The organism is Cryobacterium sp. Hz9 (assembly GCF_004402825.1).
In the GTDB taxonomy this organism is placed as follows: domain Bacteria; phylum Actinomycetota; class Actinomycetes; order Actinomycetales; family Microbacteriaceae; genus Cryobacterium; species Cryobacterium gelidum.
The window spans coordinates 345045-399480 of the sequence record NZ_SOFC01000014.1; the positions used below are offsets into that span (position 1 = coordinate 345045).

Annotated in this window: 58 protein-coding genes, 4 tRNA genes, 1 pseudogene and 1 riboswitch (1 of these 64 running past the window's edge); of the genes and pseudogenes, 24 read left to right on the forward strand and 39 right to left on the reverse strand. The window is 65.0% G+C overall.

Annotated features, from left to right (window positions below):
• A protein-coding gene (locus E3N85_RS08380) for a PspC domain-containing protein (RefSeq protein ID WP_166783901.1) crosses the window boundary here: on the forward strand, nucleotides 1–656 show its final stretch. Its footprint begins 904 nt before the window's first position; the window shows 656 of its 1560 coding nt (coding positions 905–1560); its start codon lies beyond the left edge, outside the window; the stop codon is at nucleotides 654–656.
• A 9-nt stretch (nucleotides 657–665) separates the two neighbouring features.
• Nucleotides 666–1100, forward strand: a complete 435-nt coding sequence (locus E3N85_RS08385; RefSeq protein WP_134461973.1) for a hypothetical protein — start codon at nucleotides 666–668, stop codon at nucleotides 1098–1100.
• 90 nt (nucleotides 1101–1190) lie between these two features.
• On the opposite strand, the gene E3N85_RS08390 is transcribed toward E3N85_RS08385, so the two are convergent.
• Genes E3N85_RS08390 through E3N85_RS08400 form a run of 3 tightly spaced genes read right to left on the reverse strand, consistent with a single transcriptional unit; the run spans nucleotide 1191 to nucleotide 3249 of the window.
• Complete coding sequence (locus E3N85_RS08390; RefSeq protein ID WP_134461976.1) at nucleotides 1191–2378, reverse strand: UDP-N-acetylmuramate dehydrogenase; 1188 nt, start codon at nucleotides 2376–2378, stop codon at nucleotides 1191–1193.
• A 5-nt stretch (nucleotides 2379–2383) separates the two neighbouring features.
• A complete protein-coding gene (locus E3N85_RS08395; protein WP_134461979.1) occupies nucleotides 2384–2806 on the reverse strand; it encodes a MaoC family dehydratase in 423 nt (140 codons plus the stop codon).
• Nucleotides 2803–3249 (reverse strand): MaoC family dehydratase N-terminal domain-containing protein, encoded by a 447-nt coding sequence (locus E3N85_RS08400; protein WP_134461982.1) that lies wholly within the window; start codon nucleotides 3247–3249, stop codon nucleotides 2803–2805. The genes E3N85_RS08395 and E3N85_RS08400 overlap by 4 nt, the downstream gene beginning before the upstream one ends.
• Before the next feature lie 72 nt (nucleotides 3250–3321).
• Here E3N85_RS08400 and E3N85_RS08405 point away from each other — a divergent pair, with 72 nt between their 5' ends.
• Complete coding sequence (locus E3N85_RS08405; RefSeq protein WP_134461985.1) at nucleotides 3322–3768, forward strand: GNAT family N-acetyltransferase; 447 nt, start codon at nucleotides 3322–3324, stop codon at nucleotides 3766–3768.
• 127 nt (nucleotides 3769–3895) lie between these two features.
• Entirely contained in the window at nucleotides 3896–4477 is a 582-nt protein-coding gene (locus tag E3N85_RS08410; RefSeq protein WP_134461988.1) for a HEAT repeat domain-containing protein, read from the forward strand.
• A gap of 32 nt (nucleotides 4478–4509) precedes the next feature.
• Here the strand turns inward: E3N85_RS08410 and E3N85_RS08415 are convergent, their stop codons facing one another.
• From E3N85_RS08415 to thiO, 6 genes are all read right to left on the reverse strand, one after another.
• On the reverse strand, nucleotides 4510–5406 hold the full coding sequence (locus E3N85_RS08415; protein WP_134461991.1) for a PfkB family carbohydrate kinase: 897 nt from the start codon (nucleotides 5404–5406) through the stop codon (nucleotides 4510–4512).
• A 205-nt stretch (nucleotides 5407–5611) separates the two neighbouring features.
• On the reverse strand, nucleotides 5612–5776 hold the full coding sequence (locus E3N85_RS16300) for a DUF2207 domain-containing protein (RefSeq protein ID WP_166783902.1): 165 nt from the start codon (nucleotides 5774–5776) through the stop codon (nucleotides 5612–5614).
• A 148-nt stretch (nucleotides 5777–5924) separates the two neighbouring features.
• Nucleotides 5925–7088, reverse strand: a complete 1164-nt coding sequence (gene moeB / locus E3N85_RS08420; protein ID WP_134462250.1) for a molybdopterin-synthase adenylyltransferase MoeB — start codon at nucleotides 7086–7088, stop codon at nucleotides 5925–5927.
• Complete coding sequence (locus tag E3N85_RS08425; RefSeq protein WP_255453871.1) at nucleotides 7088–7879, reverse strand: thiazole synthase; 792 nt, start codon at nucleotides 7877–7879, stop codon at nucleotides 7088–7090. The genes moeB and E3N85_RS08425 overlap by 1 nt, the downstream gene beginning before the upstream one ends.
• Nucleotides 7880–7881: 2 nt before the next feature.
• Nucleotides 7882–8118, reverse strand: coding sequence for a sulfur carrier protein ThiS (thiS, locus tag E3N85_RS08430; protein ID WP_134462256.1), 237 nt, complete (start codon nucleotides 8116–8118; stop codon nucleotides 7882–7884).
• A 14-nt stretch (nucleotides 8119–8132) separates the two neighbouring features.
• Nucleotides 8133–9377 carry a glycine oxidase ThiO gene (gene thiO, locus E3N85_RS08435; protein WP_134461994.1) on the reverse strand — a complete coding sequence of 415 codons (1245 nt, stop codon included), beginning with the start codon at nucleotides 9375–9377 and terminating at the stop codon, nucleotides 8133–8135.
• A 70-nt stretch (nucleotides 9378–9447) separates the two neighbouring features.
• Between thiO and thiE the strand changes: the two genes are divergently transcribed.
• Nucleotides 9448–10092, forward strand: a complete 645-nt coding sequence (gene thiE / locus E3N85_RS08440; protein ID WP_134461997.1) for a thiamine phosphate synthase — start codon at nucleotides 9448–9450, stop codon at nucleotides 10090–10092.
• 34 nt (nucleotides 10093–10126) lie between these two features.
• Here the strand turns inward: thiE and E3N85_RS08445 are convergent, their stop codons facing one another.
• Nucleotides 10127–11668: a bifunctional hydroxymethylpyrimidine kinase/phosphomethylpyrimidine kinase gene (locus E3N85_RS08445; protein WP_166783903.1), complete on the reverse strand. Its 1542-nt coding sequence runs from the start codon at nucleotides 11666–11668 to the stop codon at nucleotides 10127–10129.
• Nucleotides 11651–11750: riboswitch (TPP riboswitch) on the reverse strand. (Overlaps the previous gene by 18 nt.)
• A gap of 176 nt (nucleotides 11751–11926) precedes the next feature.
• Here E3N85_RS08445 and E3N85_RS08450 point away from each other — a divergent pair.
• Both E3N85_RS08450 and E3N85_RS08455 read left to right on the forward strand, forming a co-directional pair.
• A complete protein-coding gene (locus E3N85_RS08450; RefSeq protein ID WP_134462003.1) occupies nucleotides 11927–12280 on the forward strand; it encodes a helix-turn-helix transcriptional regulator in 354 nt (117 codons plus the stop codon).
• Nucleotides 12277–12963, forward strand: coding sequence for a cation transporter (locus E3N85_RS08455; protein WP_241978380.1), 687 nt, complete (start codon nucleotides 12277–12279; stop codon nucleotides 12961–12963). Before E3N85_RS08450 ends, E3N85_RS08455 begins: the two co-directional genes overlap by 4 nt.
• Nucleotides 12964–13096: 133 nt before the next feature.
• Here the strand turns inward: E3N85_RS08455 and E3N85_RS08460 are convergent.
• Nucleotides 13097–13170: transfer RNA gene (locus E3N85_RS08460), tRNA-Met, on the reverse strand.
• 31 nt (nucleotides 13171–13201) lie between these two features.
• A tRNA-Thr gene (locus E3N85_RS08465) sits at nucleotides 13202–13273 on the reverse strand.
• Nucleotides 13274–13397: 124 nt separating this feature from the next.
• Here E3N85_RS08465 and E3N85_RS08470 point away from each other — a divergent pair.
• Together E3N85_RS08470 and E3N85_RS08475 are read left to right on the forward strand one after the other, a co-directional pair.
• Nucleotides 13398–15098 (forward strand): glycoside hydrolase family 13 protein, encoded by a 1701-nt coding sequence (locus tag E3N85_RS08470; RefSeq protein ID WP_134462006.1) that lies wholly within the window; start codon nucleotides 13398–13400, stop codon nucleotides 15096–15098.
• A complete protein-coding gene (locus tag E3N85_RS08475) occupies nucleotides 15095–15898 on the forward strand; it encodes a GTP pyrophosphokinase family protein (RefSeq protein WP_174722470.1) in 804 nt (267 codons plus the stop codon). Before E3N85_RS08470 ends, E3N85_RS08475 begins: the two co-directional genes overlap by 4 nt.
• A gap of 9 nt (nucleotides 15899–15907) precedes the next feature.
• Here the strand turns inward: E3N85_RS08475 and E3N85_RS08480 are convergent, their stop codons facing one another.
• From E3N85_RS08480 to E3N85_RS08490, 3 genes are all read right to left on the reverse strand, one after another.
• Nucleotides 15908–17068, reverse strand: coding sequence for a M23 family metallopeptidase (locus tag E3N85_RS08480; protein WP_134462009.1), 1161 nt, complete (start codon nucleotides 17066–17068; stop codon nucleotides 15908–15910).
• Nucleotides 17069–17261: 193 nt separating this feature from the next.
• The gene (locus E3N85_RS08485; RefSeq protein WP_134462012.1) at nucleotides 17262–18098 is read right to left on the reverse strand and encodes an inositol monophosphatase family protein; all 837 of its coding nucleotides are present in this window, start codon (nucleotides 18096–18098) and stop codon (nucleotides 17262–17264) included.
• Nucleotides 18099–18165: 67 nt separating this feature from the next.
• A tRNA-Tyr gene (locus tag E3N85_RS08490) sits at nucleotides 18166–18250 on the reverse strand.
• Between the two features lie 199 nt (nucleotides 18251–18449).
• Here E3N85_RS08490 and E3N85_RS08495 point away from each other — a divergent pair.
• The gene (locus tag E3N85_RS08495; RefSeq protein WP_134462015.1) at nucleotides 18450–18938 is read left to right on the forward strand and encodes a YajQ family cyclic di-GMP-binding protein; all 489 of its coding nucleotides are present in this window, start codon (nucleotides 18450–18452) and stop codon (nucleotides 18936–18938) included.
• A 57-nt stretch (nucleotides 18939–18995) separates the two neighbouring features.
• Here E3N85_RS08495 and E3N85_RS08500 read toward each other — a convergent pair whose 3' ends face one another.
• From E3N85_RS08500 to ubiE, 3 genes are all read right to left on the reverse strand, one after another.
• Entirely contained in the window at nucleotides 18996–20378 is a 1383-nt protein-coding gene (locus E3N85_RS08500) for an FAD-dependent oxidoreductase (protein ID WP_134462018.1), read from the reverse strand.
• 67 nt (nucleotides 20379–20445) lie between these two features.
• A complete protein-coding gene (locus tag E3N85_RS08505) occupies nucleotides 20446–21516 on the reverse strand; it encodes a polyprenyl synthetase family protein (RefSeq protein ID WP_241978381.1) in 1071 nt (356 codons plus the stop codon).
• A gap of 22 nt (nucleotides 21517–21538) precedes the next feature.
• On the reverse strand, nucleotides 21539–22240 hold the full coding sequence (ubiE, locus tag E3N85_RS08510; RefSeq protein ID WP_134462022.1) for a bifunctional demethylmenaquinone methyltransferase/2-methoxy-6-polyprenyl-1,4-benzoquinol methylase UbiE: 702 nt from the start codon (nucleotides 22238–22240) through the stop codon (nucleotides 21539–21541).
• Between the two features lie 78 nt (nucleotides 22241–22318).
• On the opposite strand from ubiE, the gene E3N85_RS08515 reads away from it, so the two are divergent.
• Complete coding sequence (locus tag E3N85_RS08515) at nucleotides 22319–23551, forward strand: isochorismate synthase MenF (RefSeq protein WP_241978382.1); 1233 nt, start codon at nucleotides 22319–22321, stop codon at nucleotides 23549–23551.
• Between the two features lie 9 nt (nucleotides 23552–23560).
• On the opposite strand, the gene E3N85_RS08520 is transcribed toward E3N85_RS08515, so the two are convergent.
• Nucleotides 23561–24409 carry a hypothetical protein gene (locus E3N85_RS08520; protein WP_134462025.1) on the reverse strand — a complete coding sequence of 283 codons (849 nt, stop codon included), beginning with the start codon at nucleotides 24407–24409 and terminating at the stop codon, nucleotides 23561–23563.
• A gap of 239 nt (nucleotides 24410–24648) precedes the next feature.
• On the opposite strand from E3N85_RS08520, the gene E3N85_RS08525 reads away from it, so the two are divergent.
• Nucleotides 24649–26199 carry an HNH endonuclease signature motif containing protein gene (locus E3N85_RS08525; RefSeq protein WP_166783904.1) on the forward strand — a complete coding sequence of 517 codons (1551 nt, stop codon included), beginning with the start codon at nucleotides 24649–24651 and terminating at the stop codon, nucleotides 26197–26199.
• Between the two features lie 54 nt (nucleotides 26200–26253).
• Here E3N85_RS08525 and menD read toward each other — a convergent pair whose 3' ends face one another.
• Both menD and E3N85_RS08535 read right to left on the reverse strand, forming a co-directional pair.
• Nucleotides 26254–27984: a 2-succinyl-5-enolpyruvyl-6-hydroxy-3-cyclohexene-1-carboxylic-acid synthase gene (gene menD / locus E3N85_RS08530; RefSeq protein WP_134462031.1), complete on the reverse strand. Its 1731-nt coding sequence runs from the start codon at nucleotides 27982–27984 to the stop codon at nucleotides 26254–26256.
• Nucleotides 27977–28438, reverse strand: a complete 462-nt coding sequence (locus tag E3N85_RS08535; RefSeq protein WP_134462034.1) for a PLD nuclease N-terminal domain-containing protein — start codon at nucleotides 28436–28438, stop codon at nucleotides 27977–27979. The genes menD and E3N85_RS08535 overlap by 8 nt, the downstream gene beginning before the upstream one ends.
• A 72-nt stretch (nucleotides 28439–28510) precedes the next feature.
• On the opposite strand from E3N85_RS08535, the gene E3N85_RS08540 reads away from it, so the two are divergent.
• Nucleotides 28511–28900 carry a DUF4229 domain-containing protein gene (locus E3N85_RS08540; protein ID WP_134462037.1) on the forward strand — a complete coding sequence of 130 codons (390 nt, stop codon included), beginning with the start codon at nucleotides 28511–28513 and terminating at the stop codon, nucleotides 28898–28900.
• Here the strand turns inward: E3N85_RS08540 and E3N85_RS08545 are convergent.
• The 3 genes from E3N85_RS08545 to E3N85_RS08555 are packed head-to-tail and all read right to left on the reverse strand — an operon-like array spanning nucleotide 28874 to nucleotide 32002.
• The gene (locus E3N85_RS08545; RefSeq protein ID WP_370289165.1) at nucleotides 28874–29866 is read right to left on the reverse strand and encodes a 1,4-dihydroxy-2-naphthoate polyprenyltransferase; all 993 of its coding nucleotides are present in this window, start codon (nucleotides 29864–29866) and stop codon (nucleotides 28874–28876) included. The genes E3N85_RS08540 and E3N85_RS08545 overlap by 27 nt on opposite strands.
• 51 nt (nucleotides 29867–29917) lie before the next feature.
• Nucleotides 29918–31075 carry an AMP-binding protein gene (locus E3N85_RS08550; protein ID WP_241978383.1) on the reverse strand — a complete coding sequence of 386 codons (1158 nt, stop codon included), beginning with the start codon at nucleotides 31073–31075 and terminating at the stop codon, nucleotides 29918–29920.
• A 15-nt stretch (nucleotides 31076–31090) separates the two neighbouring features.
• Nucleotides 31091–32002, reverse strand: a complete 912-nt coding sequence (locus E3N85_RS08555) for a 1,4-dihydroxy-2-naphthoyl-CoA synthase (protein ID WP_134462040.1) — start codon at nucleotides 32000–32002, stop codon at nucleotides 31091–31093.
• Between the two features lie 225 nt (nucleotides 32003–32227).
• Here E3N85_RS08555 and E3N85_RS08560 point away from each other — a divergent pair, with 225 nt between their 5' ends.
• Together E3N85_RS08560 and E3N85_RS08565 are read left to right on the forward strand one after the other, a co-directional pair.
• Nucleotides 32228–33211, forward strand: coding sequence for an RNA polymerase sigma factor RpoD/SigA (locus E3N85_RS08560; RefSeq protein ID WP_134462043.1), 984 nt, complete (start codon nucleotides 32228–32230; stop codon nucleotides 33209–33211).
• A 169-nt stretch (nucleotides 33212–33380) separates the two neighbouring features.
• Nucleotides 33381–34364, forward strand: coding sequence for an o-succinylbenzoate synthase (locus E3N85_RS08565; protein ID WP_134462046.1), 984 nt, complete (start codon nucleotides 33381–33383; stop codon nucleotides 34362–34364).
• A gap of 14 nt (nucleotides 34365–34378) precedes the next feature.
• Here E3N85_RS08565 and ccsB read toward each other — a convergent pair whose 3' ends face one another.
• The 5 genes from ccsB to E3N85_RS08590 all read right to left on the reverse strand — a co-directional run bounded on the left by ccsB (nucleotide 34379) and on the right by E3N85_RS08590 (nucleotide 39129).
• Nucleotides 34379–35380 carry a c-type cytochrome biogenesis protein CcsB gene (ccsB, locus tag E3N85_RS08570; protein WP_134462277.1) on the reverse strand — a complete coding sequence of 334 codons (1002 nt, stop codon included), beginning with the start codon at nucleotides 35378–35380 and terminating at the stop codon, nucleotides 34379–34381.
• A gap of 69 nt (nucleotides 35381–35449) precedes the next feature.
• On the reverse strand, nucleotides 35450–37126 hold the full coding sequence (locus E3N85_RS08575) for a cytochrome c biogenesis protein ResB (RefSeq protein WP_134462049.1): 1677 nt from the start codon (nucleotides 37124–37126) through the stop codon (nucleotides 35450–35452).
• A complete protein-coding gene (locus E3N85_RS08580; protein WP_134462052.1) occupies nucleotides 37110–37871 on the reverse strand; it encodes a cytochrome c biogenesis CcdA family protein in 762 nt (253 codons plus the stop codon). Before E3N85_RS08580 ends, E3N85_RS08575 begins: the two co-directional genes overlap by 17 nt.
• Nucleotides 37868–38488, reverse strand: a complete 621-nt coding sequence (locus tag E3N85_RS08585) for a TlpA disulfide reductase family protein (RefSeq protein ID WP_134462055.1) — start codon at nucleotides 38486–38488, stop codon at nucleotides 37868–37870. Before E3N85_RS08585 ends, E3N85_RS08580 begins: the two co-directional genes overlap by 4 nt.
• The gene (locus E3N85_RS08590) at nucleotides 38485–39129 is read right to left on the reverse strand and encodes a histidine phosphatase family protein (RefSeq protein ID WP_134462058.1); all 645 of its coding nucleotides are present in this window, start codon (nucleotides 39127–39129) and stop codon (nucleotides 38485–38487) included. Before E3N85_RS08590 ends, E3N85_RS08585 begins: the two co-directional genes overlap by 4 nt.
• 92 nt (nucleotides 39130–39221) lie before the next feature.
• Here E3N85_RS08590 and aspS point away from each other — a divergent pair, with 92 nt between their 5' ends.
• Complete coding sequence (gene aspS, locus E3N85_RS08595) at nucleotides 39222–40535, forward strand: aspartate--tRNA(Asn) ligase (RefSeq protein ID WP_134462280.1); 1314 nt, start codon at nucleotides 39222–39224, stop codon at nucleotides 40533–40535.
• A gap of 109 nt (nucleotides 40536–40644) precedes the next feature.
• Here the strand turns inward: aspS and E3N85_RS08600 are convergent, their stop codons facing one another.
• The 4 genes from E3N85_RS08600 to E3N85_RS08615 form a co-directional block, all read right to left on the reverse strand.
• Nucleotides 40645–40944, reverse strand: coding sequence for a Dabb family protein (locus tag E3N85_RS08600; protein ID WP_134462061.1), 300 nt, complete (start codon nucleotides 40942–40944; stop codon nucleotides 40645–40647).
• Complete coding sequence (locus tag E3N85_RS08605) at nucleotides 40941–41210, reverse strand: glutaredoxin family protein (protein WP_134462064.1); 270 nt, start codon at nucleotides 41208–41210, stop codon at nucleotides 40941–40943. The genes E3N85_RS08600 and E3N85_RS08605 overlap by 4 nt, the downstream gene beginning before the upstream one ends.
• A gap of 115 nt (nucleotides 41211–41325) precedes the next feature.
• On the reverse strand, nucleotides 41326–41424 hold the full coding sequence (locus E3N85_RS08610) for a 30S ribosomal protein bS22 (protein WP_003792170.1): 99 nt from the start codon (nucleotides 41422–41424) through the stop codon (nucleotides 41326–41328).
• Between the two features lie 132 nt (nucleotides 41425–41556).
• Entirely contained in the window at nucleotides 41557–42024 is a 468-nt protein-coding gene (locus E3N85_RS08615) for a helix-turn-helix transcriptional regulator (RefSeq protein ID WP_134462066.1), read from the reverse strand.
• 178 nt (nucleotides 42025–42202) lie between these two features.
• Here E3N85_RS08615 and E3N85_RS16760 point away from each other — a divergent pair.
• Together E3N85_RS16760 and E3N85_RS08625 are read left to right on the forward strand one after the other, a co-directional pair.
• Nucleotides 42203–42310: pseudogene (locus E3N85_RS16760) on the forward strand (TrkA family potassium uptake protein); the annotation flags it as partial.
• A 123-nt stretch (nucleotides 42311–42433) separates the two neighbouring features.
• Entirely contained in the window at nucleotides 42434–43819 is a 1386-nt protein-coding gene (locus E3N85_RS08625; protein WP_134462069.1) for a cobalamin biosynthesis protein CobQ, read from the forward strand.
• Between the two features lie 40 nt (nucleotides 43820–43859).
• On the opposite strand, the gene proC is transcribed toward E3N85_RS08625, so the two are convergent.
• Complete coding sequence (gene proC, locus E3N85_RS08630) at nucleotides 43860–44708, reverse strand: pyrroline-5-carboxylate reductase (protein WP_134462072.1); 849 nt, start codon at nucleotides 44706–44708, stop codon at nucleotides 43860–43862.
• A gap of 95 nt (nucleotides 44709–44803) precedes the next feature.
• Between proC and E3N85_RS08635 the strand changes: the two genes are divergently transcribed.
• Nucleotides 44804–45766, forward strand: a complete 963-nt coding sequence (locus E3N85_RS08635) for a cation diffusion facilitator family transporter (RefSeq protein ID WP_134462075.1) — start codon at nucleotides 44804–44806, stop codon at nucleotides 45764–45766.
• 3 nt (nucleotides 45767–45769) lie between these two features.
• Here the strand turns inward: E3N85_RS08635 and tadA are convergent, their stop codons facing one another.
• Nucleotides 45770–46246, reverse strand: coding sequence for a tRNA adenosine(34) deaminase TadA (gene tadA / locus E3N85_RS08640; protein WP_206751240.1), 477 nt, complete (start codon nucleotides 46244–46246; stop codon nucleotides 45770–45772).
• A 46-nt stretch (nucleotides 46247–46292) separates the two neighbouring features.
• On the opposite strand from tadA, the gene upp reads away from it, so the two are divergent.
• From upp to E3N85_RS08660, 4 genes are all read left to right on the forward strand, one after another.
• Entirely contained in the window at nucleotides 46293–46925 is a 633-nt protein-coding gene (gene upp, locus E3N85_RS08645; protein ID WP_134462078.1) for a uracil phosphoribosyltransferase, read from the forward strand.
• 521 nt (nucleotides 46926–47446) lie between these two features.
• The gene (locus E3N85_RS08650; RefSeq protein WP_134462081.1) at nucleotides 47447–48151 is read left to right on the forward strand and encodes a winged helix-turn-helix domain-containing protein; all 705 of its coding nucleotides are present in this window, start codon (nucleotides 47447–47449) and stop codon (nucleotides 48149–48151) included.
• Between the two features lie 409 nt (nucleotides 48152–48560).
• Nucleotides 48561–48959 carry a MarR family winged helix-turn-helix transcriptional regulator gene (locus E3N85_RS08655; protein WP_134462286.1) on the forward strand — a complete coding sequence of 133 codons (399 nt, stop codon included), beginning with the start codon at nucleotides 48561–48563 and terminating at the stop codon, nucleotides 48957–48959.
• A gap of 98 nt (nucleotides 48960–49057) precedes the next feature.
• A complete protein-coding gene (locus tag E3N85_RS08660) occupies nucleotides 49058–49756 on the forward strand; it encodes an SDR family oxidoreductase (RefSeq protein ID WP_134462083.1) in 699 nt (232 codons plus the stop codon).
• 132 nt (nucleotides 49757–49888) lie between these two features.
• On the opposite strand, the gene E3N85_RS08665 is transcribed toward E3N85_RS08660, so the two are convergent.
• Nucleotides 49889–51352 (reverse strand): cryptochrome/photolyase family protein, encoded by a 1464-nt coding sequence (locus tag E3N85_RS08665; protein WP_134462086.1) that lies wholly within the window; start codon nucleotides 51350–51352, stop codon nucleotides 49889–49891.
• Nucleotides 51353–51475: 123 nt separating this feature from the next.
• Nucleotides 51476–51548, reverse strand: a tRNA-Arg gene (locus E3N85_RS08670).
• A 359-nt stretch (nucleotides 51549–51907) separates the two neighbouring features.
• On the opposite strand from E3N85_RS08670, the gene E3N85_RS08675 reads away from it, so the two are divergent.
• The gene (locus E3N85_RS08675) at nucleotides 51908–52657 is read left to right on the forward strand and encodes a flavodoxin family protein (protein WP_134462089.1); all 750 of its coding nucleotides are present in this window, start codon (nucleotides 51908–51910) and stop codon (nucleotides 52655–52657) included.
• 38 nt (nucleotides 52658–52695) lie between these two features.
• Here the strand turns inward: E3N85_RS08675 and E3N85_RS08680 are convergent, their stop codons facing one another.
• On the reverse strand, nucleotides 52696–52962 hold the full coding sequence (locus tag E3N85_RS08680; RefSeq protein ID WP_241978384.1) for a hypothetical protein: 267 nt from the start codon (nucleotides 52960–52962) through the stop codon (nucleotides 52696–52698).
• A complete protein-coding gene (locus E3N85_RS08685) occupies nucleotides 52959–54395 on the reverse strand; it encodes a glycosyltransferase family 2 protein (RefSeq protein WP_134462092.1) in 1437 nt (478 codons plus the stop codon). Before E3N85_RS08685 ends, E3N85_RS08680 begins: the two co-directional genes overlap by 4 nt.
• Nucleotides 54396–54436 lie beyond the last annotated feature (41 nt).

Sequence of the window (54436 nt, forward strand, 5' to 3'; positions counted from 1 at the left end):
CCCGCCGCCCCGGTGCCGGCTTCAGTGCCATCGTGCTCGGCCTGGCACTGGCCAGCGGCGCCGTAGCGGCGGGGGTCTTCTCAAACGGCGTTTGGTCGCAGGACGCGGTCATTCTCGGAGTTGCCTGCACGCTCGGCGTATTGGCGCTCGGCATTGTCATCGCCGGAATCCGCGGGCGCACCGATGGCTCCATGGGCGGGTTCGCGGTTCTGGCCGCGGCCACGCTTGTCGCGCTCGGAGTGTTCCCGCAGGGCACCCAGTTCTCGGCGGTCGGCGACAACATCTGGCACCTCACCGCGACTACTACCTCGGCGAACCCGACGTCGAGTTATGCCATGATTGCGGGCAAATCAACGCTCGACCTACGCGACTTCGACAATCCCGGACTCAACGAGAACAGCATTATCGATGTCTTTCTCGGTGCCGGGGTGACCACTATCCGGCTGCCAACGGATTCCCCGGTGCGCATCGAATCGCGCGCCCTGGTGGGCGGCGTCGACTATTACGGCCGGGAAGTCGACGCCGAAAACGGCGAGCGCACGGGAGTGTTTGCCTCCGACCAGCGCACCTTCAACGCAACAAGCCGCAGCGGCGGGCCGCTCCTGCGCATCTGGACCCTCGCCGGCGTCGTCACGCTCGATTCCTCCAACAACTAGGACCCCCCAATGACCACTCCGTTTTCCTCCACGAGCCCCGACGGCGACGCCCCCACCGAAGATTTCTCCGCGAACGTGAGCAATGGTGACGCGCCCCCCACCGAGACCGGGCCGAGAACCCCGACCGAACCGTACCCGGCTTCGGTTCTTCCTCCCCGAAAAAACGACTCGGAGCCGAACTTCTTCACACCGCCCACCGACGCACCGCCCACCGACGCACCGGCAGCGACCCCGGCAGCCGCGGCGCCCGCCGCCCGCCTGCGACCCCGCTTCGCCACCATCCTGTGGGGCGTCCTGCTGCTCGCCTTCGCCACCTACATGGCGGTCTTCACGCTGCTGCCGGTGCCGCCAGACCCCACGCTCTGGCTACTCGGCGGCGTGATCGCGGTCGGACTGGGCCTTGTCGTGGCCGGAATCGCTGCCGCCGCCCGCCACGCCGACTGACCGACGCCGCACGACCGTCCGACCGACCATCCGTCCGTCCGACCGACCATCCGATCGACCATCCGATCGACCATCCGATCGATCGATCGACTACAGTGTCAGGCCGACCAGCACCGGCTCCGGGTGCAGGTTCACGCCGAATTCCGCCTGCACCCGGCCGAGCACATAGCGGGCGAGTTCGGCCACCTCTGCCGCGGTCGCCCCACCCGTATTCGTCAACGCGAGGGTGTGTTTGCTCGACACGGCCGCCTTCGATCCCGACAGGCGAAAACCGCGGCTGACCCCGGCATGCTCAATCAGCCACGCGGCGCTGAGCTTGACGAGGCGCACCGCTTCTTCGCCGGGCATCGGCCCGACACCCAGATACTCGTCGAGGGGAATGACTCGATCGGCCGGTTCCGGCTGGAGCGGCCAGCGCGGCGCATCCGCCGGGAGCGAGCGCGCAAATGCCTCGGTCACGATCGGGTTGGTGAAGAACGATCCGGCGCTGAAGGTGTCGGGGTCGCTGGGGTCGAGCACCATGCCCTTACCCGCCCGCAGCCCAAGCACCGTCGCACGCACGATCTGCAGCGGCACCCGGTCGCCGAGCTGCACGCCGAGCGCCCCGGCGAGTTGGGCATACTTCAACGGCTGGCCGAGGGTGCTCCCCAAAACAGATGCCTCGGCCGCGGTATCGTGCAGCTCTAATTCGATCGCCAGCACGACACCGCGGAGGCCCTGCTTCAGCGCCGACGTACGGTAGCCCAGGTCGAGGTCGACCCGCTCGAGCCGTTCGACCTCGCCGGTTTCGTAGGAGAGAAAATCGATCGCCACGAGGCTGTCCGAGAGTTCCTGGCCGTAGGCACCGATATTTTGTACTGGAGCCGCGCCGCACGATCCGGGAATGCCCGACAGCGCCTCGATGCCGGCCCAGCCTCGCTGCACGGCGTAGGCGACGAGGTCATCCCAGGGTTCACCGGCCTGCACGCGCAGGCGTACATGGGTGCCGGCGCTGGCGGCATCCGCTTGGCTGCCGGTCTCGGCACTGGCCGCGCCACCGGTTTCGCCGCCGAGCACCTCGATGCCGCGGGTCACCACCTGGATCACGATGCCGTCGAAGCCCGCGTCGGCGACGAGGGTGTTCGAGCCGCCGCCCAGCAGCAGCCAGTTCTCGTCCATGCCCCAGACGACGAGGGTCTCATTGATGAGGTCCTGTTCGGTAGCCGGCGCCACCCGCGCGGCGGAGAGCCCACCGACGCGAAAGGTGGTGAGCGTGCTCAGTTCAACGGGTTCCATCATGGGTCTCAGGCCAGGTTGACGCGCGCCTGCGCCTTGCCGAGCACGGTCGCGTCGTTGAACGTGACGGTGAGATCGATGCGGGCCACATCAGCGTCGGGGTCGAGCGCACCCACCTTGGCGACCACGGTCACGATGGCGCCATCCGTTGCGTCGACGAAGATGGGGCGGGTGAACCGCACCTGATAGTCGACTACCCGGGCCGGGTCACCGGCCCAGTCGACGACGGGCTGCACGGCCAGGCCCATGGTGAGCATGCCATGGGCGAGTACGCCCGACAAACCCACGGCCTGCGCGATGTCATCGCGGTAGTGAATGGGGTTGAAATCACCGGATGCCCCGGCGTAACGCACGAGGGAATCGCGCGTCAATGAGAAAGTCGCCTCGGCGACGACGCTGCCGACCGTGAGGTCTGCCAGAACGGGGGTCATTCGTCTCCCCTGACGACGAGGGTGGAGATGGCGGTCACGACGTGGGCGCCCGCCGCGTCGACGATGGTGGACTCAGCGGTGACCATCGAGTGGCCACCGAGGGTCTTGATGCTCGTCACCGCGAGGGTGGCCGTGAGTTCGTCGCCGGCAACGATCGGGCGAGAATAGCTGAAGCGCTGGTCGCCATGCACGACGCGGGTGAAATCGATGCCACCATCCGGTTCGCCCAAGAGCTGGGCCAGGGTGGCCTCTTGCACGACCACGGCGAAGGTGGGCGGGGCGACGACGTCCGCGTGACCGGCCGCACGGGCCGCTTCGGGATCGAGGTTGATCGGGTTCGACGCGAACACGGCGCGGGAGAATTCGCGCACCTTTTCACGTCCGACAAGATACGGTGCGACCGGCGGAAAGACCCGCCCCTGCAACTCTGGGTTCACTGACACTCGTCGAGTCTACCCAGTGACCTCCCGCTCATCGGTCGGGAGCACGCCACGACAAGGCGCACACTGTAAAGCGTGAAATGTGTATCCGTGCGCCTCGGTGACCCCGAAGTAGCCCCCCTTCTGCTGGACCTGCACCGTGAATACGAAACCCGATACGGCGACGGCGATTCCGTACACGACGTCGACGGGGCCGAGTTCGACCCACCCGGCGGCGGCTTTCTCGTGCTCGTCGACGGCTCAACGACGGTCGCCGGCGGCGGCCTCCGCCAGTTCGACGCCACCACCGCCGAGGTCAAGCGCATGTGGACCAACCCCGACTACCGCCGCCAGGGCCACGCTCGCACGATTCTGCGCGAGCTGGAGGCCCTCGCCCGCAACCTGGGCTACGAGCGGATGCGCCTCGAAACCGGCTACGCCCAGCCCGAGGCCCTGGCCCTGTACCGCAGTCTCGGCTTCACCGACATCGGCAACTACGGCATCTACGAGCACGCCTCCGGTTTCGAGATCACCCTCACCTGACAACACCACCTGGCACAGTCGCGGCAGAACAGGGTTCGACGGCGTCGCTGGTCTAATCGAACGAGATCGCTGACAGGGAGCGGTTTCGATAGCTCAGGGAGCGGCGGGGAGGTAGCGTTAGAGGGCTATGCAAAACAAATTGATTCCGCACCCCGACCTTCCGATCGACCTGCCGACGGACGAGCGCATTCGCGCCGCTGTCGCGCACTACGGCGAGAACGTCGTCATCGACAATTCCGTGGCCCTGCTTCGTGCCAAGAACGCCGGCAAGGACTTTCTGATCTACGCCGGCGGCCGCCACGCGCTCGGCATTCTCGAGGGTGCCCCGGCGCTGTACTGGCCCGAGCTGTGGGGTGCCCGTGCGCTGCTGCACGTCTGGGGCGAATCAGCCGCGCCGTACATCGTCGTCGGGCTGAACAACCAATCGTGGCGCGTACGGGAGATGTGCGCCAAGGTCGTGCTGCTGCGCGGCCTGCAGGTGGTTCCCAAGCTCGTGCGCCTCACCACCGACGAGCACCCGCGCGTGCGTTCCGCCGCGCTGCACGCCCTTGCCGACCAGGGCACTGCCGACAACATCGCCACGATCGAGGTGCGCCTGCGCGACTCCGACAAGGAGGTGCGCCGCGCCGCCCAGCAGGCCCGCGACGCGATCCGTTCGCGTCTCAAGCTGACGGAAGCCACCGAGTCGACGACCGAGCCCGAGGAGTAACAGACGCGGCCCTGACATCCGCTGGGAACTCGCTACGGCTGCCGGAGCAGCGCTCCCTCGTGTCGGCAGGTGGCTGCGGCGGTCAGCATGGCGTCGCTCAGCAGGACCTGCCAGGCGGCGGAATCCGGTGGCACCCCATCGGTCAGGATCGTGAAAACGGATGCCGCGAGCGTCGCGTCCCCGGCACCCATCGTGTCGATGACAGTGCCGTCGAGCTCAGCGATCGCCGCGCTGACCAGCTCATTGTTCGCGAATGAGACCGAGGCTCCGAGGCTCCCGGCTGTCGCCAACACCGTGTGTGCGCCCGCGTCGACGAGGCGTTCCCTCAGCTCATCGAGCGTAATGTGATACAGAAGGTCGGCGTCGTCGTCGCCGACCTTCACGAGCAGACTGCGCGCGGCGAGCGCTTCAAAGTTGCGCACGAACCGCGGCCCATCATGCAGCATGCCGGCCCGGGGGTTGGGATCGATCACGAGCCGGCGCTCGGGGTCGGTTACGCAGGCTGCGAGCGCTTCGGTCTGCGCGGTGTCGTCGAACGGAAAACAGCTCACGACAACGAGCGAGGCGCCCTCGAGCGCGTCACGCTCGACTGTGCCGAACTCGATGCGGCGCGCTTTCGCGGCGTCGTTGAAGAAGTAGCGGGGTTCACCGTCGGTGCGATCGGACACGGCCCGCGACGACCCGAGCGGGCCCGGTGTCGCGATCAGTTGCACGCCATACTGGTCGAGGAACGATCGAAGAGTCGCGCCATCGGCGTCATCACCGACCATCGCGATCAGGGTCGTCGGCACCCCGAGCACGGCCAAGCCGACTGCCACGTTCAGTGCGGCACCTCCGGCAAACTCCCGGCTTCCCTCGGAGTCACGCAGTACGTCAATCAGGGCATCGCCGACGACGACGACACGGGCGGGGACGTTGAGTTCAGGCATGGGGTCCAATCTCTCCTGAGCCGCGAGCGATGAGCCCGGTCGGCACAGTCTAGGGCTTCCCCACAGGCCTGTTGGCTGCCAGCCGCGCTGCACGGCGCCGCCCCTGACCTGCGCCGCTCTCGTTGGAGTGCGCAGGACCCGGCATAGAAAACAGCCGGCCGAAGGAGCTCATCCTCCTGCGGCCGGCTGTTTCGGTCCTGCCGGGCTAGACGCTCTTGCGCCCGGACATCGACCGCATCAGAAACATGATCACGGCGATGACGGCGAGCACGATACCAACCCAGAGCAGAAACTGAAGCGACTGCACCAAGCCGCCGGTGATGAGAAGCACGACCGCAACAATTGCCACAATGATGAGTAGCGGGTTCATGGTCCGACCTTTCCTTCATGCGCGGGGAAGTCCCGATTGCGTCTATCGTACCCCCCTTAGGAGGGCCGAAACGGGTGTCGTTGACGGCATCCGTTAGAGCGTCGCGGCCTGGTTGCGGTTGACCCTGTCACCCCCGGCTGCCGGAGCGTTAGTACGTCGGGAGCGTGGGCGCGATTTCCTTCACCCACGCCAGGATGCCCCCCTGCACGTGGCGTACGCGGTCGTAGCCACGGCGCTGCAGCTCGGCGAGAACGGCGGCCGAGCGCGGGCCAGCCTTGCAGTGCACGACGATATCGCGGTCCCGGGAAAGAGCAGATAGCGCGCTGCCCGAGAGGATACCGTTCTGCGGAACGAGCAGCGCCCCGGCAATGTGCACAATCTCGTATTCCTCCGGTTCCCGAACGTCGACGAGGTCGAAGTCGCTCTCGCCCCGAGCGCGGTTATCGAGCATGACAGCGAGTTCCTGCACGGAAATCGAATCGTCATCCCCAGTCGACGTTCCGCAGAACAGGTCGTAATCGATGAGCTTCGTGACCACTTCGGTGGCGGGGTCGCGCGCAATCGTAAGCTCGCGCCAGGACGCGTCGAGCGCGTCGAACAGCACGACCCGGCCCACGAGCGTGCGTCCGACCCCGGTGATCAACTTCACGGCTTCGGCGACCATCGTCGCTCCGATCGTTCCGCACAGCATCCCAAACACTCCGCCCTCGCCGCAGCTGGGTACGGAGCCGGCCGGTGGGGCGTCCGGATACAGGTCCCGATAGGTAGGACCGTGCAGATTCCAGAATACGCTGACCTGGCCCTCGAAGCGCAGGATGGATCCCCAGACGCAGGGCTTGCCGAGCATCGCTGCGGCATCACTGACCAGATAGCGAGTGGCAAAGTTGTCGGCTCCGTCAACGATCAGGTCGTACTGGGCGAACAAGCCCAGAGCGTTCGCCGAGTCAAGCCAGACATCGTGTTGGCGCACCGTGACCAGGGGATTGAGCGCCGCTACCGCCGCGGCAGCCGACTCGAGTTTCGAACGGCCCAGTCCTGCGACGCCATGGATAATCTGACGCTGCAGGTTGCTCAGGTCCACGGTGTCATGGTCGACAATGCCCAGCGTGCCCACCCCGGCAGCCGCCAGGTAGAGCAGAACCGGCGAACCGAGGCCGCCGGCGCCAATCACGAGCACGCGCGCATTCTTGAGCCTTCGCTGGCTGAGCACACCGATTTCAGGAATAAGGATGTGCCTCGAGTACCGCTCGCGTTCCGCAGCGGAGAGCTTCTCGCCCGGTTCGACGAGCGGTGCCAGCGCGGCAACCTCCATCACAGGTCGGGCCGCCCGTTCATCATTGACGATGCCAGGGCGTGGTTACGCCTCGGAATGCGGCCGGCCTGCGAGGCACGCCGGCCCGCAATCACGGCGTGCTTGAAGGCATCGCCCATGAGAACCGGGTTTTGCGCGCGCGTCACCGCGGTGGCCAGCAGCACAGCATCGCAGCCCAGCTCCATCGCCAGAGCAGCATCGGAGGCGGTACCGATTCCAGCATCGAGCACCACGGGAATTGCGGCGCGGGCAACGATCAGCTCGATATTGTGCGGGTTGAGAATGCCCAGCCCGGTGCCGATCGGCGCCCCGAGCGGCATCACGGCGACAGCGCCCAGATGCTCGAGCCGCAGCGCGAGCACCGGGTCGTCATTCGTGTAGGCAAAAACCTTGAAGCCCCGCGCGACAAGCTGTTCAGTGGCATCCACCAGTTCGACCGCATCGGGAAGAAGGGTGTGCTCATCGGCGATGACCTCGAGTTTGATCCAATCGGTCTCGAGGGCTTCCCGGGCTAGCTCGGCGGTCAGGACGGCTTCTCGCGCGGTAAAACAGCCAGCAGTATTGGGCAGCACTCGGATGGAATTCTCTACCAGAAGATCAAAGAGTGACCCGGTGGTCGCCACGCTGTGACGCCGCATGGCGACGGTGGTGAGTTCGGTTCCGGAGGCGCGCAGGGCAGCCCCGAGGCCGTCCAGACTCGGTGCGCCCCCGGTGCCCATGATCAGACGCGAGCTCAACGACACGCCGTCGATCACGAGGCGGTCGGTGTTCGTGTGTTGCGCGGTCTCCACGGTCAACCTCCCTGAACGGCGGTAACAATTTCAATCTCATCACCGGCGGTGAGCCCGGTGCGCCACCATTGGCTGCGTGGAACGACCTCGGCGTTGCATGCGACGGCCACGCCGAGACGTTGTCCGTCGGTTGCGCGGCCGTCTTGTGCGATGGGCCGATCGGTGATCTCGGCCACGAGGTCGGTCACGGTGTTGCCGGGCAGCACGGTTCGTTCCTGGCCATTGACGGTGATCTCAATGCCTGGGGATTCGGTCACGAGCGGGCTCCTGTCGGTGAAGCGGATGCCGGGGCGCGGCTCGCTGAGAAACGATCGGGCCGAAAGCTTCGCCACCGATCGACCGTGATCTCCTGGATCAGCTGAAGGCAGTACTGGGCCGCGATCGGGGTGAGCAGTACGCCATGACGAAAGAATCCGGTGGCGATGATGAGGCCAGGAATGTCATCAGTGTCACTCTCAGCTCCCGTTCGGCCAACGCGACCGAGAAGCGGCGCGTTATCGGGCGTTCCGGGACGAGCCCGAGCGGTCATCTCGATCAGCTCGAGCTCGTTGACCGCTGGCACCAACACCTGAGCGTCACGCAACAGTTGATAGACGGCACCAGCCGACACCGCACTGGAACCGTCCTCGCGTTGCGTGGCTCCGATCACGAGCGTTCCATCCGAGCGAGGAACCAGATACACCGGCACGCCATGCACCAACCCGCGAAGCGTGCAGGTAAGCACTGGCTGAAGATGCGCGGGCACGCGCAGCCGAAGAATATCCCCGTAGACCGGGCGAAGCGGCAGGCTCAATCGCTGGGGCAGCCCGCTCAGCCCGGCTGCCCCGAGGCCATTGGCCACAACTACTTCGGTGGCCCTGACCGTTGAACCATCGGCCAAAGCGACACCGGTGACGCGCGATGAAGCATCCGCTGAATCTTCGTGCGCCAACCCAGTGGCGTTCACGCGGATCAGGGCGTCGTGGCCCCACCCACCGTTTCCCGCCAGCGCGGCGAGCGCGAGTTGGATGCGCTCGGCGAGCCGGCGCGGGTCGACCTGATGATCCTGCTCCACCATGAACGCACCGGAAACACGGGGGCTCAGCAGCGGTTCGAGCATGCGAGCTGCGCGAATGGTCAGGGGTTCAACGCTCAGCCCATTGGTCAGTTGCACGCTGCGCAGGTCGGCGAGCGCTTGCCGGTCGGCCGATTCGGCACCAACGTTCATGGTTCTGGTTCTCTGGTATCCGGTTGCGTCGGAATCCACTCCGAGTGATTCGATGAACGCAGGATACAGCGAGGAAGAGGCGAGCATGAGCTCGAGCAACGCCTCTTCCCGATAGTGCAGTTCGCTTACCGCCGCGAGCATTCCGGCGGCCGCATAGGTGGCGCCCCCGGCCGGATCCGGGTCGATGACAACCACCGTGCGGCCGGAATGCGCAACCGCCCAGGCGATGCCGAGTCCCACGATGCCGCCGCCGATCACGGCCACGTCGACCGTGAGGCTGCGTTCACTCATGGTGCGCACCGTCGGCGTCGCGACTGAGCATCGGCGAAAGCTGCCGTCGTTGCCCTTTAGGGTTGGTCGCATGGACCAGACGAACGCCCGGCTGTATCTCTGCACCGATGCCCGAAAGGATCGCGGCGATTTCGCTGACTTCATAGATGCCGCGTTCGCTGGCGGAGTCGACATCATCCAGCTGCGCGACAAGAACATCGACGCCGCCGAGGAGCTTGAATATCTCGAGATTCTGCGCACGGTCGCCGACCGATACGCACGACTCTGGGCCGTCAACGACCGGGCCGATATCGCCAGCCTCGCGGGCGCGCCGGTATTTCATGTCGGCCAGACCGATCTGCCGCTGGCCTCCGCACGCAGCCTGCTCGGCGCGGCAGCCCTGATCGGGCTGTCCACTCACACCACCGAGCAAGTGGATGCCGCCCTGACCACCGACGTGCTCGACTATTTCTGTGTCGGCCCGGTCTGGGCAACGCCGACGAAACCCGGTCGTGCGGCGGTTGGAACGCACCTGTTGAGCTATGCGGCCGCGCGCAGCGCATCTGCTCACAGCACTCGTCCCTGGTTTGCAATCGGCGGCGTCGATCTCGGCAACATCGATCAGGTCGTCGACGCCGGCGCTACTCGGGTGGTTGTGGTGCGCGCGATCACCGAGGCGAGCGACCCGACGGATGCCGCGCAGCGGCTTCTGGCCCGACTGCCCGCCCTCGGCTAGTCGCGCGCACAGCACTTCGTTCCGCGCGGTCATCTCAGGCTTTCACTAGCTGCCGAGGGGCGTCGAAGAAGTCGAGTTCGAAGCGCGCCGAGGTCGTAAACGCCTGGCGCATTGCCGCGCATTCCGATTCCGAGACCGTCGCCGCAACGTCGTCGGTGAGCGCGATCGCCTGCCGCGTGGCCGCGGCGAATTCCTCATCGGAATAGGTCTCCAGCCAGGCTGCATACGGATGCGCCGCCTCTTCGGTGCGCGACAGAAATTCGGCGTGCAGTCGGTCACCGACATCCGAGTACAGCCAGAAACAAGGCAACAGCGCCGCGAGAAGCACCGCATAATTTCCGGCCTCACTGGTCGCGAGCAAATGATCCAAGTAGCCCGTCGTCACCGGGCCTGCCTCGTCAGGGTCAGGTTGCTGCCGAAGCCAGCTTCGGTGCAATTCCGACTCGACATCGCGGCACCGCGCTGCAGAATCGGCCAGGAAGCGTTGCGCGCTCACGGTCGGCGCGAGCTCGCTGGCATGCGCGAGAACGCGTGCATAAGTGGCGAGATAGAGCGCATCCTGGGCGAGGTAATAGGAGAAATCTTCTTCTGCCAGTGCACCGCTGCTGAGGTCCGTGATGAACGGGAGATCGAAGATTTGCAGGCGGATCAGCTCGACGTCTCGCCACAGGGTCGAGCTGAACGGCGCCGGATCAGCAGGCGCGGCTGACGCGGCTGACGCTTCGGAAAACAGCCGATGAAAATGATGGATCGGGCCGTTTCCCCGCCCGACCTCGAGGTCGTCAGCGTAGGTCAGTGCGTCCTGGAGCCAGTCCTTGACCTCGGCGAGGGACTGTGTCCAGTTCCCGGTTCTCGCCTGCACGGTCGCCATCGCCGAGGAGAGCGAGCACCCGGTGCCGTGGGTGTTCTTGGTTATGATTCGCGGTGCCGTGAACTCGACAACACTGTGCGCCATCAGGCCCTGGGTGTTGACCAGAGCATCCGGGCAGGTGGTGTCGTCAAAGTGTCCCCCCTTGACCAGCACGGTCACGCCGGCACGGGCTGATAATCGTCTGCCTTGCGCGACGGCCTCTGCCCAGTCGGCCGCCGGCGGCTCGGCGAGCAGAACGGCCAGCTCGGGAACGTTGGGCGTGACGAGATCGACGAGAGGGATCAGGTCGCGTAGCGCCTGCTCGGCGGAGGGGTCGAGCAGCCGGTCCCCACTCGTTGTGACCATCACCGGGTCGAGCACGACTATCGGAGGACGGCACACGTCGAGCCAGGAACGCACCTCATTGATCACATCGAGATCCGCGAGCATGCCAATTTTGACGGCATCGATGGTCACGTCGTCGCTCACGGCACTCAATTGCTGGCGCAGAAACGCAACCGGCGGGATGTGCACCGAGCGCACCCCGAGCGTATTCTGCGCGACCAGGGCACTGACCACCGCCATCCCGTAGCCACCGTTGGCCGCAATGCTTTTCAAGTCGGCCTGGATGCCAGCACCGCCGGTTGGATCGGTCCCGGCGATACTGAGGATTCGGGGTGTTTCCCTCAGCGTGTGGTCGGAGATTCGATCGATCATCGGTGACATTCCTTCGCTAGTACTAACTAGACAGGTTCAACGGGTATTGATCTCAGCTCCCACATTGTGTGGGGCACCCCGTGTCAATGAATAAGTCTATACGCACACACCATCACCGAGTCGCTTGTTCCCGCCGCGAAGGCCGGTCGGGCAGCACGTCTACGGCGAGTCCGTGGGCGGTGACCTGCTCCAGAGGTAGTCGCACGGACCGTGCCGATGCTTGTCGAGCACTTGCGAATGAGTCAGCCATCACTGTAACGTCAGTGCATGCTGACTATTGCGTCACGGGTGGATGTCATGAACCGGCTCGGCCGGGCTCTGGCGGATCCGACCCGGTCCAAAATCCTGCTGAGCCTCCTCGACGCCCCCGGGTATCCCGGCCAGCTCGCGCAGAACCTCGGACTGACCCGCTCGAACGTGTCCAACCACCTGAGTTGCCTGCGCGGGTGCGGCATCGTCGCGGCGACCCCGGAAGGCCGCGCAACGCGGTACGAGATCGCAGACCCGCACCTGGCACATGCGCTGGTCGCGCTGGTCGACGTGGTCCTCGCCGTCGATGACGGTGACGAATGCACGGACGTCGCCTGCAACGTCCCGCTGTGTTGCGGGGCCGGCGTATGAGCGCAACTTCAACGCGTGCTGGTCGGATGCTCAGCCCGCTGCGCAAACGTCTCCTGCAGCGGCGAATCCGCTGGATAGTCGCGATCACCATAACGTACAACCTCATCGAGGCGGTCATCGCTCTCGCTGCCGGATCCATCGCATCGTCAGCAGCGCTCATCGGTTTCGGCCTCGACTCGATCGTGGAGGTGCTCTCAGCCGCCGCAATCGCCTGGCAGTTCGCCGCGCCGCAACCGGAGCAGCGCGAGAAGGTCGCGTTGCGGGTGATCGCTTTCTCCTTCTTTGCTCTCGCCGCGTACGTCACCGTCGACGCAGCGCTGTCGATCACTGGACTGCGCACGCCCGAACACAGCCCGGTCGGAATTGCGCTCGCGGCGGTCAGCCTGATGGTGATGCCTTGCCTCAGCTGGTTCGAACGTCGCACCGGCCGAGAGCTCGGCTCCGCATCCGCTGTCGCCGACTCCAGGCAAACCCTGCTCTGCGCCTACCTCTCGGCTGCGCTCCTCATCGGGCTGCTACTGAACAGCCTGCTCGGCTGGGCCTGGGCGGATGCGATCGCCGCACTCGTGATTGCCGGTTTCGCGATCCGAGAAGGCATCGAAGCGTGGAAAGGTGACACCTGCGCGACACCGGTATCGACACTGACCGGTGAACGCCCCCCCGAGCACGAGAGCTGCTGCTAACTGCCCGCGCGAGCGTGAGACAGTGCACCTCTGATTGCGCTGCGCATGAGTGCCTTAATCATGACCGGGTCATTCATGGGCACAAAAAAGCCCTCTGGCCGGTGAAAAAACCTGGTCAGAGGGCCTTTATATGTAGCGGGAGCGGGAATTGAACCCGCGACACCACGATTATGAGCCGTGTGCTCTAACCAACTGAGCTACCCCGCCGCGACTTGTCGGCTGTTCGCTTCCAAGCCTGAGCCCCCTGTGGGAATCGGACCCACTACCTCTTCCTTACCAAGGAAGTGCTCTACCAATGAGCTAAGGGGGCAGAGCAACCAAAACAGGAGCACTGCCCGTTTTTGGCAACCTAGAAACATTATCACCCCGACAGCGAACTCCGGACCACTTCCACCACGCTACAGGCACCAGCGAGGATGCCGTAGCATTTTAGGATGACTGGCATCGAACTGACCCCTGGCACCGAATGGTGGCGCACAGCCGTTATTTATCAGATCTACCCGCGATCCTTCGCCGACGCGAATGGTGACGGCATGGGCGACCTCGCCGGCATCAGCGCGCGACTGCCCCACCTCAAAGATCTCGGCATCGACGCCATCTGGCTCTCTCCTTTCTATACGTCGCCGCAACGCGACGCTGGCTATGACGTCGCTGACTACTGCAACGTCGACCCATTGTTCGGCACCCTCGATGACTTCGAGGTGCTGCAACGCACCGCTCACGACCTCGGCATTCGCGTCATCGTCGACATCGTGCCCAACCACTCCTCGAGCGACCACGGCTGGTTCCAGGCGGCCCTCGCGGCCGGCCCGGGCAGCGAGGAACGCGGCCGCTACACCTTCCGCGACGGCAAGGGCGAGAACGGCGAGCTGCCGCCGAACAACTGGGAGTCCGTCTTCGGCGGCCGCGCCTGGACCCGCACGACCGACCCAGACGGCACCCCCGGCCAGTGGTATCTGCACCTGTTCGACAGCAGCCAGCCTGACTTCGACTGGGACAGTGAGTGGGTGCGCGAGCAGTTTCGCGCGGTGCTGCGCTTCTGGCTCGACCGCGGCGTCGACGGCTTTCGGGTGGATGTCGCGCACGGCATGATCAAGGCTCCCGGCCTCCCCGATTACACGCCTCCCGCTGAGGGTGGAAGCATGGGCGGGGCTCCGGCATCCGCTCTCGAGCCGGGGATCACCGCCGAAACGCCGCTGACCGCCCCGTACTGGGCGCAGGACGGTGTTCACGAGATCTACCGCGACTGGCACCGGGTACTCGCCGCCTACCCCGGCGACCGCGTGCTCGCGGCCGAAGCCTGGGTCGACCCGCTCAGCCAGATGGCCAAGTGGGTGCGTCCAGACGAGATGCACCAGGCCTTCAACTTCGCCTACCTCGAAACCCCGTGGAACGGCCCGCTGCTCAAGAGCGTCATCGACGAGTCTCTGGAAGCCTTCGGCAATGTCGGCGCGCCGAGCACCTGGGTGCTCTCCAACCATGACGTGGTGCGCCACGCCTCCCGGCTTGCCCTCACCGGCGAGAATCTGCAGGGACACGGCATCGGCCCGGAGACGGTCGGGCTGCCCGACACGGTGCTCGGGCTGCGACGCGCGCGGGCGGCATCCGTTCTGATGTTGAGCCTGCCGGGCTCGAGCTATCTGTATCAGGGCGAGGAACTCGGCCTGCCCGAAGCCGTGGACCTGCCCGATCACGCCCGCGAAGACCCCACCTGGTTTCGCACCAACGGCGAACGGTACGGGCGAGACGGATGCCGGGTGCCGATTCCCTGGGAAGCCGCCGGCGAATCGTTCGGCTTCAGCACCGGCGCGAAGAGCTGGCTGCCGCAGCCGAACGAGTGGGCTGCACTCGCCCGCGACCAGCAAGACGGCGTGGCCGGATCAACCCTCGAGCTGTACAAGCTGGCACTGCGCCTGCGCCGGGAGCATGCCCTCGCCGCCGGCACGGTCGTGTGGCTCGCTGGCTTCGGCCCCGAGGTGGTGGCGTACCGCAACGGCGACGTGATCATCGTGGCCAACACGGGCGCGACATCCGTTCAGCTGCCCGCTGGCGACGTAGTACTGGCGAGCGAAGAGCTCACCGGCCGCACCCTGCCGGGAGATGCTACGGCCTGGTTGCGCTCCGTTCAGGCATGACCGCACCGTCCGACCAGCTCGACGACGGCGCTCCCCTGGTGAGCGCCGTCGTGCCCAGCACCGTATCGACGACCGTTGCCATGCGGGAACTGAAGCTTGAACTGACCCGATTCATGATGTCGTACAAGTTCGCGACCGACGAGATGCTGACCAAGATCAACATCTTGAAGGAGGAATTCAGCGCCATTCATGACTACAGTCCGATCGAGCACGTCAGCTCGCGACTCAAGTCGCCGGAGGGAATCCTCAAAAAGGCCGTCCGCAAGGGGTTCCCGCTGGAATTGACCGGCATTCGCGACAATATTCAGGACATCGCCGGAATTCGCATCACCTGCAGCTTCATCTCAGACACCTATCGCATCCGCGATCTGCTTGCTGGGCAACGAGACGTCTCAGTGTTGCAGGAAAAGGACTACATTCACGCACCGAAGGCCAATGGGTACCAGAGCCTGCACCTGATCGTCGCGATTCCGGTGTTCATGACAGACCGCGTGCAGCCGGTGACGGTCGAGATTCAGATTCGCACGATCGCCATGGACTTCTGGGCGAGCCTCGAACACAAGATTTATTACAAGTACAACGGCGCTGTGCCCGACACGCTGGTCGAAGACCTGCGGCAGGCAGCAGATGCCGCCAATCGCCTCGATGTGAAGATGGAGTTGCTGCACGACCAGGTCGTCGAGCTTGAGTCCGTCGATGCCGGCGGGGCCGACCTGTTCAGCTTTGACGGCCTGCCGCCGTTTCCGCTGCCGAGGGGCTTGCTCGAGTCGTTTATGCGCGGGCGCGTCGAGCCCGAGTAGGCCGGCGGGCTAGTTCGTGTTGGCATAGAGCCAGGCGAGCGGGTCGACCTTGGTGCCGGTAATTCCGCCCTCGCGAATTTCAAAGTGCAGGTGCGGGCCGGTCGACATTCCGGTGCTGCCGGTCTTGCCGATGACCTGGCCGACCTTGACCACGTCGCCCTCCTTGAAGAGCATCGATCCGTGGATCATGTGCGCGTACACACTCGTGACGAGCTGACCGTCGATCATGTGGTCGATCATCATGTTCACGCCGAGGCTGGCTTCGCCGTCTACGGCGTAACTGACCACGCCGTCGGCAATGGCCTGGATCGGCGCGCCGACGCCCGGGTTGAAGTCCTGGCCGCCGTGATTGGCCGAGCAGCCGGCGCAGCTGCGCGGTCCGATCTGGTCGCCAACGTGCACGCCGACGGCAAACGGCCACTGAATGGTGCCGTTCGGGTTGTTGGTGAAGGTGTCTTCCATGCGGATACCGCTCGCAGCGGCAATCTCAGCGATGGTGCTCGACTCGTAGCCGTCGCGCTCGACAGTGACGGTGTCGCCACCGGCCAGGTCCATGGTCTGCGCCTCTTCGGCTGGCAGAACACGCTGCGCTTCCAAGGCGGATGCCCGTACGTCCTGTGAGGACAGCAACGCCTCGGCCGGAATGGACGTGGCCACGGCCATCAGCGCCACAAACGACATCGCGAGTATCGAGGCGCCCGTGGCCGCACGCTTGCGCGCGGTGCTGCCGAGCGGACGATCGCGGGGTGCGCGACGGGGCAGCGACCCGGCCGGAACGAAGGCGCGCGCTGGGGCGAAGGCTTCCCCGGCCGACTGCTCGATGCGGTGGCGGCGGCGGGGACGGTCACCGACAGCGGGAATCACCGTTGGGATCGACTGGGTGAGACCGGGAGCCAACAACTTCTCGAAGTCGGTGGGTTCGGCGTCGGCGACCGGAACCGCAGCGATGATGCGATCGCTCTCGGTGATGACGGCCGGCTCGAGGTCGGGTTCGGTCAGATCGGCGGATACGATCAGGTCAGCGGCGGGGCTGAGGCGCACGACGTGGTCGTCGACCGGCGCCGGTGCAGCATCAGAAAAAGCCACCCGCTCGCGCTCGCGCAGTTGGCGGCGGGTCAGGGCTGCCGGCACTGCCGGGGGAAACACGGTGCCGACACTCTTGTCAGACACGGAGGTGTCCAAGGAAGCAGTGTGACGTGACAAGGTGCATCTTTCGGCATAGCGGACGGGATCAGGTGCTCGTAGTCGATAACGCTCAGTGACGACATGCCAATGTAACGAATTGATTAAGGGTAACGCGCAACCCCGAGATTACCAGAGAAAGGTCGCCAATCACACCCCAACTGGGTATATGGGCACGATGTCATCGGGCTTGCGCGTCAAATGGGAAGCGTTCGAACAGGCCGGCGAGAACGGGTTCGAACTGACCGTAGAGGCTGGGCGCGGCGGCGATGAGCAGCTCGCGACCCTCGTCATCCGCTTGCAGAGTGCCGACCTGAGCACCTGCCTCGCGCGCGATCAAGCCGCCGGCGGCGTGGTCCCACGGGTTGAGTCCGCGTTCGAAAAAGAGGTCGAGGCGACCGCAGGCGACCGAGCAGAGGTCGAGTGCGGCCGAACCGATACGACGAATGTCCCGCACCTGGCCGATGAGACCACTCACGATGCTCGCCTGCCACATCCGCCGGGCTGCCTCGTAGCTGAAGCCGGTGCCGGCCAGTGCGAGCGAGAGCGGCACGTCGTGATTCACGTGCAGGCGGTGATCACCGAGCCAGGCACCCGAGCCCTCCGATGCGGTGAACACCTCGCCGAGGGCGGGATTGACGACCGCACCCGCGAGGGCATTCCAGCTGGCCGGGTCGGGGTCTCCCTGCACGACGGCGATGCTGACGGCGTAGAACGGGATGCCATAGAGGTAGTTGACGGTGCCGTCGATGGGGTCGACCACCCAGGTGAGCCCGCTCGTGCCGCGAGTCGCGTCGGATTCTTCGCCGTAGAACCCGTCGTTCGGGCGGGCGTCGGCGAGCAGGCCGCGAATGAGCAGCTCGACCTCGCGGTCGGCAGCGGTGACGATATCTTCGGGCGACGACTTCGAGGCGGCAATCTCGACCCCCTCGCCACGGCGCCGGTGGGCGAGTGCGCCGGCGGTGAGGGCGACGGTGCGCGCAAGATCAAGCAGCTCGGTCGGGGCAGGATGCGTCATGCCCTCACGCTACAGGCAGCTGCACAACCAGATCAGGCAGGCCCAAGGGCCTGCCTGATGGTGCTGCTGGTGGCGAGTGCGAGGTTCGAACTCACGAAGGCTACGCCGTCTGATTTACAGTCAGATCCCTTTGGCCGCTTGGGTAACTCGCCAGGCGCTCCCGACCAGGTGTAATCACTTGACCGGAGACGCGGGGTTAACAATACAAGACGAAACGCCTCACCGAGAAATCAGCGGTGCCGCGAGCGTCCGTGTCCCAGCGTGCGACTCGGAATGAGAGTTCATAAAGGGTCCGCGCAGACTGTCAATCCGACACTTTTTGCGCCCTCGTCGGTCGGATACCATGGGGGAATGGCAGATTCAACTTTCGACATCGTCAGCAAGGTCGACCCGATGGAGGTCGACAACGCCCTCAACCAGGCGCACAAAGAAGTCGCACAGCGCTACGACTTCAAGAACGTGGGAGCCTCGATCGCGATGAGCGGCGAGAAGGTGCTCATGAAGGCGAACACAGAGGAGCGCGTCAAGGCGATCCTCGAGGTGTTCGAGGCCAAGCTGATCAAGCGGGGCATCTCACTGCGCAGCCTCGATGCCGGCGAGCCGTTCGCCTCCGGCAAGGAGTACCGCATCGAAACGAGCATGAAGGCCGGCATCGACCAGGAGAACGCGAAGAAGATCGGCAAGATCATTCGCGACGAGGGCCCCAAGGGCGTCAAGAGCCAGATTCAGGGTGACGAATTGCGGGTCAGCTCGAAGAGCCGCGATGATCTGCAGGCGGTGATGGCACTACTCAAGGGCAAAAACCTCGACGTGGCCCTGCAGTTCACCAACTTCCGCTAGCAGCGAGGGGCCCGGTCCTACTGCAAACCGGGCGCACGGTCCGGGTCCGGACCGCGGTCACTCGGCTCGGGAGACGGCTACCATTTCGTCGCGGCCCACGACCTTGATACGGGTGCGGCCCACGGCATCACCGAGCGCGAGCTCGTGCTGGTCGAGGTTGTGCCACCCGTCGAGGCCGGTATATTTCACGCCGCGCGCGTCGAGCAGTTTCACGATGCTTTCCTCCGACGGGAACTCGGGGCGCCACCAATTGCCGAGGTCATTGATCAGGTGCCGGATGGTTTCCATCGCGTCACTCTTGGTGTGGCCGATCAGGCCGACCGGGCCACGTTTGATCCAGCCGGACACGTAGACGCCGTACATCTGCTGGTTGAACAGCCCGCCGGTGCCAGCCGAAGGGTCGCGGCGCAGCACCTGCCCCTCGCGGTTTGGAATCACACCGCGCTTCTTGTCAAACGGCACGTCGGGCAGTTCTGAACCGAAATAGCCAACCGCCCGGTAGACGGCCTGAATCGGGATCTCGCGAATTTCGCCGGTGCCGACGACGCCGCCTGCGCCATCCGTTATGGTACGTTCCCAGCGAAAAGCGGCTACCCGGCCGGCGCCGTCGTCGACGATTTCGACCGGTTTGGCGAAGAAGTGCAGGTGCAGGCGGCGGCTGGCCGTACCGGTCTCGCGGGCACGCCACTGGTTCAGCGTCTTGTCGATCACGAAGACCTGCTTGTTGCTCGCGACGGCCGCCGTCGCTGCCTCGTCGTAGACGAAGTCTTCGTCGTAGACGATCATGTCCACATCATTCAGCTCGCCGATCTCACGCAATTCCAATGGCGTGAACTTCACGGATGTCGGCCCGCGGCGCCCAAATACGTGCACGTCGGTTACCGGCGACGCCGTGAGGCCGTCATAGACGTTCGCGGGAATCTCGGTTGGTAGCAGATCGTCGGCATGCTTGATGAGCATGCGGGATACGTCGAGGGCCACGTTGCCGTTGCCGATCACGGCGATCTCGCGCGCCTCAAGCGGCCAGGTACGCGGCACGTCGGGATGCCCGTCGAACCAGCTCACGAAGTCGGCGGCGCCGTACGAGCCGTCAAGTGATGCTCCCGGAATGTTGAGGTCGGCGTCCTGCACGGCGCCGGTCGCGAAGATGACCGCGTTGTAGTGTTTTTTGAGGTCGTCGAGGGTGATGTCGACGCCGAACCGCACGTTGCCGAACACGCGGATATCGCCGCTGTCGAGCACGCCCCGCAGCGCGGTGATGATGCCTTTGATGCGGGGGTGGTCGGGGGCGACGCCGTAGCGCACCAGTCCGTACGGCGCCGGCAGGTGGTCGAACAGGTCAATTGAGACCTCAAAGTTGCGCTCGGCTTTGAGCAGAATATCGGCGGAGTAAATTCCGGCCGGTCCGGCGCCGACGATGGCCAGTCTCAATTTGGTCACTGAGGTTTTCCTTACTGCGCGAGCGGGCCGCGCAAAGAAACGCACCCGGCACGCCCTCGATTGGGGTTTAGCTGGAGCGCTCGACGATGGTCTCGGCGAATCGGGTGAGGGCTTTTTTGACCGAACCGTTGGGTAGTGGCGCCAGGGCTGCGACGGCGTCGCGGGCCCAGCCGTGGGCCTCGGCGAGGGTTTCGGCGGTGACAGCGTGCTCGCGCAGCGCGGTGATCGCGGTGTCGGCCGCCTCGGTCAGAGCGGAACCGTCGACCATGACGTCCCGTTCGAGGCGTTCGAGCAGCGAAGCGGATGCCCCATCGCTGACAGCGCGCTCCCGCAACCGAAGCAGGGGAAGAGTGACGACACCGGCCCGCAGGTCGGTACCGGGCACCTTGCCGGTCTCCTTCGGCTGCGGCGACAGGTCGAGCACGTCGTCGATGAGTTGGAAGGCCACGCCAATCTTCTCGCCGAAATCCACCACGGGCTGCTCATACGCGGCCGGGGCGTTGGAGAACACCACACCGCCCTGAGCGGCAGCGGCAATGAGCGAACCCGTCTTACCGGCGAGCACCTGAATGTAGTGCTCGACCGGGTCGTCGCCGGCGCGTGGACCGACCGTCTCTTGAAACTGGCCGAGCACCAGGCGTTCAAAGGTGGTCGCCTGCAGTTTGATCGCGCGTTCGCCGAGCCGGGCCATGAGCTGGCTGGCGCGAGCGAACAGCAGGTCGCCGGTCAGGATCGCGATCGAGTTACCCCACACGGTCTGTGCACTCGGCACGCCGCGGCGCTTATCGGCGTCATCCATGACGTCGTCGTGATAGAGCGAGGCCAGGTGGGTCAGTTCGATGGCCGTCGCCGCGGTGATCACATCGGGCACCACGCCCTCGCCCAGGTGCGCGGTGAGCAGCGCGAGCATGGGGCGCACCCGCTTACCGCCCGCGTTCAGCAGGTAGCGGCTGGTGACGGTGGCGATTTCATTGGCGTAGACGAGCTCGTCGATCAGCGCAGCTTCCACCTTTTCGATGCCAGCATCGATGTTCGCGGCCAGGCCACGGTCGGCGGGAGTTGAGAAAATACGGTCGCCGAGGCCCACCTGGCTGGTCACCGACGCGCTGCGTCGAATCACGGGGGCTCTGAATTTCACGTGAGTCTGCCTATCGAGTTGGTCAGGACTTGGTTCCGCGGTGCAGGGCCACGATACCGAGCGTGAGGTTGCGGTAAGCCACCGCGGAATAGCCAGCCGAGCGCAGCCATCCGCTCAATACCGGCTGGGTCGGCCACGCCGCGATGGACTCACCCAGGTAGTCGTAGGCTTCGGCGTTCGATGAGGCAAGCCGCACGACCCGCGGCATGACATGGTTCAGGTAAGCGAAGTAGCTCCGGCGCACGAGCGACAGCGGCGGCGTGGAGAACTCACAGATGACGACACGGCCGCCGGGCTTGGTTACCCGGTAGAACTCGTCGAGCGCTTCCTTCGGTTCGACCACGTTGCGCAGTCCGAACGAGATGGTGACGGCGTCGAATTCGTTGTCCTTGAACGGCAGCGCCGTGGCGTCGGCCTGCACAAAGTCGATGTTCGCGTTGTGCGCGTGACGGGCTGTACCGACTGCGATCATGCCAGCCGAGAAGTCGGCGGCGACGACGTGAGCGCCGCTGCGGGAGAGGGCAGCGCTGGACGTTCCGGTTCCGGCGGCGATGTCGAGAATGCGTTCGCCCGCTTGCGGGTTGACCGCCTGGGTTGTCGCGACGCGCCAGAGCGACGCGTTGCCGACCGACAGCAGCGCGTTCGTGCGGTCATAGTGGGCGGCAACCTCGTCGAACATGGCAGCCACCTGCGCGGGCCGTTTGTTCAGGTCTGCTCTATTCACCCCATCATTCTAGGATGCGCAACCCGGCAAATACTGCACGGTTGCCGGGGCGCTGAGACGCGGGCGTAGGCTACAGAAGTGAATGTGCAGGCCTTGACGGTCGAAACCTCCCCGATAGCCGATATCCGCCAACTGATCCTGCTGCTTGACGGCCGCGCGCCCCTGCTCTGGATGCGTCGCAATCAGGGTCTGGCCGGCATCGGTTGCGCGCTTCGGCTCGAATTTTCTGGCCCTACCCGCATGACGGATGCCGCGGCCGCCTGGAAACAGGTCGTCGCCTTGGCCACCGTGACCGACCCCCTCGCCCGCACCGGCACCGGGTTGCTGGCGTTCGGCGCGTTCGCCTTCGATGCGTCGTCCACGCAGACCAGCGTGCTCATCGTGCCGGAGATCATCGTCGGTCGCGACGACGGCCAGTGCTGGGTGACCCGCATCTCGGCAAGCGACGAGAGCGCCCCGGAAATCCCGCTGGTGCTGCATCCGCTTGGCGACGAGTATCGCATCGTGCTGTTGCCCGGCGCGCTGCCGTCCGACGACTTCCGCTCAGCGGTCAGCTCGGGTATCGAGGCCATTCGGGCCCAACAGGTCAATAAGGTCGTACTGGCGCGTGATCTCGTTGGGCGGGTACCGGCCGAGTCCGACCTGCGCCGCGCCATCACCAAGCTCGCGCTCGGGTATCCGGACTGCTGGACCTACGCCATCGACGGACTTATCGGGTCGAGCCCGGAGACTCTCATTCGTGCCGACAACGGTTCGGTCAATGCCCGGGTGCTGGCCGGCACCATCTCGCGGGGAGCGGATGCCGAGGACGACCGCGAGGCGGCCCTCACCCTGGCCACGTCTTCGAAAGACGGCGACGAGCACGAGTTTGCCGTGCAAAGCGTGCTCAAGTCGCTGCGCCCACACACCTCGGTGCTCGCGACGAGTGAGATCCCATTCACGGTGAAGCTGCCGAACCTCTGGCACCTCGCAACCGACCTGGAAGGCACCCTGAGCGACGGGTCGACGTCGCTCGACCTGATCGCGGCGTTGCACCCGACGGCTGCAGTCGCCGGAACTCCCACCGACGCAGCTCTTGCGCTGATTCGTGAGCTCGAACCGTTCGACCGTGGCCGCTATGCCGGGCCGGTCGGCTGGGTCGGCGCCGACGGCGACGGCGAGTGGGCGATTGCCCTGCGCTGCGCCCAAGTGGCCCCGACCGGCGCGATCACGGCCTACGCCGGCTGCGGGATCGTGCTGGACTCTGACCCTGACCGTGAGCTAGCCGAGACGAAAATGAAGTTTCGTCCCATCGTCGAGGCCTTCGGTTAGTACCGGTCGCTAAAGCCAACGCCAGGAATCCACGGCGGCAGCGATGATCTCCTCGCCGTTGTCATCGGGGATGACGAAGGAGATCACGAAGAACCTCACCGGTTCCCCGGCTGACTGATAGCTGTCCGGGGCGAAGACGGTGAGGAACGCTTTGGTCTGGGTTTTTTCGGCGGTGCTCGTCAGGCGTGTGAGGTTGGCCTCGACGCCGTCGAGACTTACGGCCTCCCGCAAACTCGTGACCTCGCCCGCATCGGGAAAATAGCTCCGGTTCAAGAACTCGACCATGTCGTCGAGACGTCCGCTCGGAGCCCATGCGTCGGTGCTGGCAACCGGCACGGGTTCCACCAGCACGCTGCCGAGAATGCTGCCCACCCCGGTGTTGTTGATCTCACCGTTGGAGTCGTACTCGCCCCGCAATTCCAGGGACGTGACGCAGCCCTCCGTCTTCTCTGCGGACTGGTTGTTGATGTAGCCGGCGGGACCGTTGAACGAATAGCAGGGGGTGATAGTGGGCTGCGCGTCGCTGAGGATCGCCGTGCCAATCCCCGAGTTCACCAGCGAGATCACGATCACACTGGTCACCGACACGTTGGCGAGCACGGCCAGGGCTGAGCCGATCAATCCCACGCGGCCGAACGGCTTACCGCCCGGTTTGCGCACTGCCAGAATGCCGAGAACGATCCCGGCGACGCCCAGCAGCAGTCCCAGAATCGGAATCCAGCCAGTGACGAAGGCACTGACGCCCACGATAAGTGCGGCGAGGGCGATGCCGCCGCGACGTTTGGGCGGGGTCGACACGGGCGCCTGTTCGGGGAGGCGCGCCGACTGCTGGCGACCCTGGGGTGAATTGATGGTCATCTGGGCCTCCCGACATCCGTGTGCCTCAACGGTACCAAGCCACCGGCACGTCTCCCCTCCAGCTTCCGGCGCCAGTTTCCGAGAGCGGGTAAGTGGTTGCGTCAGCATGTGCTCAGCGACCATTTACCCGCTCTCGCGACCCGTAGACAATTCTCACAAAACATCAGCATTCAGCTGAGTTTCTCTCGCTTTCAGGTATGGTTTGGGCTATAATTGTGGGTGAAGGAGGCACCGCCGCCATGACCCTCACCGCCCCGCCCGCCGCAGCCGACTCCGTGCCGGAACCCGAGGTTTCCCGGGTCGCGGCGATTGCCCAGGCTGGCGCGATTCTGGCTGGGGCGTTGGATGGGGTGCGGTTTGGTCACCTCGACGACACCGAGGCCATTGCGGTGCTGGTCGCCCTGGAAGCTCTTGGTCGCAAGGTTGATGGGGCCAGACTCCGAGCCACCACCGACCTCGGTGCGCGTGCCGAGACCGACCTCGGCACCGGGTCGCTCGCCTACAGGAACGGATGCCGCAACCGGGTCGATTTCATCAGCCACCTCGCCGGTATCTCCGCCCGCGAAGCCAAACGCCGCCTCAAGCTGGGTGAGACCGCCGTGGAACGCACCCCGCTCGGCCTGCCGGTGCCGGCCCGCTACCCGGTCATCGCCGACGGCCTCAAAAGCGGCGACCTCGGGCTCGAGTCGGCGGAGATCATCGCCACCACCCTGACCGCGTTACACGGCCGGGTCGGGCAGGACGACCTCGACCGGGTCGAACGCGCCCTCGTCGCCTCGGCGACCGGCGCCATCACCCCCGAGACCGCCGGGCTACCCGGCGCGGGGATCCGCTTCGCGCCCGACCTGCTACGGGCGCAGGCACTGGAGTGGCAGGGCCGGCTCGATCCCGACGGCACCGCCCCCAACGACGACGCCGTCGAAGCGACAAGCACCCTCACGTTCGGGCTGCTGCGCAATGGGCTCTACCCGCTGCGCGCCGACGTCACCCCCGAACTCCGCGGCATCATGGACACCCTGTTCGACACCTACCTGTCGGCGCGGTCGACAACACCCAGGTTTCTGCCAACCGAACTGCTCGACGGCACGGCTGGCACCGACACTGACACCGGCACCGGCACCGGCACGGAGCCGTTCAGCCCCGAACCATTCAGCGGCGATGACAGATATGACGGCGACCGCCGCACCGGCGGAGAGAAACGCGCCGACATCCTCCGCACCATTTTCGAATCCGCCGCCCGCGCCCCCCACACCCCGACCATGGGCGGCGCCGCCCCGACCGTCATGGTGCACATCAATGCCGTCGACCTTGACCAGGGCCGCGGTGTCGGCTGGATCGACGGCGTCGACGCCCCCCTCAGCTTCCGCCGCGTGAGTGAACTCATCTGCGCCGGCGGCTACCAACAGGTACTACTCGGCCAGAACGGCAACGTCCTCAACCTCGGCGACAAACTTCGCTGCTTCGCCCCCGGGCAACGCGCCGCGATCGCCGCCCGCGACGAGGGCTGCATCATCCCCGGCTGCACCATCCCGGCCCGCTGGTGCGAAGTGCACCACGTTATCCCGTGGCAGCAGAACGGACCCACCAACATCGACAACGGCACCCTTTTATGCTGGTACCACCACCACACCATCGACACCGCCGGATGGAAGATCCGCATGATCCGAGGAAGACCCCAGATACAAGGGCCACTCATCTGGGACCCGACCCAAACCTGGCGCCCCGCTCGCACCCACCGCGCCAACACCAGCACCAGCACCAGCCGGCCAGAACCGCCCTGGCGCACCTAGGCTCCGTGGGCTGAGTCTGCGCGAATGGCGCTGCAGAAGATCGCCTCGGCCCAGCTACCGAACGAGCGGAACCTCGAGAATCATGGGACGGCTTGGTGCGCCGGTGAGTGCCCGTTCGAGGTCACTGCGGGTGGCGGCCAGGCTGTAGTCCCAGCCATAGGCGGCGGCGAGCGCCTGGAGATCAACGCTGCGCGGGGTGTAAAGCACCCGCTCCAGCGCGTCGGCCGGAGCCGTCGCCGCTACTTCGAGGCCGTCGAAGATACTGCCACCACCGTCGACCCCGACGATGACCTGCACCCGGGGTTGTGGCTCACCGGGAGCGAGCAGCAGCGAACCGACGTCATGCAGAAAGGTGAGGTCACCCATCAGAACTCGGGTGACACCCACCGAGCGCGGCTCGGGTTCAGCCTGACTAGCCAGGGCCACACCGACCGCGGTTGCGATAGTGCCGTCGATGCCGGCCAGCCCGCGGTTGGCCAGCACGGTGATCTTCTTACCGGGCACGCGTTTATCGGCCTCACGAATGAGCCGGGAGGCGCCGAGCACGAGGCGGTCGTGGGGCCATGAAGCCCGCCACACAGCGTCGACGAGCAGTGCCCGGGTCAGCGGCGCGCGCAGCACGGCCAGCTCGGCGCGGGTGATGCCGCGCTTGTCGATCGGTGCCCGACCTTCGTCGGCCGCCGCTTCGGCGAGAGTGCGGCTGGTCATCACCCAACGGTTCAGCCACCCTCGACCGGCCGGGGCGCGCGCTGCCGAAATAGCTGCCGCATCCGCTTCGACCGATCGGGTGAAACCGCGTGCGGAGCGGCCCGGGTTGTACCATTCGAGTCCGGTCGGGGCGACAATGATGGTCTCGACGCCGTCTCGGGCGATGAGGGCCGGAATCTCACGGCTCAGGGTGGGGTGGCCGAACACGATCACCCGTTCCACCTGGCCGCCGAGATCGGCGGCACCAAGCAGTTCGCGGTAGTGCACGATCAGGTTCGGGCCGAACCGGGCACCGCTGGACACCTCAGCCAGCAGCGGCCAGCCTCCCGCGTAGGCCAGCGCTTCGGCTGCGGGCCCGGCACCGTCACCGGCTACGACGACCGTGAGCGGTCCCGGCGCGAGCAGCATGGCTGGCCCGTCAGCTGACGCGCCGGATGCAGGCGTGGGGACGACGCCGCAATTGGGTGTCGAAAATGACAAATCCGAAGGTAGCGCAGCCGACAGGGGCTCGCGAAATGCCAGGTTGAGTTGCGCCGGGCCGGGAGCGGTGGTGAAAACGCCGGTTGCGGCGTTCATCGCCTGCCCGGCCAGCGCCGCGGCGATTCCGGCCTCGTCGGGTTCGCCGACCGGCGCCGGAACGTCTAGGCACAGCCGGGTGGCCACACCGAACAGGCCAGACTGTACGGTGGTCTGGTTCGAGCGGATGCCACGAAGTTCACTCGGACGGTCGGCCGTCAACAAAATCATGGGCACCCCGGCGTGGTGCGCTTCAAGAACGGCCGGGTGCAGGTTTGCAACGGCGGTTCCCGAAGTCACCACGACGAGCGCCGGCAAACCGGTTTCGAGGGCGAGGCCAACGCTGAGAAAACCGGCGCTTCGTTCGTCGGTGCGCACGTGCAGGCGGATACAGCCGGCCCGTTCCAGCTCAGCCGCCGCCAGCGCGAGGGCCTGCGAGCGTGCTCCGGGGCAGAGCACCAGGTCACGCACACCAAGCTCGACGAATTCGTTGAGAAGGGCGATGCTGAAATTGGTCGCCGGGCTGGTGCTGGTGCTGGTGCTGGAAACCGGCTCAGGCATCCCGACGGCCAGGCTGCTCGCCCTCGCCCGGATCCTTCTTTGGGTCGACGCCGGCGGTGCCGGTAGTACCGCCGGCGTCCGGTGTCGGATCATTCTTATCGAGGTCCGCGAGGTCCTGCTCCATGCGACGGATGCGCTCTTGTTGATCTTTCGCGTTGAACGGCCGGTTCTCGCCACTGTCGGTCTTGACACTGCCGCCACCAAGACCGCGCAAGAAGTCGAGGTCGTCGTCGGGGGCGACCGATCGAAACGACCGGGTAGTGGGGGTAGCACGGCCATGGCCGACGAGCAACCACAGTAACGGGCCGATCAGTGGCACCAGCACGATGACAAAAATCCAGACCCAGCGCGGCAACCCGCGAATGCGTTTGCGGTCGAACACGGCACAGTCCACGACGGAGTAGACGGTGAGGATGACAAGAGCCAGTCCTAGTCCGATCAAGAGCTTGGGCATAAAGCTATTGTAAGTCGCTTGACCGTGAGAGACATGTGCGGATCCTCAGCCACGGCATTCTAAGCTAGATGCATGAAATTCGTGGCCCCCTGGCTGTACTACTCCGTGTTGCGCGTGCTGATGTTTGCCATCCCGCTGGCGATTTTGCTTTCCCTGGGATTCTGGCCGTGGGCAGCCGCAGTGATCGCTGCCATGCTCGGGCTGTGTTTGTCGTATCTCTTGCTGGGCAAGTCCCGCGAGAGTGTTGCCCGCGATCTCTACAAGGCACGTCACCCCGACAAGGAGCCGGTAAACCCGGATTCCGAGGTCGAGGATACGGCACTTGATGCTGTTGACAGGCAGAGCGCCGTTGACAGGCAGAGCGCTGTTGGCAGGCCCCGCGCTGGTGACAGGCCCAGCGCGGTTGAACAGAGCAGCTCAGTGGACGAGACCAGCTCAGAACGCAAAAGCGATTCCCAGTAGCAGCCCGTAGGCCAGAGCCGCGAGGCTCGTCAGTTTGAGGGCGAGGATGAGTTCCTTCGCCGAGGTCGCCGTGATCGTGATGAGGCAGGCCGGCAGGGCCAGCAGCAGCACGAAGAACGTGAAGATTGCCAGCGGATAGACCAGGCTGAACGCACCGGCGATCACGAACGGCAGCAGCAGGAAGACGCAGAAGACGACCCGAGACGCCGTGCTGCCGATGCGCACAGCGAGGGTGCGCTTACCGGCGGCCTTATCCGGCACGATGTCGCGCAAATTGTTGACCATGAGCACGGCGCAGGAGATCAGTCCGATGGCCACGCCGCCGAGCACGCTCTCGGCCGTGAATTCGCCCACCTGAACGTAGGTCGTGCCGGCGGTCGCTACGAGGCCGAAGAAGACGAACACAAACACCTCGCCGAGGCCGAGATAGCCGTAGGGCTTCTTGCCGCCGGTGTAGAACCAGGCTGCGGCCAGGGCCAGAACGCCGACGAGCAGCAGCCACCAGTACTGGGTCAGAACGACCAGCGTCAGACCGGCCACGGTGGCGAGACCGAAGAAGACGAGGGCGACGCGCAGCACCGTGCGCGGGTTGGCAACGCCCCCGCCGGTGAGCCGGGCCGGTCCAACACGAAAGGCGTCGGTGCCTCGAATGCCATCGGAGTAGTCATTGGCGTAGTTGACACCGACCTGCAGGAACAGTGCCGCGGCGAGCGCGAGCAGGGCGCGTACCGGGTGGTAGACACCGGGGCCGCTCGCGACGATGGCGGCGCCGGTGCCCAGCAGCACGGGAGCGATCGCGAGGGGCAGAGTCCGAAGGCGTGCGCCCGACACCCAGTCTGAGGCCGTGGCCGGCTTGATCTTGGCCGGTCCTTTGCGGGGCGGTCCGTTCTTGAAGGCCGGATGACCCGATTTGCCGCTGGCCTTCGCACCGGCATCAGTCCCAGCCAGCTTCGCTGCGGGGTTCAATCGTTGTTGTTTGGGCCTTGACGGCCGAGCTCCTTGTGCCACGCCCCCATGCTACTGGCCTGCCGTGTTCGAATTTGAAAGCAGCGCGGCGAGTGCGCGCCGGTCCGGCTTACCCGAGGCCAGCACCGGCAACTCCGCGACCCGCACGATGCGCGCAGGCCTGGCCGCGCGCCCGAGCATCGCCGCAACGGATGCCAGCAGATCCGCCTCCACCCCGTGTTCCCCGGCAACCACCACCACCGGCACCTGCCCCCACTCCTCGTCTGCGCCACCGACCACGACGGCCTGCTCGAACCCAGCAGACAGGCGCACGATGCCTTCGACGGCATCGAGTGACACCTTCTCCCCGCCCGAGATGATCACGTTGTCGGCGCGGCCCAACACCGTGACCCGCGCGCTCACCGGGTCGAGCTCACCGAAGTCCCCGGTGCGATACCAGCGCACACCGTGTTCCACCAGGAAGCGGTCGGTGGTGCGCGCGACATCGTCGAGGTAACCCTCGGCGAGCACGGAACCCGACAGCTCGAGTTGGCCGTCGACGACGCGAACGAGGGTGTCACCGATCGGAACACCGTTGTAGACGCATCCGCCCGCCGTCTCCGACGACCCGTACGTGCGCACTACCCGCACGTCCAGTTCGGCTGCCCGCGCAATGAGGTCGGGACGGATTGCCTGCCCGCCGACCAAAATGGCGGTGAAGCGACGCAGCACGGCCAACAGCGCCGGGTCATCCGCTGCGTCGAGCACACGGGCCAGCTGCACCGGAACCAGCGCGGTGTAGCGCAGCGGCTCGGTCATGGTCTCGGCCAGCCGTCGAAAATTCTGCGGGTCGAAATGTCCCGGCGGCAGCGCGACGGGGGTGGTTTCGGCGGCAATGGAACGCACGAGCACCTGCACCCCGGCGATGTAGTGCACTGGCAGGGCGAGCAACCACTGTCCGGCCCCACCGAGAGCGACGGCGGAGGCCGCGGCGCTTGCCAGCAGGGCGTTGGTGGTGAGCATGACACGCTTGGGTGCACCGGTCGACCCGGAGGTTTCGATCACAACAGCGATCCGTTGCAGCACGTCGCCGAGGTGTGCCGGCGCGTCAGCTGCTGCGACGCCATCGGGCACCGGCAGCACGGCCGGCCCGCTGCCGGCGAGCGCATCCCGCAGCACGGGAAGAAAGTCGAGGGGATGCTCCGGCTTGAGCGCCCGCAACGGCCTCACGAATCGCCGTTCATCTCAGTACTGCCAGGGGTACGGTGACCAGTCGGGTTCGCGTTTCTCCAGGAAGGAGTCGCGGCCCTCGACGGCCTCGTCGGTGCCATAGGCCAGGCGAGTCGCCTCGCCGGCGAACACCTGCTGGCCGACCAATCCGTCGTCGACGGCGTTGAAAGCGAATTTGAGCATGCGAATGGCGGTGGGCGACTTGGTCAGAATCTCGCGCGCCCAGTCCAACGCGACCGCCTCGAGCTCGGCGTGCGGCACCACCGCGTTGATTGCACCCATCTCGAGGGCGCGTTCTGCCGAATACTCCCGTGCCAGAAAGAACACCTCCCTGGCGGCCTTCTGGCCGACCTGGCGGGCGAAGTAGGCGCTGCCGTAACCCGCGTCGAACGAGCCGACGTCGGCATCCGTCTGTTTGAACTTGCCGTGCTCGGCGCTGGCGATGCTCAGGTCGCAGACGACGTGCAGCGAGTGTCCGCCACCGGCAGCCCAGCCAGGAATGACGGCGATGACGACCTTAGGCATGAAACGGATGAGTCGCTGCACTTCCAGAATGTGCAGCCGTCCGCCGCGCCCCCGGTCGATACCCGACGCCGTCTCACCGTCGGCGTATTTGTAGCCGTCACGGCCACGAATGCGCTGGTCGCCTCCGGAGCAGAACGCCCAGCCTCCGTCTTTAGCGCTCGGGCCGTTGCCGGTGAGCAGCACCACACCGATCTTCGAATTGGTGCGTGCGTCTTCGAGGGCGGCGAACAGTTCGTCGACCGTGCGGGGCCGAAAGGCATTGCGCACCTCGGGCCGGTCGAACGCGATGCGGGCGATTCGGCCACTCACGTCGTGGTGATAGGTGAGATCGGCGAGGTCTTCAAAACCCGCAACGGCCTTCCACTGGCTCGCATCGAAGATTTCGGATACCTGTTCGCTCATGGTGTCAGCCTACGCGGAGCGAGCGAGCGACCACTTTTCGGTCTCGCAAACTCGTGATGTCAGGGGTTGAAATGTCGAAATAATCTCAGCTACGCTGTGTCAAACGACAAAGTCAACCCCTTGTCATCCACCCCCTTCGGGGGTGAACCTTTGACTTGGAAAGTACGGGGAGGTGGCCATGAACGTCACAAACAGCATCAGCAGTCATTTCGGGGGCAGGCAGTCATGACGACCACTACTCAGCCGCACCGCACGGCAACGGCCGCGGCTCGCCGCACCGCGCCGCCGAGCACCTACAGCGCCGCGTCCACGGATGCCTTCGGTGACTACCTGCGCCGCATTGGCAAGGGGACCCTGCTCAATGCCGAGCAGGAGGTGGATCTGGCTCGCCGCATCGAGGTGGGGCTCTTCGCTGAGGCGCGGCTCCTGCGTGAGGATGGTGCCAGCGCGCGCGATTCGGCCGACGGGCGCGAGCTGGCCTGGCTCATGCATGACGGGCGCCGGGCCAAGAACCAGTTCATCGAGGCCAATCTGCGCCTGGTGGTGAGCATTGCCAAGCACTACTCCGGTCGGGGGGTACCCATCATGGACCTCGTGCAGGACGGCAACATGGGGCTCGTTCGCGCCGTCGAGAAGTACGACTTCATGACCGGCTACAAATTCTCCACCTACGCCACCTGGTGGATTCGGCAAGCCATCCATCGCGGCATGGCCGATAAGTCGCGCATGATTCGCATTCCGGTGCACACCGCCGAAAAGCTCAACAAGATCAAGCGCATCCGGCGCGATCTGACCAGTGTGCTCGACCGCGATCCGACGGCGCGCGAAATCGGCGAAGCCGCCCAGCTTCCCGTGCGCGACGTTCTGCGGCTGCTGCAATACGACAACGAGCCGATTTCGCTGCATACTCCGGTTGGTGATGGCGCCGGCGACATGGCGGAACTCATCATCGACGATGACCTTCCCCAGCCCGACGAACACGCCACGCTGACGCTGCGGGCCGCGGACATTCGTTTTTTTCTTGACACCCTGCCACCTCGGGAACGCTCTATTTTGCGAGCACGGTTCGGCCTCGACGGCAACGAACCCCGCACCCTCGATCAGATCGCACACATCGAAGGCGTGACCCGGGAGCGCGTACGGCAAATAGAGAAGCGAGCGCTGGCCTTGCTGCACGTGCCGCGGCTGGAGCACTACCTGCGCGACTGACCAGCCGGCCCAATTCACGATGCCAAGCTGCCCGTCGCGCCCGGCCTGGCCGCACCCATGGTCGTCGTCGACCCGAACGGTGTCGACCACGATCCCGACGAGTTCCACGCGCACGATGAGGGGCATCGTTCTGGCCGTCTACCCAGCCGGAGGCTGACACACTGGGACCATGATGCCCTCACTGGATGAGTTACTCGGATCCGCGCACGTCGTCTCCCTGAAGCTGTTCGACCGGTTTCGCGGGTTGGACAGCCGAGAAGCGCTGTTGCTGGAAGGTCCAGAAGGCTGGACCGAGTTCTCGCCCTTCGTCGAGTACGACGATGCCGAAGCCGCAAACTGGCTGCGGGCCGCGATCGACTTTGGCTGGCAGAGCACGCCGCACGCACTCCGCACGAGCATTCCGGTCAACGCAACCGTGCCCGCCGTGCCCGCGGAGAAGGTGAAGGAGGTGCTTGCGCGCTTCCCCGGCTGCCGCACCGCCAAGGTGAAGGTAGCCGGCGGCAACCAGACGCTGGCCGACGACGTCGCCCGAGTCGCTGAGGTGCGCCGTCTGCTTGGCCCGGAAGGGCGCATCCGAATCGATGCGAATGGCCTCTGGAACGTTGACGAAGCGGAACACGCCATTCATGCCCTGAGCGCTTTCGATCTCGAGTACGTCGAACAGCCCTGCATGACCGTGCCGGAACTCGCCGAGATTCGCCAGCGCACAACCTACCTGAGCGTGCCGATCGCCGCCGACGAGAGTGTACGCAAGAGCGGAGACCCGCTCGCCGTTGCCCGCGCCGGTGCCGCCGACATTCTGGTGATCAAGGCTCAGCCGCTCGGTGGCATTCGCGCGGCGTTGTCGATCATCGGCCAGACCGGGCTGCCGGTCGTGGTCTCCAGCGCGCTCGACACGTCGATCGGGCTGTCCATGGGGGCGCACCTGGCGGCATCCGTTCCCGGACTGTATTTCGACTGCGGCCTCGGCACCGCCTCGCTGCTCGCCGAGGATGTCACGGGCGCGCCGCTGCTGCCGGTCGACGGTGCTATTCCGGTGCGCCGGGTCGTGCCGGATACGGCCCTGCTCGACCAGCACGCGGCCAGCCCCGAACGTCGCGACTGGTGGCTCGCTCGTCTCGCCCGTACGCACGCGATGGTCGCCGCCGAGTAGCAGCGATTACCGGGTTACAGACCCGAGTAAGCGTGCAGGCCCTTGAAGAACACGTTGACGATGCCGAAGTTGAACATCACCGCGGAAAAACCGATGATCGAGAGCCAAGCCGAGCGCGATCCGCGCCAGCCGCGAGTTGCGCGGGCATGGATGTAGCCGGCATAAATGACCCAGATGATGAAGGTCCACACCTCTTTGGTGTCCCAACCCCAGTAGCGACCCCAGGCCTGTTCGGCCCAGATCGAGCCGGCCATGAGGGTGAAGGTCCACAGGATGAAGCCGATGATGTTGATGCGGTACGACAGGTTCTCCAATGTCGCCGACGACGGCAGCGTGGCCAGAAAGCGCAGACGCAGAGCGGATGCCACGGCCGAGCGGGGCGCGGCGGCCGCCTCGAGCGCACTATTTTCCCGCCGGAACTGCAACAGCTGTACCGCCGAGAGCGCGAAGCCGAGCGCGAACATTCCGGTGGCCAGTGACGCCACGAAGACGTGGATGACCAGCCAGGCTGACTGCAGCGCCGGCGGAAGCGGGGCAACCTCCACGTAGAACTGCAGGGCAGCCACCCCGAGCAGTACGAGTACGAGGCCGGTGACGAAGGTGCCGAGGAACCGCAGGTCGGAACGCACCAGCACGATCAGGAACACCGTCATTATGAGCAGGGTGCCGGTCATGGCGAATTCGTACATGTTCGCCCACGGCACCCGGTCGGCCGCGAAGCCGCGCATGATGGTCGCCGCGAGGTGCAGCGCCCAGGCCAGGACGGTGAGTGCGACTCCCACGCGCAGGCTCGACGAACGGCCATACGGTAGCGCTGCGTCGTTGTCCATGCGCGCGCTGATGCGGGACAGCACGGGTCGCTTCAGGGTGACGGTACTGCCGGCGGATGCGGCAAACCCGGCCGGGGAGGCAGCGTCCGTTTCGATCAGTTCGGCCGCTTCGATCGCACCGACGGCGCTGGAACGACGGGCGAGGTCGACCGCGAAGGCGATGAAGGCGAGGGCGTAGACGGCCATCGCCGAGTACAGCGCGTAGAGCGAGTATGAGTTGAGCAGTGCGGAGTCAGTCAGATTCACGATGTAAGCCTAAATCGATTCGGGGTGCGCGACGACGGGTTGGTGGGTGTTCAACAGTTTGAGGTGACGGTCAGCCACAGTCGTGACGGCGGCTTCGAGTGCCGGATCGTCGCCGCGGGCCAGGCCTGCGTATTCGAGGTGCACGGTTCCGTCGATTCGGGTTGTTGCCTTCACCCACACTCGACGACGTGGCACGAGCAGCCCGGTGAACAGGCCGAACAAGACGAGCATGGAGAAGGAGATCAACCAGATCTGCGTCGGGTCGTGGTGGATGTCAAAGCTTGCAAAGCGCGGAACCGACTGGGTGAAATCGCCGGCCGCCGATGCGGTCGGATTGTTGTCTACGAAACTGACGGTGCCGAGGTCACCGGGCAGCGCGGCCGATTCTCCCGGCTTGAGCTCGATTGAGGCAACATCGGTCTTGCCGCCGGTCTGCTGCGTCAGGGTGTCGGTGTCGAGGGCATAAACGGATGTCGGCACGCCGGCATTGAGACCGAGGTCACCGGTGTACACGTTCAGGGTGAGCAGCGGGTATTCGAGGTCGGGGTAGCTGGAGAAGTTCGCGCCGGAGGCCGCTTTGTCCTGGGTGGGATAGAAGAAGCCGATCATGCCGAGCTGTTCGGCCAGTCCGTCGGGTACTTTCACGATGCCGAGCGAGGTGAGGTTGGCGTCCTGCGGCAAGAATGGCACCGAGTCTGAAAAGACGACGGTACCGTCGGGGGCCGTCACCTGAATGGTCGGTGCGTACCCGTTGCCAAGCAGATAGATGCTCGTCCCGTTGGTGCGTAGCGGTCCGTTGACCTTGACGCCGCTGGGCTCAGCCGCCTCGCCCTTGGGCGTGACGGTCACGTCGGCGGTGAAGTCGATCGGCTGGCCGTAGGCCTGCAGATTCCGTTGTTCGTAGGAGACCGAGAAGTCATCCAGGCTCAGCGTGTACGGGTCGAGCGTGCTGTCGTCGAAGAACCGTCCCGGGTTGAAGGAGTCGTAGGCGAGCAGCGTGTTCACGAAGGTCTGGCCTTCGACGAGCACTCGCTGGCCGCTGAAGCCATAGCCGCCACCAAATCCGACGGTCACCAGAATGCCCACGAGCGCAGCGTGAAAGACGAGGTTGCCGGTCTCCCGCAGGTAGCCGCGCTCGGCCGAGACGGATGACTCGGTATCGGAATCAAAGCGAGCGACGCGGTAGCCGCTGGATTTCAGGACGGTGCGGGCGTGCGTGATGGCGTCGCGGGCATCCGTGTGCGCCGGCGCGTCTTGCGTGGTGAAACCGGACAGGCGTCCAAGGCGGGCCGGCGTGGTCGGCGGTTTGGCACGCAGGGCCTGGAAGTGGTGTTTGGTGCGCGGAATGACGCAGCCGATGAGCGAGATGAACAGCAGCAGATAGATCGACGAGAACCAGGCCGAGGTGTAGACGTCGAAGGCCTGCAGTTTGTCGAGAATCGGCGCCAGGTCGGGGTTGTCGGTGAAGTACTGGGTGACCCCGTTCGGATCGCTCGAGCGTTGCGGCACGAGCGACCCCGGAATGGACGCGATGGCGAGCATGAGCAGCAGAAAGAGGGCGGTGCGCATGCTCGTGAGCTGACGCCAGAACCAGCGCAGCCAGCCGGTCGGGCCGAGCTTGGGCTGCACGACACCGGCCTGCGGCGCCTGCGGGCGGGAATCGTAGTGATCAGATGGCCGGGACAAAGCTGCCAATCACCCCCTGCAGGTCGAGGAGCCAACTATTCCAGATGCCACTCACCATGAGTACTCCGATGACGACGAGCAGAACGCCGCCGAACAGGTTGATGGCACGAATATGCCGTTTGAGGAATGCGACCGATCCGGTGGCCCAGTTGAGGCCGAGGGCGATCAAGAGGAAGGGAATGCCGAGGCCGAGGGAGTAGAACAGGGCAAGCAGTCCGCCCTGCCAGGGCGAACCGGTGCCAAGACTGAGCGAGTTGATGGCGGTGAGGGTGGGCCCGGTGCACGGCGTCCAACCGACGGCGAACACCGCCCCGAGCAGGGGGGCCCCGGCCAGGCCCATCTTGGGGCGCCAGTTGGTCTTGATCGTGCGTTGCATCGCACCAAACTGGCCGATGAAGACCAGGCCCAGCAGGATGACCACGACGCCGGCGATGCGCGTGATCAGGTCTCGGTACGAGTTGAGCCAGAATCCAGCCGCGCCAAAGACGACACCGGTGAGCACGAACACCACGGTGAAGCCGAGCACGAACAGCCCAACCCCGGCCAGGAGCCGGTTGCGACCGCGACGGTCCCGCTTAGCAGCGCCGGTGCGTCCGTCGGTGAAACCACCGATGTAGGCGAGGTAGCCGGGAACAAGCGGCAGAATGCACGGGGACGCGAACGACACCAGTCCGGCGAGGAGCGCGATGGGAATGGCGAAGAGCAGCTGACCACTGAAGACGATCTCTCCGAACGGATTGTTCACTCGGTCGTGCCACTCTCCGCGATGGTGTCCCGAATCAGGGTTTCCAGAATGGACGGCGACGTGACCTGGCCCAGAATGCGTGCAGCAACCCTGCCCTCGGCGTCGAGCACGAGGGTCGTGGGCACCGCGTTCGGCGGGATGCTGCCGCTGAAGGCAAGCTGCATGGCTCCGGTATCGACGTCGAGCACGGAGGGGTAGGTCACGCTGTAGGTCTCGTTGAATGCGATCGCGTTGGGGGCCTGGTCACGCACATTGACACCGAGAAAACTCGCGCCCTTGTTTTCAAACTGCGCGTTGAGGCCCTGCAGATCGGCTGCCTCGGCGCGGCACGGTGCGCAGCTCGCGTACCAGAAATTGACGACCAGAACTTCGCCTTGCGTGTCGGCGCTCGTGACCGGTTCGCCTGTCTCGGTCACGCCCGAGAACTCAATAGCCTCACCGCGGTCGGCGAGGGCGATCTCGGTGACGCTGCCGTCGCCGGCGATGAAACCCTTGTTCGAGCCTTCCCGGTACTGATCCGCGAGCGGGTCGGCGGAGCAGCCCGAGAGCAACAGCGCACCGGCGGCCAGCCCGGCCAGCAGCGGGGCGAGGCGGCGGCTCACGCGGCGGCTATTCATACGGCACCCACATCGTTGCTCGGGTCGAGAAGGGCTAGTGCCGGGCTGGCGTAGCCGGTTTCGGCGAATTGATCCCCGTGCCAGGAGAGGGTGGTGATGCTCGACAGGTCGCAGCGGCGTTTGCGCGGGTCGTGCGCGAGCTGTTCGTGGGCGAGGGAGCGGTGCACCATCCAAATCGGCAGCTGGTGGCTGACCAACACGACGTCACCCTCATCGACCGAGTTCCAGGCGTCGTCAATCGCCGCGAGCATGCGTGCGGAAATGGCGCGGAACGGTTCGCCCCAGCTCGGCTTCAAGGGGTTGATCAGGGCCGGCCAGTTGCGGGGGTCGCGCAGTGCGCCATCGGGACCGCGCATCCGCTTGCCTTCGAAGGCGTTGGTCGGTTCGATGATGCGTTCATCGGTGTCGATGGACAACGCGAAGGCTGCAGCGATCGGGCCGGCCGATTCCTGCGCACGTTGCAGCGGCGACGCGATGACACGCGTGACCGGGCGGCCGCGCTCGACCAGCTCGGTGGCGGCGGCGGCAGCCATGACCACGCCGCGTTCGGAGAGTCGATAGTTTGGCAGCCGTCCGTAGAGCACGCGTTCGGGGTTGAAGACCTCACCGTGACGCACGAGATGCACTTGACTGGCTACCACTTGTCTAGTCTACGGAAGACCCAACCTAGAAACCGCCGTGAGAGCGCTCCGCTGGCGGCTCCGGCTAAACTCAAATCGTGACTTCGCGCGTATTGATCAAGAACCTGTCCGCTCTCGACGACGGCCCCGTATCGGTGTCCGGCTGGGTCGATACCGTTCGAGACCAGAAAAAGGTGCAATTCGTCGTTCTGCGCGACGAATCCGGTGCCGTTCAGCTGGTCAATCCCCGCACAACGGATGCCGATGGCGTCGTCGTCGCCGATGAGCCGGCCACCAGCATCTCCGGTCTCGCCCAGGGCACCTTCGTCACCGTGACCGGGCAGCTCAAGCACGACGAACGGGTGAAGCTCGGCGGCATCGAGATCAAGCTCACCTCCCTCACCGTGGTGTCCGCCGCCATTCCCGAGACGCCGATCGCGGCCGACTCGAGCCTCGACAAGCGCATGGACTGGCGCTTCCTCGACCTGCGCAACCCCAAGCAGAACCTCATCTTCCGCATCCAGACCACGTTCGAGCACGCGCTGCGCACCTACTGGATCGAGCACGACTTCATCGAACTGCACACCCCCAAGCTCATGGCGAGTGCGAGCGAGTCGCGCGCCGAGCTGTTCGAGGTGGGCTATTTCGACACCAAGGCGTACCTCGCACAGAGCCCGCAGTTCTTCAAGCAGATGGCCCAGTCGGCTGGCTTCGGCAAGATCTTCGAGGTGGGCCCGGCGTTCCGAGCCGACCCCTCGTTCACGAGCCGGCACGCCACCGAGTTTACCAGCGTCGACAGTGAGATCAGCTGGATCGACAGCCACGACGACGTCATGGCGCTGCACGAAGACCTCATGGTCGCCGGGTTCACCGCCGTACAGAAAAAACACGGAGACGAGGTCAAGGTCCTGTTCGACGTTGAAGTGACCGTTCCGAGCACTCCGTTCCCGCGCATACCCCTGGCCGAGGCCAAGGAGATCGTCAAGAGCCGCGGCTACGAGGTTCCCCGCGACGACGACGACATGGACCCGGAGGGCGAACGCCAGATCGCCGCGTACGTGGCCGAGACGTACGGGCACGAATTCGTCTTCCTCACCGACTACGCCTCGAGCATCCGCCCGTTTTATCACATGCGTCACGAGGGCGACGCATCGATCACCAAGAGCTACGACCTCATCTTCAACGGCACCGAGATCTCCACCGGCGCCCAGCGCGAGCACCGCATCGAGGTGCTCGAAGCTCAGGCCATCGAGAAGGGCCTCGAACCGAAGGAAATCGAGGGCTACCTCGACTTCTTCCGCTACGGAGTTCCTTCGCACGGCGGTTTCGGCATGGGCCTGGCCCGGGTCTTGATGCTCATGCTGCACCAGGCGTCGATTCGCGAGGTCACCTACCTGTTCCGCGGCCCGACCCGCCTCGAGCCGTAGCTCAGTCGGTTCCGGTTCTGGGCACGAGGACGACCACGGCCGTCTGCGTCGAACGGCGATGCCGAGAACCAACGCGCGCTCCCCTCTCCTCGAAAAGGCGCCCGGCGGGTTAGACCTCGAGGTCGACGGCCAGTCGATCGGCGACGACGGTGCGAATGAACGCGCCGACCTTTTTGTGCTCGGGGTGCCTCTGGTAGCGGTCAAGGGATTCGAGGTCGTCGAAATCGGCGATCAGCGCGACGTCCCAGTTCTCATTACCGGCGACATCCGGTCCCACCGTCAACGCACGGATCTCGGGCACGACACCCATCAGGGATTCCAGGCCCGCCACGATTCCGGCCGCGTCGTCGGCTTTCTTGCGCGGGGTGAGGGCGTTGAGCTTCCAGCAGACGATGTGACGGATGGTCATGAAACCTCCAGTAGGGCGGTGCGCAGGCGCACAGGATCGATACGCCAGTAGTTGTGCACTTTGCCGTTGATGAGGAGCACCGGAATGTCCTCGAGGTACAGCTCGTGCAGGTCGGCGTCATCGAGGATGGAACGTTCCTCGAACGTGATCGTGGGTGCCGCCGCGTCGTCGGCGAGCTTGGCGACCACGCTGCTGACCAGGTCACGTGCGTCGTCGCAGAGGTGGCAACCGGGCTTGCCGATCAGGGTCACGAGAGCGGTAGGCATGGTTCCAGCCTACGCCGACGGCGCGGCACACCGGTCGCGATACAGCAAAAAGCGCCAGTCCCGAAGGGCTAGCGCTTTGCTCGACGACGAGAAGAAGTTTTGCTTCTTTGTCGCTCTACTTCTTATTACGACGCTGGTGGCGAGTCTTGCGAAGCAGCTTGCGGTGCTTCTTCTTCGCCATACGCTTGCGTCGCTTCTTAATTACAGAACCCACACGGACCTCACAAGTATTGGTTTAGTCGCGGGGCCCGCGACTGACACGAAAACACCATTCTATCGGACAAAACCGGATCCAACTACTCAGCACCCGAATTGGACGGTTTGTGAGGGTGCGAACGCGGTCGTCTCAGCCGTTTCTTCGCCACTTTTTTGCGGTGGCGTCTTTGACGACATGCGACATTTGCGAGGCATCGGCGAAGGCCTTGCCTATGGCCGAAGCGAAGGCGCGCTGTTCGTCTTTCAGGCCAGCATCGGCCTCGAGATCGGCGTTTTTGACGGTTTGGTCGAAGTCGACGCTGAGGAACGGAATCAACCAGTCCTCGATCTCTTCGAACGGCGAGAACTCGAGTCGGTAGAAGCGGTGTTGTCCGTTTTCACGCACGGTGACCAGACCGGCTTCGCGCAGCACCTTGAGGTGTTTTGAGACGGTGGGCTGGCTCAGGCCGAGACGCACGACAATGTCTGACACACTCAGCTCGCCGCGAACCTCCGCGGAGGGACCGCGACTGTCTCCGGGTGGAACAGCGCGCTCCAAGAGGATGCGCAAGATGTCCCGTCGCGCCGAGTCCGCCACCACGGTAAAGATGTCTGCCATAACCTCAGGGTAGTCATTGCCGTTCGGGAGTACCACGTCAAGCCTGCGAGCGTCGCAGTGATCGAACACTGACGCCGCTACCCGACCCTGTGTTCACGGCCGTCTCGGTCATCTGCGGCACCGGCCTGGCCACGGTCGACATGGCCACCGATCAGTCGCCCTTCGGTAAGCCCCGGTAAGCCCCGGCAAGCCGTTCACCTACGCGACCCCGGTGACTGTCGTGTCAAACCATCACCTCGTCATCGTGTCGGGCGCCGAGGCCGATATTGAACGGTTCGCAGCGCTCGGATCATGGCGCTCCCCCAATTTGGGGGAGTCGACCAGCTATCCTCCTACTAGGGACCTTTCTCGCCGCATCCCACCTGAGGCTGCGAGCTGACAATGTGTCCGTGGACGGAAAGGCTCTCCCATGTCATCCGACGTGCCCGCTCTCGCAAACATCCCGGCTGACATTGTCGCCGCAGTCCAGACCGACACCACGGGCGAGGTGACCATCGATGGCTTCCGGCGGCGTGTCACCGGCACCGATGAAGCCGGCGTTCGCGAAGAGATCATCGGCCTCGTGGTCGAGACCGCCCGCAGCCGCGGACAATCCTTACTGCTTCAGGTCAGCGACGAACAGGGCGATTGGCCACTGACCGTGCACCCCAATGGGCGTGTCGAGTCGGCCGGGCCGGTTATCGTTGCCAGTCACCCGAAGCGGGCGAGCACCATGCCCCTTCCGCTGGTGACCCCGTTCGAGAAACCGACACCGTTCGCCACGCTCGTGCAGCCGCCCGTCGCGGCACCGAAGAGCGCGCTGTTCGAGTCGCTGTTGGCACCCTCGACGGATGCGGCGGCCGCATCACCCGCTCTGTCACCGGTTGCACCGAACCTGGCCGACTTTCTCAACTCGCGGCCGCCGGCGCCCGCCGGACCGGCCGAGCGGGGCTGGCAGGGCGCCCTCCGCCGCCTGACCGGCGGCCTGGTCTCGCCCACGCCGAGTTCGACCGAGCGTCAGCACCGTACGGCCGTCGCGGCCGTACAGCGCAGCCTGAACGGCCCGCGAACGATCGTGGTACTCAATCCCAAGGGCGGAGCGCACAAGACGACGGCGACGCTGCTCATCGCGGCCACGTTCGGCATCTATCGCGGTGGCTACACCCTCGCCTGGGACAACAACGAGACCATGGGCACGCTCGGCGTGCGCGCTCAGGCCGCCCGGCACACCAACACGGCGGTCGACCTGCTGCGCGACCTCGACCGGTTCGGCGACACGCGCTCCCGGGTGGGTGACCTCGACAACTATGTGCGATCGCAGGGTGATGCGCAGTTCGACGCGCTCGCCTCTGACCTCGATCCGGCGGGCGCAGCCAGCATCGACGATGACGCCTTTCGCAAGCTTCACGCGTCGCTGAGCCGCTTTTACCGGGTTCTCGTCATCGACACCGGCAACAACATGCGGGCCAGTAACTGGGAAGCGGCGGTCGATGCCGCCGACCAGCTGGTGATCGTGTCGACCATTCGCGAAGACACCGGCTATGGTGCGGCCTCACTGATCGACGGCCTGCGGCAGAAGGGTCACGCCGACAAGGTCGCCCAAGCGGTCACCGTGCTCGCGTCGCCCTCGAAGACCGCCGACGAGCAGCTGTCTAAGCGTCTGCACGACCACTTTCGCCAGCTCACCCGCACGGTCGTCGATGTTCCCTACGACGCCTCACTGGTCGGTGGCGGCCCGCTCAACGTCGACGCCCTGGCGCCGCGCACCCGTGCCGCGTGGCTGCAGGCGACGGCCGCCATCGCCGAAGGGCTCTGATGAGCGCAGGGCTGTAACGTACGCAGGGCTGCCGGGCCACTTACGAAGCGGCCAGTTCCCGGGCGCGCGCGAGGGCGGCGTCCGTTGCGGTGTCGAAGAGCTCTTTCAGCCCGCCCTTCTCCAGCTCCCAGATGGCACGCTCCGTCGTGCCGGCCGGGCTCGTCACCTGGCGCCGCAGCTCGCTCGGCGATTTGTCCGACACGGCGAGGAGAGCGCTCGCGCCGAGGAAGGTGCCGTTGACCATGATGGCCGCTTCCTCGCGGGTGAAGCCCTTGCTGCAGGCCGTTTCGGTGAGCTGTTCGATCAGGTAGAACACGTAGGCCGGGCCGGAGCCGGAGATGGTGCTGAGGGCGTCGAGTTTGCTCTCGGGCACGACCAGCACGTCGCCGACGGTCGCAAACAGGGCGCTGGTGAGCGCCAGGTCGGCCTCGCTCGACCGGGTGCCGGCACTGATACCGGTGACGGCCATGCCGACGACGGCGGGGGTGTTCGGCATGGTGCGAACGACGTGCACAGACTCGGGCAGCAGCGACTCGAAGGTGTCGATCGTGACGCCGGCCGCGACGCTCAAGACCAGCGTGCCCGGCGCGAGGGAGGCTCCGATTTCACCGAGCAGATCGGCCACCATGTACGGCTTGACGGCAATAATGACGATTTGGGCGCCATCGATCGCCTTGAGGTTGGCGTCAGCGTCAACCTCGGTCGCGTAGGCGGTGACGCCCTCGGTGTCGGCCAGCTCTGCCGCCTTTACCGCTGTGCGGTTGGTCACGCGAATGCCGCCGTCCACGGTCACGCCCGGCTTGAGCAGGCCGGACAGAATGGCGCGGGCCATCGATCCGGCGCCGAGGAAGGCGATCGTGGGCAGAGTCACATTCTGAGGAGAGGTCATCCGACCAGTCTACTTTTTCCGCCATCGGACCGCCCTGAATGGCCAACTCGACACAGCCTGGGACGTGCGCTGGCACACGGTTCTAAGATGCTTTCATGAGCGCATCGGGCGGAAACAAGGCAATCGTGGCGGCATTCGCGGCTAATCTGGGCATCGCAGTGACCAAGTTCGTAGCCTGGGCATTTTCCGGCTCGTCCTCGATGCTTGCCGAGGCGGTGCACTCGGTCGCGGATGCCGGCAATCAGCTGCTCCTGCTGCTGGGGGGTCGTAAGGCGAAGAAGCGGGCCGACCTGGAGCATCCGTTCGGCTATGGGCGCGAACGCTACGTCTACGCCTTCGTGGTCTCGATCATTCTGTTCTCGATCGGCGGGGTGTTCTCGCTCTATGAGGGCTTCGACAAGCTGCAGCACCCACATCCGCTCGAAAACGTTTGGCTGCCGATTCTGGTGCTCGCCATCGCGATGGTGCTCGAAAGTTTTTCCCTGCGTACCGCGATCAAAGAGTCCAACCATGTGCGAGGAAACCAGACCTGGGTGCAGTTCATTCGACATGCGAAGGCCCCCGAGCTGCCGGTCGTGCTGCTCGAAGACGTGGCGGCCCTCACCGGCCTTACCTTCGCCTTCGTGGGCGTAGGCCTGGCCGTCATCACGGATGAGCCGATCTGGGACGCCGTCGGTACGCTCGCAATCGGTGTGCTTCTGGTGCTCGTCGCGATCATTCTCGGCATCGAAACCAAGAGCCTGCTCGTCGGTGAGGGCGCGAGCAAGAAAGACCTCGACGCCATCAAAACCGCCATTCTGGACGGCCCCGAGACCAAACGCATCATTCACCTCAAGACGCTCTACCTCGGCCCGGATGAGATTCTGGTCGGCGCCAAGCTCGCCTTCGACGGTGAGCACCGCGTTGCCGATGTCGCCACGGACATCAATGCCGTCGAAACTCGCATTCGCGCCGCAGTACCGCTCGCTCGAACGATCTACCTCGAGCCCGATATCTTCTTCGACCCGAACCTGGCTGATCCCCCGACAGACACCTTCGTGATCAAGGGGCGGGAATAGACCTCAGCGGCTGGCTCGGCGGGCGGGATCGTTGAAAAACTCCCGCAGGATCTCGCTGCACGCGTGCGCATTGACGTCGGCAAAGACCTCGACCCGATGGTTGAGCCGACGGTCGCGCAGTACGTCATAGACCGATCCGGCCGCTCCCGCTTTCTCGTCCCAGGCGCCGAACACGACCGTTGGCACCCGCGCGGCGAGAATCGCGCCGGCGCACATCACGCAGGGTTCGAGGGTGACGATCAGGGTGCATCCGGTCAGGTGCCAGTCGCCGGTGTGCGCGGCGGCCTGCCGGATGGCCACGACTTCCGCGTGGAGCGTCGGGTCTTGGTGTAATTCACGCTCGTTCCGGCCCCGGCCGATCACGTAGCCGGCAGCATCGACGATGACGGCGCCGACCGGAACGTCGTCGGAGGCGAGAGACGCGCGTGCCTCGGTCAGGGCGAGCAGCATCCACTCAGTGTGCTGATCTCGTGCGCGCATGTGTCAACCTCAAGCCGTGGGGATTGCCTCTAGTAGAATTGAGCCTATGCGAGTCCATGTTGCCGACCACCCGCTCATCACGCACAAGCTCACCGTGCTTCGCGATAGGCACACGCCGTCACCGCTGTTTAGATCGCTGGTCGAGGAGATCATGACGTTGCTCGCCTACGAGGGCACGCGCGGTGTCCGCGTGGAGGCTGTCACCGTGCAGACCCCCGTGTCGGCCGCTCAGGGTGTGCGCATCAGCGAGCCGAAGCCGCTCGTGGTGCCTATTCTGCGGGCCGGGCTCGGGATGCTCGAGGGCATGGTGAAGCTGCTGCCGACCGCCGAGGTTGGCTTTCTCGGCATGGCGCGCAACGAAGAGACGCTGCAGCCCACGACCTATGCCGAGCGTCTTCCCGATGACCTGTCGGATCGGCAGTGCTTTGTGCTCGATCCGATGCTCGCGACCGGTGGGTCGCTCATTGCCGCCATCAACTTTCTGTTCGACCGTGGCGCAGTCGACGTGACAGCGATCTGCATCCTCGCTGCGCCGGAAGGCCTCGCCGCCGTCGAGAAAGCCCTCGCGGGCCGAGAAGTGACCATCGTGCTGGGCGCCGTTGACGAGAAGCTGGACGAGCAGGGCTATATCGTGCCCGGCCTCGGCGACGCCGGCGACCGTCTGTACGGACTGGTCTGACGAACTGATTGACGAGATCCGGTGGACGCATGCAGGTCCTGCGACCAGCGACACGCCAGGCCGGCTTTACATCAATAATCTTTGATTTATCGATGTTTCACCTTGGAAAATTTCACAATGCTGTGATGGTGCAACGAATCGCCTAAATGGACGCGACCCCGCGAACGTGGTGCACGTCATGCGGAGACTTCCCGCGACATCAAATTGACACACGCCGTCACATTCCGCTTTACTCATCTTTATGACAACCAGCGCACGCCCCCTGACCTCCCCCGAGGCCCCCGGGACTGCCGCCATGATGATGGCCGGCATCCCCGCCAGCCGCTGTTGCCGAATGTGTCGCTAACCGAGACCTTCCTTCGCGTCCCTGCCTGACTGACTTCTGAATCGTCGGGCCGACGCCCCGAATGCTGGTTTGCAGCATTCGCCCCCGGCCTGCGGGCCACACCGGAACCTCCATTCGGAAATCGCGCTTCGCGCATCCGTCAGGCTCCTCTCGATCGAACAGTCAAGGACCCTTCATGTCTCTCGCACACATCCACGCCACGCGCCCCACACCCTTCAACCGCCCCGATTTGACCCTGGCACCGCCGGTTGCCGCTCCGCGCATTCGCGCCGTGCCGGCCGGTACCGAAGCTCGCGGCTTCGTTCTCTACGTCGGCATTGACGAGGCCAAGGCGGCCGCAGCCGGCACGAGTCTGAACCGCATCGTTGAGGCGCTCAAGGCCCTCGCCGCCGACATCGTGCCCTCGTCTGAAACCTACGCCGCCGTTGCACTGGCTCCAGAGGGTGCCGGCGGACGCGACGTTGATGTCGTGCGCCTGGCCCTGCAGGACCCGGCTGCTTTGGCTGCGCACCGCGCCGAACCCGAGGAACTGGACCGTGCACGCAGCGGCGTCGTGGTGGACATCTCCCGTAAGCGCGTCATTCTCGACAATGAGACTGCCGCGCTGACCTACAAAGAGTTCGAGCTGCTGCAGTATCTCGTGCTGCGCGAAGGCCGCACCATCGACCGCGCTGAGATCATTTCATCGCTGTGGAACTCCGCCGACGAGGATGACGCTCCGAACGAGCGCACCATCGACGTACACGTTCGTCGCCTGCGCTCCAAGCTCGGCCGCTATGAAGACATCGTTCGCACGGTGCGCGGCGTCGGCTACCGTTTCGACCGCCACGCCGATGTCGCCATTCGTCAGTCGACCACCCCGAGCCCCGACCTGTTCTAGGCCGTTTCGCCGGATGGGCGCGGACCCGGCGCCATTAACGTGACTGAGGGCCAGTCGCAGAGGCTACGACTGACCCTCTTCCCTTGCACCAAGAGTGTCCTGCAATCACATTCCACGTCATCCGCCACAGCAAACGGTTGACGCACCTAAAATATATAACGAATAGGTAACGGGCGCCACCTTTCGTGGAGAAAATCACCTGCGAGTTTCATACCAAGCGCCTGACTGTTCCCCCACTGAGCGGATCCCGCTCCACGGCCGCCCCACGGCCGCACACGGTGCCCGCCGAACGCCCAGAGTCTCTATCCTTGGAGGACAGCGGAGAGAACAAGGCGAGGAGCCGCAGGTGGTGGATCGAACGGTCGCGGTGAGCGCGTGGGAATCCCTGTTTCGGGCCCAGGTCGCCATCATGCGCAGTCTGGCGGCGAATTTTCCCTCGAAGGAAATTTCCCTCAACGAGTACGACGTGATGTTCAATCTGTCTCGGCAGCCGGACCGGCGCATCCGCTTGCGCGAACTCAACCAGCATGTGCTGTTGACCCAGCCGAGCGTGAGCCGGCTCGTCGATCGGCTCGTCTTCCGCGGGTACCTGCACAAGCACACCGATCCAACAGACGGTCGCGGTGCCATCATCGAACTCACGGATGCCGGCCTCGCCCTGTTTCGGCGGGTCGCCGTTGACCATATGGACTCCATCGCAGGGCGCATCGGCGAGGCCCTCAGCGAGGCCGAGCTGCAGCAACTGACGATGCTGTGTGACAAGTTGCGCAGCGATTGTTCTGGCGACGATCCAGTTCCCGGGGACTAGCCGGGGGTGGGGACCGTCGGCGGGAGCAAAGACGTGCTCGCGTCTGCCGATACCATCAAACTCGCGCAATCACTCATGAGTCCGTCTAGTCTGAAGGCATGACTTCTCTCGCCAGCTCCTCCGTGCTCGTCGTTGGCGCCACCGGCGGCCTGGGCCATGAAATTGCCCGGATCCTGAGCGCGGAGGGCGCCCTGCTCACCCTCCACGGGCGCAACGCGCAGCGCGTGATCGATTTAGGCATCGCCGGGGCGGTGGCCAGTGGCGACCTGTGTGATCCGGAGACCGCTACGCAGCTCGTGGCCGCCGCAGTGGCCGCGCATGGCCGCCTCGACGGCATAGTCAACGCCGCTGGGCTCGTAGCGTTCGGCGCCCTGGCGGAGGTCTCAGACGACACGATCGACACCCTGATGGCGGTGAATGCCACAGCACCGATGCGGCTGCTTCGCGCCGCCCATCCCGCCCTGGCTGAATCGGCGGCGGCACACCGTGATCCATTCTTTCTCACGTTCAGTGGCATCGTGAGTGAGAGTCCGACCGCGAATATGGCGGCCTACTCGGCGTCGAAGGCGGCCCTAGCCGCGTTCGGGACGGCGGCCGGGCGTGAAATACGGCGGGACGGCATCCGTTTCATTGACGCGCGCCCCGGCCACACCGAAACCGGACTTGCCACCCGGCCCATCCAGGGGTCCGCGCCGCGACTTCCCACCGGGTACCGCCCCGCGGATGTCGCCCGCCGCGTTGTCGACGCGATCATCGCCGGCGAGCGGGACCTGCCGAGCACCGCTTTCTCCGCGTAGCGGGCAGCTTCCACGAAACGCCACCCTCTACCGGTCGGTGCGCTACCGGTCGGTGCGCTACCGCTCGGTGCGCTACCGCTCGGTGCGCTACCGCTCGGTGCGCTACCGCTCGGTGCGCTACCGCTCGGTGCGCTACCAGTCGGTGCGTTCGCGTTCCTGTGCAACGACGGCCTCACGGTCGACGAGGCGCCGCAGCCCGGCGAGCGGCTGACTCATGCGGTGATTGCCCCGAATGCGCGGCTCCACACGGTCAAGGAATGCCCAGTAGCCAGCGGTGAAGGGGCACGCCTGTGGCCCTAGCCTGATCTTTGGATTGAACCGGCAGCTCCCGCAGAAATCCGTCATTTTCGAGATGTACGCCCCGCCCGAGGCATAAGGCTTGGTCGCGACCATGCCGCCATCGGCGTGCTGGGACATGCCGATCACATTGGCCGGCATCACCCAGGGCGTTCCGTCGACAAAGGCATTGATGAACCAATCCGACAGGGCGGCCGGCTCGTAGCCGCGCTGCAACGACCAATTGCCGAGAATCATCAGCCGCGGAATATGGTGTGTCCACCCGGTGCGGGCGACCTCATCGAGCACATGGCTCAGGCACCGGGCCTCAACGGCACCACCATCCAGCTCCAAGAATGCCTTCGGTAGTGGCTCGTGCGCGGCGAGAAAATTGCTGTCGGCGACGTAGGTTTCACCGAGGTGCCAATACAGGTGCCATACCCAATCCCGCCACCCCATAATCTGGCGCACGACCGCCTCGGCGCTCGCGAGCGGCGCGCGCCCACCGTGGTAGGCCGCGACAACCGCGTCGATGACTTCCTGCGGATGCAGCAACCCTAAATTGAGCGGAACGCTCAGCCGCGAGTGCGCCATGGTGCTGTCACCGGTCAAGGAAGCATCTTCGAACGGCCCAAAGTCTGGCAGCCGCGTGTCGATGAAATCGTCCAAAGCCGCGAGGGCCTCGGCGCGGGTAGCGGCGAAACGGCGCGGGCCATCGTCTCCGATCAGGTGAACACGACCCTCACTCACAAGCCGGTCGAGGTCCCGACGCACTTCCTGATCGATGTCGTCCTCTGTGGGCGTCCACGGGTCGGGCAGGCCGAGACCGACCGCATGTTTCGGGGGAGGCTGCCGATTGTCATGATCAAAGTTGAAGCGCCCACCCTCCGGCTCCGAGCCGCGCATGAGTATTCCGGTGTTCGTGCGCACGTGGCGGTAGAACTGTTCCATCACGAGTCGGGACGCGGGCCGGCCGTCCGCCCAGCTGGCGAAGTCCTGCTCGCTCGTCACGAAACCCCGACTCGGCAGAACGGATGCCCCAAGCTCGGCAACCAGCGCCCGCGCGCCCCAGGACGTCGGGTTGATTACTTCGAGGTCACGTCCGGCGAGCGCATCCCGGTAATGCTCCGCGTGGATAAACTCGACGCGGTCGCCAAGCTCTCGAGCGCGGTGCCGCAGCGCGCTGAGAATAAGGTGGGCTTTGGCTCGATGGTAGGTACGACGACCCAGCACGGCGGTCGCTTCAACAAGGACGATTGCCCCGCCGTCGTCGTAGTGCGGGCCGAGCTGATCGGCGAACAAGAAGCGTGGCAGGGACATGCTCCCGAGTCTATCCCCGCGATAGTCGCAAGGCCGAGGGCGATCCGAGTGGGCACGTGTGCGCCGTCAAGGGGCATGAAAAAGCCCCTCCGACGACTTCATTGAGAGGGGCTTCAACACCTGTGCGCCCGAAGGGATTCGAACCCCCAACCTTCTGATCCGTAGTCAGATGCTCTATCCGTTGAGCTACGAGCGCATGTCAATCCCGCGAACTGTAACGCCCGGAGACAACTTGAAAACTATACCAGCTATCGCGGGCTCTCCGCGCCGCTGGGTGCGCAGCGCGGGTGTCAGCCTCAGATATTCCACCGCCGCCTGCCGCGCGCTGGAGGATTTTTCGGGGAATGACGCCGTTATTCCGGGAGAAAGTGCGTCGTGGAAGCCGGCCATAAAGCACAAAAGAGGGTGTCTAATAGGCTTTTGCGCTGAGTGGGAACGCTGCCCGCGTCCCACCCTGACCGGCTCCGGCAACCGAGCTGGCGGCCGCGACCGCGAGCCCGTCGACGCCGAAATCAGCCCCTGTTCACACGGTTGACCCGGTGCTTTACTAGACGAATGACGGAGATAAGCGGCACCCAAAAGCCCCTGAACCGGGAATCCTTTGAGTACTCAGAACTGCGCGCCGTGTTCATCAATTGCACACTCAAACGCAGCCCTGAGATCAGCAACACCCAGGGCATCGTTGACCTCAGCGCTCGAATCATGCGGGAGCAGGGCGTTGAAGTCGACATGATTCGCGCCATAGACCACGACATCGCCACGGGAATCTACCCTGACATGACCGATCACGGCTGGCAAACGGATGCCTGGCCATCTCTGTTCACCACCATACAGGCGGCCGATATTCTGGTCCTGGCCGGGCCGATCTGGCTCGGCGACAACGGTTCGGTGACCAGGCGCATTGTGGAACGGCTCTACGCACACTCGGGCGAGTTCAACGACAAAGGTCAGTACGTCTTCTACGGCAAGGTCGGCGGCGCCATCATCACCGGCAACGAGGACGGCGTAAAGCACTGCGCCGCGAACCTGCTCTACAGTTTGCAGCACATCGGCTACTCAATTCCGCCCGCCGCCGACTCCGGCTGGATTGGCGCGATTGGCCCGGGACCGAGCTACCTCGACGAGGGATCCGGAGGTCCGCAGAGTGACTTCACCAACCGTAATACCACGTTCATGACCTGGAACCTGATGCACTTGGCTTCCATCCTGAAAGCGAATGGTGGCATCCCTGCCTTCGGCAACGTGCGGGAGAAGTGGGACAACGGCGAACGGTTCGGTGCCGAACCCAACCCGGAATATCGGTAGCCTGGCCCACACCGCCGAGAATGACCACAGCACTATCGTCAGGGTTGCACGAATGCTTCACCGTGGCGTTCCTTCGGAATCGCATCTGGAGGGGTCTCCGGGTAGATGCTCCGGGTCTCGAAGCGGCGGCGCTGCCCCGGCAGGAGATCGCCGAGGTACACCCTCGGTAGGATTTTTGCAATCGCGAGCGCCGCGTACATCACCGTGTTGATCGCCACGAAAGTCGCGAGGATGGCGAAAAAATCGGACTGCAACACAGACTCGGGGAGCAGGATACCCAGTGGATCCAGCATCAGGGCGATCATCCTGTCTCGATCGATCGCACGGTGCTCCGCTGTTGCACGTGGCCCCAACTCCCCTGTTCTCCGCGCGTGATGTCGATGATTCCCTTGATGTACACGGCATGGAGGTACATGTCGAACAGTAGCTCCGGAATCACAGCGGCGGCAAGCACACGGGCCGCCCAGCCCGCCTTCCAGACGGATGCCACGCGTTCAATCGTGAAGACGGTGCCGATACTCAACCAGAAGGGGAACCATACCCAGTGATTCACCGACAGGAACGTTATAACAATGAGGCAGAGGAAGGCGGTGAGGGCGATCACGCTGTAGCCGATGCCGAGCTGTTGGGCCCAGTATCGAAGGGTGGACGGCGTAAGGCCGTAAGCGCCGATGTTTTCCAGAGCACCGCGCTGCCAGCGCAAGCGTTGCACCCACAAGCTGCGAAGTGTCGGCATGACCTCGGTGACCACGGTGCATTCGGACGGCGAGATGATGAGTGCTCCGAGCGACTTCAAGGCGATTGTCAGTTCGTTGTCCTCGGTGAGCGCCAGGGTGTCGTACACATCACCGTGGTTCCCGGGGATCGTATCGCCGCGACTGCTCGCGACCGCCCGCAGCGCGCGGGACCGGAACATCGATGCGGTTCCGGTAAGCACGAACACCATGCCGCGGCGGCGTTTGATCTGCGTGGAGTAGCGTACATACTCGTTTCGCTGCATTTGACCGAGCAGCCCGGCGCCCGGTTCACCGTAGAACAAACCGCCAATCGCCATCAGCGCTCGATCACTGGTGAAGCGCGCAACGCCAGCCGCGAGAAAACCAGCATCCAGGGTCGTGTCCGCGTCGACAATCATGACGATGTCGTTGTCGCCCTGGTCGGGCAGGATGCGCGCCAGAACCTGATTCAGGGCGCCGGCCTTTTTCTTGGTATTGCCCACCGACTCAAACACTTCGACGCCATGACTGCGCGCGACGGCCGCGGTGCCGTCGGTGCAGTTGTCAGCGACGACGATCACCCGCTCCGGCCTGTGTGATTGCGATAAGAGGGACGAGAGGGTGGCTGACAGCGACGCTTCCTCATTGTAGGCAGGGATCAAGACGGTGATCGCAACGGGACCGGCGAAAACACCTCGGGTAGCTTCCATGACGATTTTGGGGGCGAGCGGGGTAGCGAGGTAGTCAGACGACCTTCGGGACTTATTGGTGACCCTTCGTTCGATCAGGGCAATACCAGCGGCGAAAAATATGGCCAGGGCAACGGCGGCCAGCAACACTCGGGGGGACGGTAGATCCAGGGCATAGAGGTAGGTCCAGACACCGAACAGCACACCTTCGTCGACGGCATTGGCCGCCGTGGGGTCGTCTGAGGCCACCGCGACCCAGAGCACCGTCGCGGCACTGCACGCCGCTGCGGCGACCAATAGGCCCACTGACCGGCTGAAAAATTGCACCCCCATATAGGTGATAGTAACGGACAGATATGTTGTTTTGTTTCGCC

Bases quoted from the DNA above. Each gene is read 5' to 3' on its own strand.
- E3N85_RS08385 (WP_134461973.1), top strand. From the start codon at position 666: ATGACCACTCCGTTTTCCTCCACGAGCCCCGACGGCGACGCCCCCACC.
- E3N85_RS08390 (WP_134461976.1), bottom strand. From the start codon at position 2,378: ATGATGGAACCCGTTGAACTGAGCACGCTCACCACCTTTCGCGTCGGT.
- E3N85_RS08395 (WP_134461979.1), bottom strand. From the start codon at position 2,806: ATGACCCCCGTTCTGGCAGACCTCACGGTCGGCAGCGTCGTCGCCGAG.
- E3N85_RS08410 (WP_134461988.1), top strand. From the start codon at position 3,896: ATGCAAAACAAATTGATTCCGCACCCCGACCTTCCGATCGACCTGCCG.
- E3N85_RS08415 (WP_134461991.1), bottom strand. From the start codon at position 5,406: ATGCCTGAACTCAACGTCCCCGCCCGTGTCGTCGTCGTCGGCGATGCC.
- E3N85_RS16300 (WP_166783902.1), bottom strand. From the start codon at position 5,776: ATGAACCCGCTACTCATCATTGTGGCAATTGTTGCGGTCGTGCTTCTC.
- moeB (WP_134462250.1), bottom strand. From the start codon at position 7,088: ATGGAGGTTGCCGCGCTGGCACCGCTCGTCGAACCGGGCGAGAAGCTC.
- thiO (WP_134461994.1), bottom strand. From the start codon at position 9,377: ATGAGTGAACGCAGCCTCACGGTCGACGTGGCCGTGATCGGCGGCGGC.
- thiE (WP_134461997.1), top strand. From the start codon at position 9,448: ATGGACCAGACGAACGCCCGGCTGTATCTCTGCACCGATGCCCGAAAG.
- E3N85_RS08445 (WP_166783903.1), bottom strand. From the start codon at position 11,668: ATGTCACCGATGATCGATCGAATCTCCGACCACACGCTGAGGGAAACA.
- E3N85_RS08450 (WP_134462003.1), top strand. From the start codon at position 11,927: ATGCTGACTATTGCGTCACGGGTGGATGTCATGAACCGGCTCGGCCGG.
- E3N85_RS08455 (WP_241978380.1), top strand. From the start codon at position 12,277: ATGAGCGCAACTTCAACGCGTGCTGGTCGGATGCTCAGCCCGCTGCGC.
- E3N85_RS08470 (WP_134462006.1), top strand. From the start codon at position 13,398: ATGACTGGCATCGAACTGACCCCTGGCACCGAATGGTGGCGCACAGCC.
- E3N85_RS08475 (WP_174722470.1), top strand. From the start codon at position 15,095: ATGACCGCACCGTCCGACCAGCTCGACGACGGCGCTCCCCTGGTGAGC.
- E3N85_RS08485 (WP_134462012.1), bottom strand. From the start codon at position 18,098: ATGACGCATCCTGCCCCGACCGAGCTGCTTGATCTTGCGCGCACCGTC.
- E3N85_RS08495 (WP_134462015.1), top strand. From the start codon at position 18,450: ATGGCAGATTCAACTTTCGACATCGTCAGCAAGGTCGACCCGATGGAG.
- E3N85_RS08520 (WP_134462025.1), bottom strand. From the start codon at position 24,409: ATGACCATCAATTCACCCCAGGGTCGCCAGCAGTCGGCGCGCCTCCCC.
- E3N85_RS08525 (WP_166783904.1), top strand. From the start codon at position 24,649: ATGACCCTCACCGCCCCGCCCGCCGCAGCCGACTCCGTGCCGGAACCC.
- menD (WP_134462031.1), bottom strand. From the start codon at position 27,984: ATGCCTGAGCCGGTTTCCAGCACCAGCACCAGCACCAGCCCGGCGACC.
- E3N85_RS08535 (WP_134462034.1), bottom strand. From the start codon at position 28,438: ATGCCCAAGCTCTTGATCGGACTAGGACTGGCTCTTGTCATCCTCACC.
- E3N85_RS08540 (WP_134462037.1), top strand. From the start codon at position 28,511: ATGAAATTCGTGGCCCCCTGGCTGTACTACTCCGTGTTGCGCGTGCTG.
- E3N85_RS08555 (WP_134462040.1), bottom strand. From the start codon at position 32,002: ATGAGCGAACAGGTATCCGAAATCTTCGATGCGAGCCAGTGGAAGGCC.
- E3N85_RS08560 (WP_134462043.1), top strand. From the start codon at position 32,228: ATGACGACCACTACTCAGCCGCACCGCACGGCAACGGCCGCGGCTCGC.
- E3N85_RS08565 (WP_134462046.1), top strand. From the start codon at position 33,381: ATGATGCCCTCACTGGATGAGTTACTCGGATCCGCGCACGTCGTCTCC.
- ccsB (WP_134462277.1), bottom strand. From the start codon at position 35,380: ATGGCCGTCTACGCCCTCGCCTTCATCGCCTTCGCGGTCGACCTCGCC.
- E3N85_RS08585 (WP_134462055.1), bottom strand. From the start codon at position 38,488: ATGAATAGCCGCCGCGTGAGCCGCCGCCTCGCCCCGCTGCTGGCCGGG.
- E3N85_RS08600 (WP_134462061.1), bottom strand. From the start codon at position 40,944: ATGACCATCCGTCACATCGTCTGCTGGAAGCTCAACGCCCTCACCCCG.
- E3N85_RS08605 (WP_134462064.1), bottom strand. From the start codon at position 41,210: ATGCCTACCGCTCTCGTGACCCTGATCGGCAAGCCCGGTTGCCACCTC.
- E3N85_RS08615 (WP_134462066.1), bottom strand. From the start codon at position 42,024: ATGGCAGACATCTTTACCGTGGTGGCGGACTCGGCGCGACGGGACATC.
- E3N85_RS08625 (WP_134462069.1), top strand. From the start codon at position 42,434: ATGTCATCCGACGTGCCCGCTCTCGCAAACATCCCGGCTGACATTGTC.
- proC (WP_134462072.1), bottom strand. From the start codon at position 44,708: ATGACCTCTCCTCAGAATGTGACTCTGCCCACGATCGCCTTCCTCGGC.
- E3N85_RS08635 (WP_134462075.1), top strand. From the start codon at position 44,804: ATGAGCGCATCGGGCGGAAACAAGGCAATCGTGGCGGCATTCGCGGCT.
- tadA (WP_206751240.1), bottom strand. From the start codon at position 46,246: ATGCGCGCACGAGATCAGCACACTGAGTGGATGCTGCTCGCCCTGACC.
- upp (WP_134462078.1), top strand. From the start codon at position 46,293: ATGCGAGTCCATGTTGCCGACCACCCGCTCATCACGCACAAGCTCACC.
- E3N85_RS08650 (WP_134462081.1), top strand. From the start codon at position 47,447: ATGTCTCTCGCACACATCCACGCCACGCGCCCCACACCCTTCAACCGC.
- E3N85_RS08655 (WP_134462286.1), top strand. From the start codon at position 48,561: ATGCGCAGTCTGGCGGCGAATTTTCCCTCGAAGGAAATTTCCCTCAAC.
- E3N85_RS08660 (WP_134462083.1), top strand. From the start codon at position 49,058: ATGACTTCTCTCGCCAGCTCCTCCGTGCTCGTCGTTGGCGCCACCGGC.
- E3N85_RS08665 (WP_134462086.1), bottom strand. From the start codon at position 51,352: ATGTCCCTGCCACGCTTCTTGTTCGCCGATCAGCTCGGCCCGCACTAC.
- E3N85_RS08675 (WP_134462089.1), top strand. From the start codon at position 51,908: ATGACGGAGATAAGCGGCACCCAAAAGCCCCTGAACCGGGAATCCTTT.
- E3N85_RS08680 (WP_241978384.1), bottom strand. From the start codon at position 52,962: ATGATCGCCCTGATGCTGGATCCACTGGGTATCCTGCTCCCCGAGTCT.
- E3N85_RS08685 (WP_134462092.1), bottom strand. From the start codon at position 54,395: ATGGGGGTGCAATTTTTCAGCCGGTCAGTGGGCCTATTGGTCGCCGCA.